The sequence below is a fragment of the Duganella sp. OV510 genome (assembly GCF_900100205.1).
In the GTDB taxonomy this organism is placed as follows: Bacteria; Pseudomonadota; Gammaproteobacteria; order Burkholderiales; family Burkholderiaceae_D; genus Rugamonas.
Genome location: NZ_FNEQ01000006.1, coordinates 57,672 through 112,432, shown reverse-complemented (window position 1 = coordinate 112,432; position 54,761 = coordinate 57,672). Strand labels below are relative to the sequence as shown.

General features: G+C 63.1%; 57 protein-coding genes and 1 pseudogene (2 of these 58 cut by a window edge). 35 read left to right on the top strand and 23 right to left on the bottom strand.

What is annotated here, in order from left to right:
• The 7 genes from BLS51_RS17020 to ssuE form a co-directional block, all read right to left on the bottom strand.
• Window positions 1–1,524 carry the 5' portion of an amidohydrolase gene (locus BLS51_RS17020; RefSeq protein WP_090185005.1) on the bottom strand. The gene continues 237 nt to the left of window position 1, outside the view, so only the first 1,524 of its 1,761 coding nucleotides appear in the window; the start codon lies at window positions 1,522–1,524; the stop codon falls past the left edge of the window.
• Between the two features lie 89 nt (window positions 1,525–1,613).
• Entirely contained in the window at window positions 1,614–2,180 is a 567-nt protein-coding gene (locus tag BLS51_RS17015) for a YceI family protein (protein WP_090185002.1), read from the bottom strand.
• A 235-nt stretch (window positions 2,181–2,415) separates the two neighbouring features.
• Window positions 2,416–3,228, bottom strand: coding sequence for an ATP-binding cassette domain-containing protein (locus BLS51_RS17010; RefSeq protein WP_090184999.1), 813 nt, complete (start codon window positions 3,226–3,228; stop codon window positions 2,416–2,418).
• A 9-nt stretch (window positions 3,229–3,237) separates the two neighbouring features.
• Window positions 3,238–4,008, bottom strand: coding sequence for an aliphatic sulfonate ABC transporter permease SsuC (gene ssuC, locus BLS51_RS17005; protein ID WP_175472605.1), 771 nt, complete (start codon window positions 4,006–4,008; stop codon window positions 3,238–3,240).
• 1 nt (window position 4,009) lies between these two features.
• Window positions 4,010–5,155 carry an FMNH2-dependent alkanesulfonate monooxygenase gene (gene ssuD / locus BLS51_RS17000; RefSeq protein WP_217636461.1) on the bottom strand — a complete coding sequence of 382 codons (1,146 nt, stop codon included), beginning with the start codon at window positions 5,153–5,155 and terminating at the stop codon, window positions 4,010–4,012.
• Between the two features lie 15 nt (window positions 5,156–5,170).
• A complete protein-coding gene (locus tag BLS51_RS16995; protein WP_090184990.1) occupies window positions 5,171–6,154 on the bottom strand; it encodes a sulfonate ABC transporter substrate-binding protein in 984 nt (327 codons plus the stop codon).
• 10 nt (window positions 6,155–6,164) lie between these two features.
• Window positions 6,165–6,752, bottom strand: coding sequence for an NADPH-dependent FMN reductase (gene ssuE / locus BLS51_RS16990; protein WP_090184989.1), 588 nt, complete (start codon window positions 6,750–6,752; stop codon window positions 6,165–6,167).
• A 197-nt stretch (window positions 6,753–6,949) separates the two neighbouring features.
• On the opposite strand from ssuE, the gene BLS51_RS16985 reads away from it, so the two are divergent.
• Genes BLS51_RS16985 through BLS51_RS16965 form a run of 5 tightly spaced genes read left to right on the top strand, consistent with a single transcriptional unit; the run spans window position 6,950 to window position 11,801 of the window.
• Entirely contained in the window at window positions 6,950–8,146 is a 1,197-nt protein-coding gene (locus tag BLS51_RS16985; RefSeq protein WP_090184986.1) for an acyl-CoA dehydrogenase family protein, read from the top strand.
• Window positions 8,146–8,943 carry a methionine ABC transporter ATP-binding protein gene (locus BLS51_RS16980; protein WP_090184983.1) on the top strand — a complete coding sequence of 266 codons (798 nt, stop codon included), beginning with the start codon at window positions 8,146–8,148 and terminating at the stop codon, window positions 8,941–8,943. Before BLS51_RS16985 ends, BLS51_RS16980 begins: the two co-directional genes overlap by 1 nt.
• Window positions 8,936–9,628 (top strand): methionine ABC transporter permease, encoded by a 693-nt coding sequence (locus tag BLS51_RS16975; protein ID WP_090184980.1) that lies wholly within the window; start codon window positions 8,936–8,938, stop codon window positions 9,626–9,628. Before BLS51_RS16980 ends, BLS51_RS16975 begins: the two co-directional genes overlap by 8 nt.
• Before the next feature lie 14 nt (window positions 9,629–9,642).
• The gene (locus BLS51_RS16970) at window positions 9,643–10,464 is read left to right on the top strand and encodes a MetQ/NlpA family ABC transporter substrate-binding protein (protein WP_090184978.1); all 822 of its coding nucleotides are present in this window, start codon (window positions 9,643–9,645) and stop codon (window positions 10,462–10,464) included.
• On the top strand, window positions 10,464–11,801 hold the full coding sequence (locus BLS51_RS16965) for an LLM class flavin-dependent oxidoreductase (protein ID WP_090184974.1): 1,338 nt from the start codon (window positions 10,464–10,466) through the stop codon (window positions 11,799–11,801). Before BLS51_RS16970 ends, BLS51_RS16965 begins: the two co-directional genes overlap by 1 nt.
• Here the strand turns inward: BLS51_RS16965 and BLS51_RS16960 are convergent.
• On the bottom strand, window positions 11,798–12,394 hold the full coding sequence (locus BLS51_RS16960) for a helix-turn-helix domain-containing protein (protein ID WP_217636458.1): 597 nt from the start codon (window positions 12,392–12,394) through the stop codon (window positions 11,798–11,800). The two genes, BLS51_RS16965 and BLS51_RS16960, sit on opposite strands and share 4 nt — an antisense overlap.
• Window positions 12,395–12,569: 175 nt before the next feature.
• Between BLS51_RS16960 and BLS51_RS16955 the strand changes: the two genes are divergently transcribed.
• Genes BLS51_RS16955 through BLS51_RS16920 form a run of 8 tightly spaced genes read left to right on the top strand, consistent with a single transcriptional unit; the run spans window position 12,570 to window position 23,099 of the window.
• The gene (locus BLS51_RS16955) at window positions 12,570–14,546 is read left to right on the top strand and encodes a serine hydrolase domain-containing protein (RefSeq protein ID WP_090184968.1); all 1,977 of its coding nucleotides are present in this window, start codon (window positions 12,570–12,572) and stop codon (window positions 14,544–14,546) included.
• Window positions 14,546–15,556, top strand: a complete 1,011-nt coding sequence (locus BLS51_RS16950) for a dipeptide epimerase (protein ID WP_090184965.1) — start codon at window positions 14,546–14,548, stop codon at window positions 15,554–15,556. The genes BLS51_RS16955 and BLS51_RS16950 overlap by 1 nt, the downstream gene beginning before the upstream one ends.
• The gene (locus tag BLS51_RS16945) at window positions 15,553–16,839 is read left to right on the top strand and encodes a peptide MFS transporter (protein ID WP_090184962.1); all 1,287 of its coding nucleotides are present in this window, start codon (window positions 15,553–15,555) and stop codon (window positions 16,837–16,839) included. Before BLS51_RS16950 ends, BLS51_RS16945 begins: the two co-directional genes overlap by 4 nt.
• Complete coding sequence (locus tag BLS51_RS16940) at window positions 16,826–19,045, top strand: TonB-dependent receptor (RefSeq protein WP_090184959.1); 2,220 nt, start codon at window positions 16,826–16,828, stop codon at window positions 19,043–19,045. The genes BLS51_RS16945 and BLS51_RS16940 overlap by 14 nt, the downstream gene beginning before the upstream one ends.
• A gap of 4 nt (window positions 19,046–19,049) precedes the next feature.
• Window positions 19,050–20,093 (top strand): N-acetyltransferase DgcN family protein, encoded by a 1,044-nt coding sequence (locus tag BLS51_RS16935; RefSeq protein ID WP_090184955.1) that lies wholly within the window; start codon window positions 19,050–19,052, stop codon window positions 20,091–20,093.
• Window positions 20,090–21,652: a serine hydrolase gene (locus tag BLS51_RS16930; protein WP_090184952.1), complete on the top strand. Its 1,563-nt coding sequence runs from the start codon at window positions 20,090–20,092 to the stop codon at window positions 21,650–21,652. The genes BLS51_RS16935 and BLS51_RS16930 overlap by 4 nt, the downstream gene beginning before the upstream one ends.
• A complete protein-coding gene (locus BLS51_RS16925; protein WP_090184950.1) occupies window positions 21,649–22,863 on the top strand; it encodes a dipeptidase in 1,215 nt (404 codons plus the stop codon). The genes BLS51_RS16930 and BLS51_RS16925 overlap by 4 nt, the downstream gene beginning before the upstream one ends.
• Window positions 22,863–23,099: a type II toxin-antitoxin system TacA family antitoxin gene (locus BLS51_RS16920; protein WP_090184947.1), complete on the top strand. Its 237-nt coding sequence runs from the start codon at window positions 22,863–22,865 to the stop codon at window positions 23,097–23,099. Before BLS51_RS16925 ends, BLS51_RS16920 begins: the two co-directional genes overlap by 1 nt.
• Before the next feature lie 4 nt (window positions 23,100–23,103).
• Here the strand turns inward: BLS51_RS16920 and BLS51_RS16915 are convergent, their stop codons facing one another.
• Window positions 23,104–23,334 (bottom strand): hypothetical protein, encoded by a 231-nt coding sequence (locus BLS51_RS16915; protein ID WP_139168718.1) that lies wholly within the window; start codon window positions 23,332–23,334, stop codon window positions 23,104–23,106.
• 118 nt (window positions 23,335–23,452) lie between these two features.
• Here BLS51_RS16915 and BLS51_RS16910 point away from each other — a divergent pair, with 118 nt between their 5' ends.
• Window positions 23,453–24,283, top strand: a complete 831-nt coding sequence (locus BLS51_RS16910; RefSeq protein WP_090184942.1) for a hypothetical protein — start codon at window positions 23,453–23,455, stop codon at window positions 24,281–24,283.
• 9 nt (window positions 24,284–24,292) lie between these two features.
• Window positions 24,293–24,730, top strand: coding sequence for a hypothetical protein (locus BLS51_RS16905; protein WP_090184939.1), 438 nt, complete (start codon window positions 24,293–24,295; stop codon window positions 24,728–24,730).
• Here the strand turns inward: BLS51_RS16905 and epsC are convergent.
• Complete coding sequence (gene epsC, locus BLS51_RS16900; protein ID WP_090184936.1) at window positions 24,727–25,650, bottom strand: serine O-acetyltransferase EpsC; 924 nt, start codon at window positions 25,648–25,650, stop codon at window positions 24,727–24,729. The two genes, BLS51_RS16905 and epsC, sit on opposite strands and share 4 nt — an antisense overlap.
• A 164-nt stretch (window positions 25,651–25,814) precedes the next feature.
• Between epsC and BLS51_RS16895 the strand changes: the two genes are divergently transcribed.
• Window positions 25,815–26,999, top strand: a complete 1,185-nt coding sequence (locus BLS51_RS16895; RefSeq protein WP_090184934.1) for a multidrug effflux MFS transporter — start codon at window positions 25,815–25,817, stop codon at window positions 26,997–26,999.
• Here BLS51_RS16895 and BLS51_RS16890 read toward each other — a convergent pair whose 3' ends face one another.
• Entirely contained in the window at window positions 27,000–27,257 is a 258-nt protein-coding gene (locus BLS51_RS16890; protein WP_090184930.1) for a hypothetical protein, read from the bottom strand.
• A 78-nt stretch (window positions 27,258–27,335) separates the two neighbouring features.
• Here BLS51_RS16890 and BLS51_RS16885 point away from each other — a divergent pair, with 78 nt between their 5' ends.
• Window positions 27,336–27,809: an RrF2 family transcriptional regulator gene (locus tag BLS51_RS16885; protein ID WP_090184927.1), complete on the top strand. Its 474-nt coding sequence runs from the start codon at window positions 27,336–27,338 to the stop codon at window positions 27,807–27,809.
• Here BLS51_RS16885 and BLS51_RS16880 read toward each other — a convergent pair.
• Window positions 27,806–28,468 carry a GntR family transcriptional regulator gene (locus tag BLS51_RS16880; protein ID WP_090184924.1) on the bottom strand — a complete coding sequence of 221 codons (663 nt, stop codon included), beginning with the start codon at window positions 28,466–28,468 and terminating at the stop codon, window positions 27,806–27,808. The genes BLS51_RS16885 and BLS51_RS16880 overlap by 4 nt on opposite strands.
• A gap of 124 nt (window positions 28,469–28,592) precedes the next feature.
• Here BLS51_RS16880 and dctP point away from each other — a divergent pair, with 124 nt between their 5' ends.
• The 11 genes and pseudogenes from dctP to BLS51_RS16830 all read left to right on the top strand — a co-directional run bounded on the left by dctP (window position 28,593) and on the right by BLS51_RS16830 (window position 37,809).
• On the top strand, window positions 28,593–29,609 hold the full coding sequence (gene dctP / locus BLS51_RS16875; protein WP_090184922.1) for a TRAP transporter substrate-binding protein DctP: 1,017 nt from the start codon (window positions 28,593–28,595) through the stop codon (window positions 29,607–29,609).
• Complete coding sequence (locus tag BLS51_RS16870) at window positions 29,606–30,163, top strand: TRAP transporter small permease (protein WP_175472604.1); 558 nt, start codon at window positions 29,606–29,608, stop codon at window positions 30,161–30,163. The genes dctP and BLS51_RS16870 overlap by 4 nt, the downstream gene beginning before the upstream one ends.
• Window positions 30,160–31,509, top strand: a complete 1,350-nt coding sequence (locus BLS51_RS16865; RefSeq protein ID WP_090184918.1) for a TRAP transporter large permease — start codon at window positions 30,160–30,162, stop codon at window positions 31,507–31,509. Before BLS51_RS16870 ends, BLS51_RS16865 begins: the two co-directional genes overlap by 4 nt.
• Window positions 31,510–33,162: a malonate decarboxylase subunit alpha gene (gene mdcA / locus BLS51_RS16860; protein ID WP_090184915.1), complete on the top strand. Its 1,653-nt coding sequence runs from the start codon at window positions 31,510–31,512 to the stop codon at window positions 33,160–33,162.
• 10 nt (window positions 33,163–33,172) lie between these two features.
• On the top strand, window positions 33,173–33,487 hold the full coding sequence (gene mdcC, locus BLS51_RS16855) for a malonate decarboxylase acyl carrier protein (protein ID WP_090184912.1): 315 nt from the start codon (window positions 33,173–33,175) through the stop codon (window positions 33,485–33,487).
• Window positions 33,484–34,383 carry a biotin-independent malonate decarboxylase subunit beta gene (locus BLS51_RS16850; protein ID WP_090184909.1) on the top strand — a complete coding sequence of 300 codons (900 nt, stop codon included), beginning with the start codon at window positions 33,484–33,486 and terminating at the stop codon, window positions 34,381–34,383. Before mdcC ends, BLS51_RS16850 begins: the two co-directional genes overlap by 4 nt.
• 1 nt (window position 34,384) lies before the next feature.
• Window positions 34,385–35,101 carry a biotin-independent malonate decarboxylase subunit gamma gene (locus tag BLS51_RS16845; RefSeq protein ID WP_090184906.1) on the top strand — a complete coding sequence of 239 codons (717 nt, stop codon included), beginning with the start codon at window positions 34,385–34,387 and terminating at the stop codon, window positions 35,099–35,101.
• A pseudogene (locus BLS51_RS30280) lies at window positions 35,064–35,255 on the top strand (hypothetical protein); the annotation flags it as partial. The gene BLS51_RS16845 and the pseudogene BLS51_RS30280, both read left to right, overlap by 38 nt.
• A 153-nt stretch (window positions 35,256–35,408) precedes the next feature.
• Window positions 35,409–35,882: a malonate decarboxylase holo-[acyl-carrier-protein] synthase gene (gene mdcG / locus BLS51_RS30275; RefSeq protein WP_229207636.1), complete on the top strand. Its 474-nt coding sequence runs from the start codon at window positions 35,409–35,411 to the stop codon at window positions 35,880–35,882.
• Window positions 35,879–36,901: a triphosphoribosyl-dephospho-CoA synthase gene (locus BLS51_RS16835; protein ID WP_229207617.1), complete on the top strand. Its 1,023-nt coding sequence runs from the start codon at window positions 35,879–35,881 to the stop codon at window positions 36,899–36,901. The genes mdcG and BLS51_RS16835 overlap by 4 nt, the downstream gene beginning before the upstream one ends.
• On the top strand, window positions 36,898–37,809 hold the full coding sequence (locus tag BLS51_RS16830; RefSeq protein ID WP_090184900.1) for an acyltransferase domain-containing protein: 912 nt from the start codon (window positions 36,898–36,900) through the stop codon (window positions 37,807–37,809). Before BLS51_RS16835 ends, BLS51_RS16830 begins: the two co-directional genes overlap by 4 nt.
• On the opposite strand, the gene trxC is transcribed toward BLS51_RS16830, so the two are convergent.
• From trxC to BLS51_RS16810, 4 genes are all read right to left on the bottom strand, one after another.
• The gene (trxC, locus tag BLS51_RS16825; protein ID WP_090184896.1) at window positions 37,806–38,264 is read right to left on the bottom strand and encodes a thioredoxin TrxC; all 459 of its coding nucleotides are present in this window, start codon (window positions 38,262–38,264) and stop codon (window positions 37,806–37,808) included. The two genes, BLS51_RS16830 and trxC, sit on opposite strands and share 4 nt — an antisense overlap.
• Before the next feature lie 75 nt (window positions 38,265–38,339).
• On the bottom strand, window positions 38,340–39,929 hold the full coding sequence (locus BLS51_RS16820) for an ABC transporter permease (RefSeq protein ID WP_229207616.1): 1,590 nt from the start codon (window positions 39,927–39,929) through the stop codon (window positions 38,340–38,342).
• On the bottom strand, window positions 39,926–40,804 hold the full coding sequence (locus BLS51_RS16815) for an ABC transporter ATP-binding protein (RefSeq protein WP_090184892.1): 879 nt from the start codon (window positions 40,802–40,804) through the stop codon (window positions 39,926–39,928). Before BLS51_RS16815 ends, BLS51_RS16820 begins: the two co-directional genes overlap by 4 nt.
• 65 nt (window positions 40,805–40,869) lie before the next feature.
• Window positions 40,870–42,501, bottom strand: a complete 1,632-nt coding sequence (locus BLS51_RS16810; RefSeq protein WP_090184889.1) for an OFA family MFS transporter — start codon at window positions 42,499–42,501, stop codon at window positions 40,870–40,872.
• A gap of 182 nt (window positions 42,502–42,683) precedes the next feature.
• Between BLS51_RS16810 and BLS51_RS16805 the strand changes: the two genes are divergently transcribed.
• Window positions 42,684–43,010, top strand: coding sequence for a flagellar basal body rod C-terminal domain-containing protein (locus tag BLS51_RS16805; RefSeq protein WP_090184886.1), 327 nt, complete (start codon window positions 42,684–42,686; stop codon window positions 43,008–43,010).
• A gap of 34 nt (window positions 43,011–43,044) precedes the next feature.
• Entirely contained in the window at window positions 43,045–44,619 is a 1,575-nt protein-coding gene (locus BLS51_RS16800) for a class I adenylate-forming enzyme family protein (RefSeq protein ID WP_090184882.1), read from the top strand.
• A gap of 7 nt (window positions 44,620–44,626) precedes the next feature.
• Here the strand turns inward: BLS51_RS16800 and BLS51_RS16795 are convergent, their stop codons facing one another.
• Window positions 44,627–45,619, bottom strand: a complete 993-nt coding sequence (locus BLS51_RS16795; protein WP_090184876.1) for an Lnb N-terminal periplasmic domain-containing protein — start codon at window positions 45,617–45,619, stop codon at window positions 44,627–44,629.
• Window positions 45,620–45,842: 223 nt separating this feature from the next.
• Here BLS51_RS16795 and BLS51_RS16790 point away from each other — a divergent pair, with 223 nt between their 5' ends.
• On the top strand, window positions 45,843–46,745 hold the full coding sequence (locus tag BLS51_RS16790; RefSeq protein WP_090184873.1) for a LysR family transcriptional regulator: 903 nt from the start codon (window positions 45,843–45,845) through the stop codon (window positions 46,743–46,745).
• On the opposite strand, the gene BLS51_RS16785 is transcribed toward BLS51_RS16790, so the two are convergent.
• Window positions 46,717–47,184, bottom strand: coding sequence for a DUF421 domain-containing protein (locus BLS51_RS16785; RefSeq protein ID WP_090184869.1), 468 nt, complete (start codon window positions 47,182–47,184; stop codon window positions 46,717–46,719). The two genes, BLS51_RS16790 and BLS51_RS16785, sit on opposite strands and share 29 nt — an antisense overlap.
• A 99-nt stretch (window positions 47,185–47,283) precedes the next feature.
• Complete coding sequence (locus tag BLS51_RS16780) at window positions 47,284–47,712, bottom strand: KGG domain-containing protein (RefSeq protein WP_090184866.1); 429 nt, start codon at window positions 47,710–47,712, stop codon at window positions 47,284–47,286.
• 274 nt (window positions 47,713–47,986) lie between these two features.
• On the opposite strand from BLS51_RS16780, the gene BLS51_RS29740 reads away from it, so the two are divergent.
• The 3 genes from BLS51_RS29740 (at window position 47,987) to BLS51_RS16770 (ending at window position 50,083) form a co-directional block, all read left to right on the top strand.
• A complete protein-coding gene (locus BLS51_RS29740; protein ID WP_175472602.1) occupies window positions 47,987–48,154 on the top strand; it encodes a hypothetical protein in 168 nt (55 codons plus the stop codon).
• 108 nt (window positions 48,155–48,262) lie between these two features.
• Window positions 48,263–49,261 carry a gamma-glutamyl-gamma-aminobutyrate hydrolase family protein gene (locus BLS51_RS16775; RefSeq protein WP_090184863.1) on the top strand — a complete coding sequence of 333 codons (999 nt, stop codon included), beginning with the start codon at window positions 48,263–48,265 and terminating at the stop codon, window positions 49,259–49,261.
• A gap of 105 nt (window positions 49,262–49,366) precedes the next feature.
• Window positions 49,367–50,083 (top strand): transporter substrate-binding domain-containing protein, encoded by a 717-nt coding sequence (locus tag BLS51_RS16770; RefSeq protein ID WP_090184859.1) that lies wholly within the window; start codon window positions 49,367–49,369, stop codon window positions 50,081–50,083.
• 1 nt (window position 50,084) lies between these two features.
• Here the strand turns inward: BLS51_RS16770 and BLS51_RS16765 are convergent, their stop codons facing one another.
• The gene (locus BLS51_RS16765; protein ID WP_090184856.1) at window positions 50,085–51,203 is read right to left on the bottom strand and encodes a YbdK family carboxylate-amine ligase; all 1,119 of its coding nucleotides are present in this window, start codon (window positions 51,201–51,203) and stop codon (window positions 50,085–50,087) included.
• Window positions 51,203–52,387, bottom strand: a complete 1,185-nt coding sequence (locus tag BLS51_RS16760; RefSeq protein ID WP_090184853.1) for a cation:proton antiporter — start codon at window positions 52,385–52,387, stop codon at window positions 51,203–51,205. Before BLS51_RS16760 ends, BLS51_RS16765 begins: the two co-directional genes overlap by 1 nt.
• Window positions 52,388–52,474: 87 nt before the next feature.
• On the opposite strand from BLS51_RS16760, the gene fghA reads away from it, so the two are divergent.
• A complete protein-coding gene (fghA, locus tag BLS51_RS16755; protein ID WP_090184851.1) occupies window positions 52,475–53,320 on the top strand; it encodes an S-formylglutathione hydrolase in 846 nt (281 codons plus the stop codon).
• Here the strand turns inward: fghA and BLS51_RS16750 are convergent.
• Window positions 53,310–53,891, bottom strand: a complete 582-nt coding sequence (locus BLS51_RS16750) for a DJ-1/PfpI family protein (protein WP_090185911.1) — start codon at window positions 53,889–53,891, stop codon at window positions 53,310–53,312. The genes fghA and BLS51_RS16750 overlap by 11 nt on opposite strands.
• A 75-nt stretch (window positions 53,892–53,966) precedes the next feature.
• Window positions 53,967–54,761, bottom strand: partial view of a chemotaxis protein gene (locus BLS51_RS16745; RefSeq protein WP_090184849.1) — the 3' portion only. Its footprint extends 171 nt past the window's final position; the window shows 795 of its 966 coding nt (coding positions 172–966); its start codon lies off the right edge, out of view; its stop codon occupies window positions 53,967–53,969.

Here is a 54,761-nt window from a genome sequence, read left to right as displayed (position 1 = left end):
GCCGCTCATCCAGGCGCTGCCCTGCGTCATCAGCTTCAGTGCCTGGTAGCGGCTCAGAATATCTTTCTGCTGCCACACTTGCAGGCCGCCGGCGGTCTTGCCGCTGACCGCCCAGTAGATCGATGGCCACGGGCCATAGCTCGATACACGCGTGCCATCGGTGCCCAGGCCCACTGGAATCTTCATCTCCAGCATCTTCTTGATCGGCGGCATCTGGCGGGTTTGCGCGCCGTATTGTTTCCAGTACAGCTCGCCCTGGAAATACATGCGGTTCTGTACGGCGATGCCGCCGCCCAGCGCTTTCACGCGCGCCAGCTGCTTGTCGCTGATGGTTTCAGCGTGGTCGAAGAACCAGCGCAGACCATTCAGCGGCGTATCTTTATTGACTTTTTCGATCACAGCCAGGTCGCGGTCGATGCTCTCGTCATACGTGGCGTGGATGCGGAACGGCCAGCGATTCTTGATCAGCAAACGCAGCACCGGCTCCAGCTCGCCTTCCATATGCGCCGGCATGTCAGGACGCGGTTCGAGGAAGTTCTCGAAGTCGGCCGCGCTCCATACCAGATTCTCGCCACCGCCTTCGGTGTTGTAGCCATTGGCATAGAACAGATGGTTGTTCTTGTCCGGCTTGGTCAGCGTCAGCCAGCGCTGGTAGTCTTCCAGTTCCTTGCCCGGCTTTTGCGCGAACAGATAGTAAGAGGTGCGCACGGTCAGCTTGCCGTCCTTGGCCAGCTCCAGGCTGACGGCGTAATCGTCCGGATACGCCTGGCCGCCACCGCCGGCGTCAATCGCGCTGGTCAGGCCGAGCCGGTTCAGTTCCGTGTAATACTGCTGGGTCGAATTCAGTTGCTGCGCGCGCGACAGCACATTGGTTTTGGCCAGCGTGCCGTACAGGATGGCGGCATTCGGTTTGGCGATCAGCTTGCCGGTCGGCTTGCCATCCGCGCCCAGCTCGACTACGCCATCCTTGAATTTGGTGTTGGCGTCGTAGCCCAGCGTTTCGATGCCCTTCTTGTTGAGGAAGCCCAGGCCGTACAGATACAGCAGGAATACCGGCTTGTCCGGCACCGCTTCGTTGATTTCTTCCAGCGTCGGCAGGCGCTTCTCTTCAAACTGGAACTCGTTCCAGCCGCCGACCACTTTGACCCACTCGCCATCCGGCGTGCGCGCGGCCTGCTCCTTCAGCATCTGCAACGCTTTCTTCAGCGAGGTGACGCCATCCCAGCGCAGCTCGGCGTTGTAGTTCAGGCCTTCGCGGATGATGTGCAGGTGCGAGTCGTTCAGGCCGGGAATGACGGTCTTGCCGGCGGCATCGATGACTTGCGTGTTTGGGGATTTGAGCTTGAGGATCTGGACGTTGCTGCCCACCGCTTCAATTTTGCCATCCTTGATGGCCAGGGCTTGCGCGAAGGCGCCCTCTTTGGTCATGGTGGCGACCTTGCCATTGGTGATGATCAGGTCGGTTGCTTGCGCGGAGAACGCGCAGGCGATGGCCGCCGCGCATGCGAGCTGCTTCAATTTCATAACGACTCCTGGAAAATAAAATGCCGGCGCGGTGGGTGTGCCGCGCCGGCAGTGTGTCAGAGAATTGAGGCCAGCTCAGTTCTCTCGAATTAGTCTTTCAGTGCTTCGATGGCGAAGGTCAGGGTCACTTCATCGCCAACGTTCGGTGCATAGGCGCCGGCGTTGAATTCGGTGCGCTTGATGGTCGCGGTAGCATTGGCGCCGCAAGCCATTTTCTTGGCCATTGGGTGATCAGCGCATTTGAAGTGGGTGATGGTCAGGGTCACTGGCTTGGTGACGCCTTTGACGGTCAGGTTGCCTTCCACGGTCGCCGGCACGTCGCCTTTGAAGTTGACCTTGGTCGACTTGTAGTTGATGGTCGGGAACTTGGCGGTGTCCAGGAATTGTTCGCCCTGAATGTGCTGATCGAACAGTTTCGAGCCGGTGTCGACCGATTTCGCATCGATGGTCGCTTCTACCGAACCGGTCTTGGCGGCGCGGTCAATGGTGAACTTGGCCTTGGTGTTGTTGAAGCGGCTTTGCTGGGTCGAGAAGCCCAAGTGGCTGTAGCTGAAGCTGGAGAACGTGTGATGTTCGTCCGACGAGAAAGTTTCAGGGGCGGCGAAGGCGGACAGGGAAACACCAGCGGCGAGCAGCAAGGCAACGATTTTTTTCATTTAGAAACTCCTAATGTGGTGAACAAGATTGTTCGAGTGAGGACGATTATGCTCGCGACATCTAAAGTTGTAAAACGAAAAATTTACCGGTTTAGTATCGATAAAATCGATCATACCGCTGTGGCATTATCATAACGGAAGGTCAGGCGCAGGGGGATCTGCCGAAAGGCAGGTGTGACGTGCGCCAGTGTTGGCGCTGTCGTCCCGGCGAAGGCCGGGACTCATGCTGAGTGTATCAGGCCGCGATGGCCGAGGCCGAAGGTTCTTGATGCAGAATGCGGCTCAGCAGGCGCTGTTCCAACGCGGCGAAACCCGCATTGCCACGCGCGCGCGGACGCGGCAAGTCGACTTTCATGTCCAGCGTAATGCGGCCGTCTTCGATCAGCACGACGCGATCGGCCAATGCCAGCGCCTCCTGCACATCGTGCGTGACCAGCACGGCGGTGAAGCCACGCGACAGCCACAGGGATTCGATCAGCTGCTGCATCTCGATGCGGGTCAGCGCATCCAGCGCGCCCAGCGGCTCATCCAGCAGCAACAATTGCGGCTCATGCAGCAGCGCACGCGCCAGCGCCACCCGCTGTCGCTGGCCACCGGACAACTCGGCCGGCCAGTCATCCGCCCGCTCGGCCAGGCCAACCGTCGCCAGCGTCGCGGCAGCTGCATTCAGCGAACGTGGCAGGCCGATGGCGACATTCTCCAGCACCGTCTTCCACGGCAGCAGGCGCGCCTCCTGGAACATGATGCGGATGCTGGCGGCGATGCTGCCAGCGCCCACTTTGATGCTGCCCTGCTCCACCGTCTCCAGCCCGGCGACCGCGCGCAGCAGCGTGCTCTTGCCGCAACCGCTGCGGCCCACCACGGCGACAAACTCGCCCGGCTGCAATTCAAGGTCCACATCGTGCAGCACCTGGCGCGGACCGAACGACTTGCCCACACCTTGCAGGTTCAGGGACACGCCCTGCCGGCGCGGCGGCTGTGCCGACGTCCAGGTCGCGCTCTCGCGCGGCAGCGCCCCCGTATCGAATAAAGCGGTTGAAATATACATGCGTTCTCCTTATCGGTAGGCTGGATTCCAGCGCAGGAAGTGCTTTTCCATGCCGCGCGAAACCAGGTCGGCAGCCTTGCCCAGCAAGGCGTACAGCAGGATGCCGACCAGCACCACGTCGGTCTGCAGGAACTCGCGGGCATTCATCGTCATGTAGCCGATGCCTGCCTGCGCCGAAATCGTCTCGGCCACAATCAGCAGCACCCATACCAGGCCAAGCGAGAAGCGCACGCCGACCAGGATAGACGGCAGCGCCGCCGGCAGGATCACATCGCGATACAGCGGCCAGCCGGACAAGCCATAGCTGCGCGCCATTTCAATCAGTCCCTGGTCCGCCGAGCGGATGCCGTGAAAGGTATTCAGGTACACCGGGAAGAACACGCCCACCGCCAGCAGGAACAGCTTGGCCGTTTCGTCGATGCCGAACCACAGGATCACGAGCGGTATCAGCGCCAGCGCTGGAATATTGCGGATCATCTGTAGCGTGGTGTCGAGCAGCGTTTCGGCGCCACGGAAGCTGCCCGTCAACAGGCCAAGCGCCAGGCCCAGGCTGGCGCCGATGGCAAAGCCACTGGTTGCGCGCCACAAGCTGGTACGCAGGTGCGTCCACAGCTCGCCCGATTCGGCCAGCGCCCAGAAGGCCTTGGCCACCGCCCAAGGTTCGGGCAGGATGCGGCTGGACAGCCAGCCCAGTTGCGACGACAGCTGCCAGACTGCGATCAGCAGCACCGGCAGCACCCATGGAGTCCACGCGCTCTGGCGCGGTTTCGCTTTGCTCATCTTATGCTGCCTTCTTCTTTGGCACGATATCGCTGGCCATGATCTCGCCGAATGGGCCGGTCAGCGATTGCTCGCCGTGGTCCTTGCCCTTGCCCAGCAGCGGGAACACCAGCTCCGCGAAACGGTACGACTCTTCCAGGTGCGGATAACCCGAGAAGATAAAGGTCTCGATACCCAGGTCGGCGTATTCCTTGATACGCGCGGCCACGGTGTCGGGGTCCCCCACCAGCGCGGTTCCGGCGCCACCACGCACCAGTCCCACGCCGGCCCAGAGGTTGGGGGATACTTCGAGCTTGTCACGGCGGCCACCGTGCAAAGCTGCCATTCTTTGCTGTCCTACTGAATCCATTTTGGCGAACGCCGCCTGCGCCTTGGAAATGGTTTCGTCGTCCAGATGGCTGATCAGCTCATCGGCGGCGCGCCATGCCTCCTCATTGGTTTCGCGGACGATGACGTGCAGGCGGATGCCGAATTTGACGCTGCGGCCATGCCTGGCGGCGCGCGCGCGGATGTCATCCAGCTTCGCCTTGACCGCAGCCGGCGGCTCGCCCCAGGTCAGGTAGACGTCCATCTGTTCGGCCGCCAGTTCATGCGCCGGCTCCGACGAGCCGCCGAAGTATAGCGGCGGGTACGGTTTCTGCACCGGCGGGTACAGCGTCTTGGCGCCCTTGACGGTGATATGCTTGCCTTCGAAATCGTAGCCCTTGTCGCCGCCCTCGCCCGCCAGCGAGGCGCGCCACACGCGGATGAACTCATCCGAAATCTCATAGCGTTTGGCGTGGTCGGCAAACAGGCCGTCCGCTTCCAGTTCGCCCTGATCACCGCCGGTGACGACGTTAATCAGCAGACGGCCATTGGACAGGCGGTCGAAGGTCGAGGCCATGCGCACTGCCAGGCCGGGCGTGGTCAGGCCCGGACGGATCGCCACCAGGAACTTGAGCTTTTGCGTGACGTGGATCAGCGACGAGGCCACCACCCACGCATCTTCGCAGGAACGGCCGGTCGGCAGCAGCACGCCATCGTAGCCCAGCGTGTCTGCTGCCACCGCCACCTGTTTCAGGTAGTTGGCGTCGATCGGGCGCGCACCCTTCGAGGTGCCAAGGTAACGGCTGTCGCCGTGCGTCGGGATGAACCAGAAAACATTCAGAGACATCTTGATTCCTTATTGCGCCGCCAGCTGTTTGGCCGGCAGCTGTGCATCTTTGACCGCGATAGGTTTCGGGATCAGCTTCAGGTTGGCGAAAGTGTCGGCCAGCTTTTGCTGCTGCGCCAGCACCTCGGTGGTGATAGGCTTGACGCCATAGCTGTAGCGCGAGGCGGCCAGCGCCACCACGTCCACATCAAGGCCGGTCTGCGCGGCCAGGATCTGCGACACTTCCTTCGGATTCTTCGCGCCCCAGTCATCGACCTTGGCGATTTCCTCCAGCAGGATGCGGATAATTTCGCCGTTCTTCTCCGCGTATGGACGCGCGGCCAGGTAGAACTGGTGATTTGCCACCAGTCCTTTGCCATCGGCCAGCACGCGGGCGCTGATCTGCTTCTCGGCGGCAGCCAGGAACGGGTCCCAGATCACCCAGGCGTCCACGGCGCCACGCTCGAACGCGGCGCGTGCATCCGCCGGCGGCAGGTAGACCACATTGATATCCTTGTAGTCGACGCCGGCCTTTTCCAGTGCCTTCACCAGCAGGTAGTGCACGTTGGAGCCTTTGTTCAGCGCGACCTTCTTGCCCTTCAGGTCGGCGACGCTGCGCAGCTTCGAATCCTTCGGCACGACAATCGCTTCGCTGCCCGGCGATGGCGGCTCGTTGGCGACATAAACCAGGTTGGCGCCAGCCGCCTGCGCAAAGATCGGCGGCGCTTCGCCAACAGTGCCAAAGTCCACGCTGCCGACGTTCAGGCCTTCCAGCAGCTGCGGGCCGGCCGGGAACTCCGTCCATTTGACGGTGACGTTGCGCGAGGCGAGACGTTGCTCCAGCGTGCCGCGTCCTTTCAGCAGCGTCAGCGTGCCGTACTTCTGGTAGCCGATGCGCACTTCCTGCTTCGCCTGTGCCTGCGCCGGCGCCGAACTGCTGGCCGCCATCACGCCTGCCGCGAACAGCAGTCCCAGGGTATGGCGGCGTGCCGCGCGTTTCTGTTCGATGCTCATCGCGGCCTCCTTAGCGGGCCAGGCGCACTGGCTGCGCCTGCGTGACGAAGACATCGTCCGGCTGCTGACGCAGCGCGTTCAGCGCAGACGACAGCGCATCCACGCCGGCCTGGACACGCCAGGCAATCGCCGGGTCCACCGCCAGGCCGCTGACATCATTCCAGGTCAGTTGCTGAGAAGTGGCGTAGATGCTGGTGAACACCTGGCGCGCATCCAGCGCGTGCAGCACCGGGCGCAACGCGTAATCCAGCGCCAGCATGTGCGACTGGCTGCCGCCGGTGGCCAATGGCAGCACCAGCTTGTCCTTCAGGCCGTCCTGCGGCAGCAGGTCAAGGAAGGCTTTCAGCACGCCGGTGTACGAGGCCTTATAAATAGGGGTGGCGATCACGATGGCGTCCGCCTCGGCGACCGCGTCGATCGCACGCTTCAGGTTCAGGTCAGCGAAATCCGCATGCAGCAAGGCCTTGGCCGGCAGGTCGCGCACTTGCAACTTGCTGTAGCGGTGGCCCAGCGCGGCCAGCTTGTCGCCGACATGGTCCAGCAAGCGGCCGGTGCTCGATGGCGCCGACGGGCTGCCGCTGACGAGAAGAATGCTCATGGTGTAGGTCCCCAGATTTGATCGTGGCGTTCAGCATAAATCCGTCAGTTTGAATTCAAAACGAATAGTTTTACGCTTCGATATACAAAATCCTTTGCATGAGTTTTCCGCATAAGGAAAGCTGGATTTCTTCGTGTACTGCGCTTAGGGGCGTCTGCATACTAGCAAGACCGATACCTCTATCTAATGGACATACCATGTCTAGTGCATTACTCAAACCGTCGCATGATCGTGCGCACGACCCGCTGCAAGTCGCGGCCGAACTGGCGCAGCGGCTGGCCGCCACCGCGAACGCCCGCGACCAGGCCGGCGGCCACGCGGCGCAGGAACGCGAATGGATACGCGAATCCGGCCTGCTGACCCTGTCCATCCCCACCGCATACGGCGGCCAGGGCGCCGATTGGCCCACGGTGTATCAGGTGATCCGCATCCTGGCCCGCGCCGACAGCGCGCTGGCCCACATCTTTGGCTTCCACCATCTGCAACTGGCCGGCATACAGCTATATGGCAGCGCGCAGCAGCAGCGCCGCTTCCTGACGCAAACCGTGGAGCAGCATCTTTTCTGGGGCAATGCGCTCAATCCACTGGACAAGCGCACCATCGCCACCGATGCCGATTACGGCTTCCAACTGGACGGCGTAAAGAGTTTTTCCTCCGGCTCGGTGGGCTCGGACTGGCTGACCATCTCGGCCTGGCATGCGGACACGCAGTCGGCGTTGATCGGCGTGGTGCCGACGCGCCAGCACGGCGTGGCGGTGCAGGCGGACTGGGATGCCTTCGGCCAGAAGCAGACCGACAGCGGCAATGTGCATTTCAATCAGGTGTCGCTGCCGTCGACGCAGGTGTTGCAGGCGCCCGGCATCAAGCCGAACGCGCAGGCGACTTTACGCTCGCAGGTGGCGCAACTGATCATGACGAATCTGTACCTCGGCATCGGCGAAGGTGCGTTCGAGGCCGCACGTGCGTACATCGCGCAGGAAGCGCGGCCATGGTTCGCCTCCGGTGTCGACAAGGCCGGCGCCGATCCGCTGATCCAGCACCGCTTCGGCCAGCTGTGGCTTAAGCTGCGCCCTGCCTCGGTGCTGGCCGACCATGCGGCGGAACAGCTGGACCGCCTGTTCCGCCTTGGCGCCGCCGTCACCGCGCAGCAGCGTGGCGAACTGGCCGTGTCGGTGGCCGAGGCCAAGGTACTAGCGCACCAGGCCGGGATCGATGTCAGCAACGAGATCTTCGAGCTGACCGGCGCCCGCTCCACCTCCGCCAAATTTGGCTTCGACCGTTACTGGCGCAATGTCCGCGTGCATACCCTGCACGATCCGGTCGACTACAAAATCCGCGACCTCGGACGCTATGCGCTCGACGGCACGCTGCCTGAACCTACTGCTTATTCCTGATGACTACTCCGCTGATTCGCATCGAGCATGCGAGCAAATCCTTTGGCTCCTTCCACGCGGTGCGCGACGTATCGCTGGACGTGGACCACGGCGATATTTTTGGCCTGATCGGCAAAAGCGGCGCCGGCAAATCGACGCTGCTACGCCTGATCAACCTGCTGGAACGCCCGGACGCCGGCGCCATCACGGTCGACGGCCGCGAGCTGACATCGCTGTCCAAGCGCGACCTGCGCGATGCCCGCGCCAATATCGGCATGATCTTCCAGCAGTTCAATCTGCTGCAGAACGCCACCGTGTTTGACAATGTCGCCTTCCCCTTGCACATCCATGGCGGCCAGACCAAACAGCAGATCGCCGCGCGCGTGACAGATTGCCTGGACCTGGTGGGCCTGGCCGACAAGACTGAAAGCTACCCGGCGCAACTGTCGGGCGGCCAGAAACAGCGTGTAGCGATCGCCCGCGCACTGGCCAGCAAGCCGACGGTATTGCTGTGCGACGAGCCGACGTCCGCGCTGGACGCCGAAACCACGCGCTCGCTGCTGGCAACGCTGAAGGACATCAACCAGCGGCTCAACGTCACCATTGTCATCGTCAGCCATGAGCTGGATGTAATCGGCGAGATCTGCAACCACGTCGCCGTCATTGAAGATGGCGCCATCGCCGAACAATTCGCGCTCAACGACGCCGCCAGCCTCGCCGCGCCGCGCCAGACCGCGCTGGGCCGGGAACTCGCCGCCACCGCAGCGGCGAATGCGCTCGCGGCGATCAACCCGCTGCCGGAGGCCGCCAATGTCTGAATTCCTCTCCCAGCTGGGCGCATCCCTCAACAACATCAACGATATGGCGCCGGAAATCTGGGATGCTTTCGGCCAGACCCTGCTCATGCTCGGTATCGGCCTATCGTCCGCGCTGCTGATCGGCGGCCCGCTGGGCATCCTGCTGTTCCTGGTGGGCGATGGCCAGTCCCTGCGCAACCGTCCTACAGCGCTGATCGTGGGCTGGGTGGTCAACGTCATCCGCTCCTTCCCCTTCATCATCCTGCTGGTGGTCCTGGGGCCGTTCACACGCAGCATCGCCGGCACGTCGATCGGACCGCTGGCCGCAGCCGTGCCGTTATCGTTCGCGGCGATTCCCTACTTCGCACGGCTGGTCGAACAGAACCTGCGCGACGTGCCGAAAGGTGTCATCGAAGCGGCGCACGCCATGGGTGCGTCGGAATTTCAGATCATCGTCCGCGTGCTGCTGCTTGAAGCCCGCTCCGGCCTGGTGCTGGCGCTGACCGTGCTGGCCATCAGCTTCCTCTCCTACACCGCCGTCGCCGGCGTAGTGGGCGGTGGCGGCATCGGCGACCTCGCCATCCGCTACGGCTACTACCGCTACGAGACCGACATCATGGTCGCCACCGTCGCCATCCTGATCATCATGGTCCAGGCCATCCAGATCACCGGCAACCGCATCGCCAAACGCATCGATAAACGCTAACAACAAGGAAACAAATGAATACTCGCCGCACCCTGCTGGTGGCCGCAATGGCCGCAATGGCCGCTGCAGTCAGCTTTACCGCTTATGCAAAAGATCCCAAAGAGCTGGTCATCGGCACCAGCGCCGGCCCTTATGCCGACCAGCTCAAAATCGGCATCAAGCCTATCCTGGAAAAACAGGGTTACAAGGTTAAAATCATTGAGTTCAACGACTACATCCAGCCCAACTTTGCGCTGGCCGAGGGCTCGCTGGACGCCAACGTCTTCCAGCACATCATCTATCTGAACAAATTCTCGGCCGACCACAAGCTGGCCCTGTCGGAGCTGATCAAGATTCCGACCGCGCCGATTGCCCTCTACAGCAAAAAGCACAAGACCTTGAGCGACGTGAAGGAAGGCACCAGCATCGCGCTGCCAAACGACCCGACCAACCAGGCGCGCGCGCTGGTACTGATGGATCAACAGGGCTGGATCAAGCTGAAAGAGAAAACCGATCCACTCAAGGCATCGGAGCGGGACGTCGCTGTCAATATCAGGAAACTCAAGCTGCTGCCATTGGAAGCCGCGCAGCTGCCACGCTCCCTGCAAGATGCCGACTACGCCTTCATCAACGGTAACTATGCACAGGCGTCCGGCCTCAAGCTGAAGGATGCACTGGTTACCGAGAAAATCTCGCCAGCTTACGCCAACCTGGTGGCCGTGCGCACCGCAGACAAGGACAAGCAGTTCGCCAGGGACATCGCCGCCGCGTACCGCTCGCGTGAATTCCTCGCCATCACCAACAAGCACTTCACCGACTACGCCAAGACCGACTACCAGCTCGCCCTGGAAAAGTAATGCCGAAACTCATACGCTTCAACGCTTTTCAGATGAACACCGTGAGTCACCAGTCGCCCGGACTGTGGACTCACCCGCGCGCCGAAGCGCACCGCTACAAGGACGCTGATTACTGGACCGAACTGGCGCAGCTACTGGAGCGCGGCCTGTTTGACGCCATCTTCCTGGCCGACGTGCTGGGCGCCTACGACGTCTACCAGGGCAGCGCCGACGCGGCCTTGCGCCACGCGGTGCAGGCGCCGCTGAACGACCCGCTGGCACTGGTGCCGCTGATGGCGCAGGCCACCCGGCATCTCGGCTTCGGCGTCACTTGCGCGTTGACGTATGAGCATCCCTACACCTTTGCGCGCCGCATGTCGACACTGGACCATCTGACGCGCGGCCGCATCGGCTGGAACATCGTCACCGGCTACCTGGACAGCGCCGCGCGCAACCTCGGCCTGAACCAGCAGCTGAGCCACGACGAACGCTACGACCTGGCCGACGAATACATGGAAGTGGTCTACAAGCTGTGGGAGCAAAGCTGGGACGACGACGCCGTGGTCAACGACAAGCAACGCGGCGTGTACGCCGAACCGTCACGCATCCATCCGATCAGCCATGAAGGCAAATACTTCAAGGTGCCCGGCTTCCACTTGTGCGAACCATCACCACAGCGCACGCCGCTGCTCTATCAAGCCGGCACCTCGCCGCGCGGCACTGCGTTCGCCGCGCAACATGCGGAATGCACCTTCGTCAGCGGTCCAAGCATCAAGGTGGTCCGGAAATATGTTGACGATCTGCGCACCGCCGTACGCGCAGCCGGCCGCGATGGCGACGACCTCAAAATCTACGCCCAGGCGTTGATCATCACCGCGCCAACGGCGGCCGAAGCCCAGGCCCTGCACGAGGAATACAAGCGGCATATCGACATCGAAGCCGCATTGGCGCTGCTGTCCGGCTGGACCGGCGTCGACTTCAGTAAATTCGCGCTGGACGCCACCATCGAATATATCGACTCCGACGCCGGCCGCTCGGCGCTGGCCTCGTTCAGCGCCGCCGATCCGCATCGCAAGTGGACCGTGCGCGAAGCGGCGGAATTCATCGGCCTTGGCGGACGCGGGCCAGTGCTGGTCGGCGACCCACAACAGGTGGCCGACCAGCTGGAAATGTGGCAGGACGAAACCGGCATCGACGGCTTCAACCTCGCCTATGCGCTGTCGCACGAAAGCATGCGCGGCGTGGTCGACCTGATCGTCCCCGAGCTGCAGCGGCGCGGCCGCTACCGCCGTGAGTACAGCGGCGGCACCCTGCGCGAGCAGGTCCTCGGCCAAGGGCCGCGCCGGAAACCTGCCTAAACGTTGGCGTGCTGCGTCAGCAGGGTTTGCATCTGCTCCTCGTCGGCGCTGGACATCACGGTCAGCACCGTCGCCTCCTCGCAGCCTTCGGTGGTCAGGTAGGCGTGGCCCATGCTCGAATCAAAATAGATTGACTGCCCTTCCGTCAGCACCACCGGGTCATAGAACTCGGTGTTGATCACTACGCTGCCCTTGATCACATAGGTAAATTCCTCCCCCGAGTGATGCGAAAGGTCGCCAAACTGCTTGGCGGTCTTGGCGCGCACTTTCGCAATCACCGGAATCATGCGCTTGCGGCGTAATTCCGCGCACAGGTAGTAGTAATCGTAGTTGGGCGTCTCGATGCGCACCGCGTGTTGCAGATCGCCCAGGCTGCGGCGCGCAGTGATCGCGCTGGCGGTCTTGTCTTCCTCGCTTTCTTCCGCAAACAGTTCCGACATGCGCATGCCGAGTTTCTGCCCAAGTTGATACAACTTGTCGTATGAAAGCGTCAAACGGTCGTGCTCGACTTTGGATAGCGTGGAGACCGGAATCCCGCTTTTTTCACTCATTTCCTTCAGCGTCCAGCCCTTGCGGCTGCGCAAACTGCGCATTAAAGCGCCCAGCGTTGGGATCTCAGATGACATCTTTTTTAAATTCCATGCGTTGACAAATTCTCCATTTAGGATGATATTGTCCTGATTAGAGAATTTTATTTCGAATTGGCAAAGGCATTTTATACAGTGACGTAAGCAATAGCAAATCCACATCGAACGGGAGAGATGGTCCATGGAATTACGCAAGTTGATACTATTGGCAGCACTTTGCCTGAGCGGCAGCCCCGCGCTGTCTGCCCAGCCCACGCCAGTCCAGGCGCCAGCCGCCGCCGCCGCGCCGCGCGCCCTCGACAAGCAGGACCTCGATAGCTGGCTCGACGGTTACATGCCCTACGCGCTGAGCACCGGCGGCATTCCGGGCGCCGTGGTGGTGGTGGTCAAGGATGGCCAGATCGTCAGCGCACGCGGCTTCGGCTACGCCAATGCTGAAAAGCGCATCCCGGTCGATCCGGACCGCACGCTGTTCCGTCCCGGCTCCGTCTCCAAGCTGATCACCTGGACCGCCGTGATGCAACTGGTGGAGCAGCAAAAGCTCGATCTCGACACCGACATCAACCGCTACCTGGATTTCAAGATCCCAGGACACGGCGGCAAGCCGATCACGCTGCGCCATCTGATGACCCACACCGGTGGCTTCGAGGAAGCCGCCAAGGACATCATCGATTACGCCCCGGCGCCGGCGCCCAAGCTGGGCGACCTGCTGAAAGCCTGGGTGCCGGAGCGTATCTACCCACCTGGCAGCACGCCGGCCTATTCAAATTACGCCACCGCGCTGGCCGGCTACATCGTCGAACGCGCCTCCGGCCTGTCATTTGACGACTACGTCGAACGCCACATCTTCGCGCCGCTGGGCATGCGCAGCGCCAGCTTCCGCCAGCCGCTGCCAGCCGCGCTGGCATCACAAATGTCGGTCGGCTATGACAAGCCCGGCACGCCGCCTAGAGCGTTCGAGATCATCGGCCCGGCGCCGGCTGGTTCGCTGTCCGCCTCGGGCACCGACATGGCGCGCTTCATGATCGCCCACCTGCAACAGGGCCAACTGGACCAGCAACGCATCCTGACGGCCGGCACTGCCGCCGCCATGCATAACAGCGCCCTCAACAAGGTCGATCCACAGTCGCTGATCGGCCCGCTGAACCGCATGCAACTGGGCTTCTTTGAAACCAATACCAACGGCCGCGAAGTCATCGCCCACCTTGGCGACACCGAAGCCTTCCACACCTCGCTGCACCTGTTCCTCAAGGACGGCGTCGGCCTGTACGCCTCGTTCAACAGCCCCGGCAAGGATGGCGCGGTGGGCACGCTGCGCACCGCCCTGTTCCATGACTTTGCCGACCGCTATTTCGCCGATAGCAGCCCGGCCGACGGCCGCGTCGACGATCAAACCGCTGCCGCACATGCGCGCCTGATGAGCGGCAACTGGGAAAGCAGCCGCCGTTCGGATTCCAACTTCTTCTCCGTGGTCGGCATGCTGAGCCAGGTCAAGGTCGGCCTCGACGACAAGGGCGGCCTGCTGATCCCTGCACTGGTCGGCCGCGACGGCCAGCCGCGCAAGTGGGTGGAAATTGCACCCTTCGTCTGGCGCGACCGCGACGGCCATGACCGCCTGGCAGCCACCGTCAAGGATGGCCAGGTGGTGCGCTGGAGCATGGACTTCATGTCGCCCTTCATGGTGTTCGACCGCGTGCCGGCCGGTAAATCCGGCGCCTGGCTGCTGCCCGCGCTCGGCGCCGGCGTCGCCGTAATGCTGTTGACCTTGCTGGCCTGGCCAACCGGCTGGCTGGTACGCCGCGTCCACCACTTGCCAAAACCAGCCACCAGCCCTGCCCGCCGCACCGTAATCGGTACGCGGATCGCAGCCGGCCTGACGCTGGCCCTGCTGATCGGCTGGACCAGCATGATCAGCGCCATGTTCAGCAGCCTCAAATACGCCACCGCGATTTCCGATCCGTGGCTATGGCTGTTGCAGGTGCTCGGCATCATCATCCTCGTCGGCAGCATGCTAGTCAGCGCGCGCAACCTGCAACTGACCATGCGCGATGGCGGCTGGGCGCGCAAGCTATGGAGCGTGCTGGTATTCGCTTCGGCGCTGCTGATGTTCTACACCGCGCTGCGCTTCGGCCTGATCGCGCTGACGGTGAACTACTGATGGCCCGCCTGACGATGGCGGTAGCGGCCGAATCGCTACAACTGGCGCAACCGTTCCGGATTTCCGGCTACCTGTTCGAGCGCTTCAACGCGGTGGTGGTCACGCTGCGCGATGGCGCGCACCAGGGACGCGGCGAAGGCGACGGCGTGTACTACCTCAAAGACGACGCAGCGCACATGCTGGCCGAACTGGCGCGTTGCCGCGCGCTGATCGAGGCTGGCCCCAGCCGCGAGGAACTACGCCACCTGATGCCGCACGGCGGCGCCCGCAACGCGGTCGATTGCGCGCTGTGGGAACTGGAGGCAGCGCGCGCCGGCACGCCGGTGTGGCGGCTGGCCGGCCAGCAGGCGCCGCGTGCGCTACGCACCACCTTCACGCTGGGCGCCAACGATCCGCAACTGATGGCGGCCGAAGCGCAGCGCTGGGTACAGGCCCGCGCCATCAAGGTCAAGCTGACCGGCGAGGTGGAACTCGACCTGGCGCGCGTGGCCGCCATCCGCGCGGCGCGGCCGGACGTCTGGCTCGGCGTCGATGGCAACCAGGGCTTCACCATCGATCAGCTGGATGCCTTGCTGGCCGGGCTGGTCACGCATAAGGTGAGTCTGCTGGAGCAACCACTGGCGCGCGGCCGGGACAGCGAATTGGCCGGCTACAAATCACCCATTCCACTCGCCGCCGACGAAAGCGTTCTGACACTGGACGAATTGCCGCATGCGGTAGGCCGCTACCAGGTGGTCAACATCAAGCTCGACAAATGCGGCGGCTTGACCGAAGGCCTGCTGATGTCGTCCGCCGCGCGCAAACTCGGCCTCGGCGTCATGGTCGGCAATATGGGCGGCTCCAGCCTGGCGATGGCGCCCAGCTTCGTGCTCGGCCAGGCCTGCGACATCGTCGACCTGGACGGCCCCACCTTCCTCAGCAACGACCGCAGCCCCAGCGTGCAGTACCGCGATGGCGCGGTCTGGTCGGGGCCGGAAGTCTGGGGCGCCGGTTTGCGGGAGCCGGCATGAGCGTTGCCGCCGCGAATGCCACGCCGACCTGGTTTGGTCATCCACGCGGCCTGACCGTACTGTTCCTGACCAATATGTGGGAACAGTTTTCCTACTACGGCATGCGTGCGCTGCTGGTGTATTTCATGACCAGGCAGCTGCTGCTGGGACAGGCGCAGGCATCGCTGGTTTATGGTGCGTACACCGCTTGCGCATATTTCACACCGATCATCGGCGGCATGATGGTCGACCGTTTCCTCGGCAAGCGGCGCGCCATCATCATCGGCGCTTCGGTCATGGCCGCCGGCCATTTCATGATGGCGTTCGAGCCGCTGTTCTACCTGGCGCTGGCCACCATCGCGCTGGGCAACGGCCTGTTCCTGCCTACGCTGCCCAGCCAGGTGGGCGACCTGTATCAGCGCGACGATCCGCGCCGTGGCCGCGCCTACAACGTGTACTACGTCGGCATCAACATCGGCGGTTTCCTGGCGCCGCTGGCGTGCGGCACGCTGGGCGAACTGTATGGCTGGCACTACGGCTTCGGCCTCGCCGGGATAGGCATGCTGGCCGGCCTGCTGATCTACCTGTTCGGCGGCAAGCACCTGCCGCCGGACCGCCCGCTGGCGCAGGTGCCGCAGCACGCCGCACCGGCCGGCGCCTTCACCCGCCGCACGATCCTGACGCTGATCGGCATCGGCGTGGCAGTCACGGTATTCCGATCGGCCTACGAACAAGTCGGCAACACGGTGGCCCTGTGGTCCGATCAGGGCGTTGACCGGCAGGCTGGCGGATGGCTGATACCGGTGACCTGGTTCCAGTCGCTGAATCCGCTGTTCGTCATGCTGATGACGCCGCCTCTGCTGGCCTGGTGGCGCCGCCGCGCCGACGCCCACGGCGACCAGCCACCGGCGCAACGCATGGCGCTGGGCGCGCTGATGCTGTCCGGCGCCTACCTGATGCTGGCAGGACTGGTGTGGCTGGGCGACGGCCAGCCGACACCTTGGCCGTGGCTGGTGCTGTTCTTTGCCGCCTTCACCATCGGCGAATTGTTCATCCTGCCGACCGGCCTCGGCCTGTTTGCGCGGCTGGCGCCGGCCGGCCGCACCACCACCACTGTCGGCGCCTGGTTCCTCATCATTTTCAGCGGCAGCCTGAGCGCGGGAGCGGTGGGCAGCCTGTGGAGCAGGCTTGGCCACAGCGAATTTTTCGTACTGCTGGCGGCGCTGGCGGCGCTGGCAGCACTGTTGTTACAGCTATTAAATTCAAAAATCAGTCCATCGGGAGAGAGCAATGTTGAAAAGTAAATTGATACTAACGTCATCCGCCCTGGCCGTCTCGGCCGCCTTTGCTGCTGAACAGGATACCGCACAGCAGGCTGTACAACAGGTCATCGTCACCGCACAAAAACGCGCGCAAACCACCATCGACGTGCCGCAATCAATGTCCGTCATCAGCGGCGAAACGCTGGAAAAAGAACAGGCCAACAGCTTCGCCGACTATGTCAAGCTGATCCCCAGCCTGCAACTGGTACAAAGCACGCCGGGCGCCGGCCGCCTGGTCATGCGCGGGCTGGACACCGGCGGCGTCGCCTCGACCGTCGCCGTGTACATGGATGAAACGCCGTTTGGCTCCAGCAGCGGCCTGGTCAACGGCGCCGTGCTGGCCGGCGACTTCGACACCTTCGACATGGCGCGGGTGGAAGTGCTGCGCGGCCCGCAAGGCGCGCTGTACGGCGCCAGCTCGCTGGGCGGCCTGGTCAAGTTCATTACCAACACGCCGGAAACTGACCGCTTCCTGATGCGCGCGCGCGTCGGCGCAGCCTCGGTCGATGGCGGCGGCACCGCCTACCGTACCAACCTGGTGGTCAACACGCCGATCAGCGACACGCTGGCCTTCCGCGTGTCGGGTGCCTACGACCGGCAGCCCGGCTATATCGACTCGATCGGCACCGCCGGTTCCGACCGCGTCAACGACATCAACAAATCGCGCAACTATGGCGGCCGCGCGTCGCTGATGTACACGCCGAACAAGGATCTGTCGCTGCGCCTGACGGCGGTGGCGCAAAACATTCAGACCGATGCGCCGTCCACCGTGGAAAGCGATCCGAACACGCTGGAGATGCTGTACGGCCGGCCAACCCAGTCGCAATTCATTCCGCAGTACCGCAACGTCAACTATCGCGTCTACAACGCCACGCTCAACTGGAACCTCGGCCCTGCCAGCCTGACTTCCTCCACCAGCTACAGCACCCAGCGCCAGGGCCTGCGCGAAGACGATACCACCAACCTGAGCGGGCTGGTGGAAGGCGCTTTCGGCGTCGCCAACGAACTCTATCTGGGACAAAACACCAACCTGAAAAAAGTGACCCAGGAACTGCGCCTGAGTTCCAACCAGCCCGGCACGTTCGACTGGCTGGCCGGCCTGTACTACACCGACGAAGACGGCGCCATCCTGCAGGGCTACACGGCGGTCACGCCCGGCACGCTGACGCCGTTGACCGGACTGCCGCTGCTGGCCGACCTGTCGCTGAAGTCGAAATACCGCGAATACGCCGCCTTCGCCAACACCACCATCCATTTCAGTCCACGCTACGACCTTGACCTGGGCGCGCGCTACAGCCACAACAAGCAGAGCGCGCGCCAGATCGGCGACGGTGCGCTGGCCGGCGGCGCCGCCGACGACAGCGCCGCCTCGTCCGAGCACGTGACCACCTATTCGGTCGCGCCGAAGATCAAGTTTGACGAGCGCCATGCAGTGTACCTGCGCGCCGCCAAGGGCTTCCGTCCCGGTGGCCCGAACGTGCTGCCGCCGAATCCACCGCCCGGCACACCCACCACCTACAACTCGGACACGGTGATGAGCTATGAGCTGGGCTACAAGTCGCTCAGCGCCGACGGCATGCTGTCGTTCGACATCACCGCCTTCCACGTCAACTGGAAAGACATTCAGCTGCTGGCGGTGGTCAACGGCTTTGGCGTGAATACCAACGGCGTCGGCGCCAAAGCCAACGGCGTCGAATTCACCGCCACGCTGCGGCCGCTGCGCAACCTGCGCCTGAGCGCCAACGGCGCCTACAACAAGGCTAGGTTGGATGGCGACACCAGCCCACTGGTCGGCGGCCGTTCCGGCGACCGCCTGCCGTTCTCGCCGAAATACAGCCTGGGCCTGGCAGCCGACTATCGCTGGACCGTCGGCGACACCATGCCCGCCTACGCCGGCATGTCGGTGCGCCACGTGGCGCAACAGTCCGGCTCCTTCGACAACGACTTCCGCACCGCCTATGGCCGCCAGCGCCAGGTGCCGTCGTACAACGTGGTCGATGCGCATGTGGGCATCGAGCTTGGTTCGTGGACGCTGGAGGCCTACGGCAAAAACCTCGGCAACAGCAACGCCATCACCTCGACCTCGGCGCTGACCGCCAACGGCTTCAATATGTATCCGAATGGCGCCATCAGCACCGGCCGCATCGCGCCGCGCACCATCGGCCTGACCCTGACCAAGGAGTATTAAACGCATGATCCATTCCGCTACTGAAACCAAGTTGGGACGTTATCTGCTGTTTCTCGCCGACACCGTGGAACCGGGCTATGCGAAAACCGCGTTCGGCCTGCGCGACTGGGCCCGTGAGCGCTGCGTCGGCGAGATGGTGCTGCCAGCCGCCACGGTCAGCACCGGCCTGCCGCGCCTCAACCCGCAACAAGCGCGCAGCCTCGGCGCGGACGCCCTGGTGATCGGCGTTGCCGCGCCTGGCGGGCTGATACCTCCGCACTGGATTCCAGCGCTGGTGGAAGCGCTGGAGGCTGGCCTGGATATCGTCTCCGGCATGCACATCAAGCTGGCGCAGGTCGAACCGCTGCGCGCCACCGCCGCCGCGCTGGGCCGGCGCCTGATCGACCTGCGCACACCGCCGGCAAATATCCCGGTGGCCAGTGGCGTCAAGCGCAGCGGCAAGCGGCTGCTGACGGTGGGCACCGATTGCGCGCTGGGCAAGAAGTACACAGCGCTGGCGCTGACCAGGGCGCTGCGGGCGCGCGGCGTCGACGCCGAATTCCGCGCCAGCGGCCAGACCGGCATCCTGCTGGCCGGCGGCGGCATGCCGATCGACGCCGTGGTGTCCGACTTCGTCGCCGGCGCGGCGGAGCTGCTCAGCCCTGCCGCCGCCGAAGATCACCTGGATATCATTGAAGGACAAGGCTCGCTGTTCCATCCAGCCTACGCCGCCGTGTCACTGGGACTGCTGCATGGCAGCCAGCCGGATATGTTCGTGGTCTGCCACGATCCGTCGCGCAGCCACATACTCGGTTATCCGGCAGCGCCGCTGCCGTCGATCGAAGCGGTGATTGCGCAGACCGTGGCGCTGGGCCGCGTCACCAATCCGGCGATTGCCTGCGTGGGCGTGGCGCTGAATACCTCCAGCCTGAGCGAAGCCGACGCCCAGGCGGAAATCGACACACTGGCGCAACGACTGGGCCTGCCGGTGGCCGATCCCATGCGCGGTGGCGCCGCATTCGAGCGCCTGGTGGATAATTGCAGCACCCGTCATCCGGAGCAACCATGAAAAAATTCCTGCTGTTGCTGGCGTTGAGCGCGCCGGCATGGGCGGCGCCGCCGGCCAAATTCGACACCCGCGTGGAAGCATTGCGCCGGCAGATCGGCGTGCCCGGCATGGCCATCGCCATCGTCGAACAGGGCAAGACCACGCTGGCGCGCGGCTATGGCGTGCGCCAGCTGGGCGCACCAGCCGCAGTCGACGCCGACACCTTGTTCCCCATCGGCTCCACCACCAAGGCAATGACGGTGGCTGCGCTGGCCACGCTGGTGGACGCCGGAAAAATCCGCTGGGACGATCATGTGGTCGATCTTCTGCCAGGCTTCCAGATGTACGATGCCTGGGTCACGCGCGAAATGACGGTGCGCGACCTGCTGGTGCATCGCGGCGGCCTGGGATATGGCGCCGGCGATCTGCTGTTCGTCCCGCGCAGCAATCTGTCGCGTGCGGAAACCGTGAAGCGCCTGCGCTTCCTCAAGCCGTCCAGCAGCTTCCGCAGCGAGTTCGCCTATTCCAACCTGCCCTATGTGGTGGCCGGCCAGCTGATTGAAGCGGTCAGCGGCGAGACGTGGGAAGCCTATGTGCGCAAGCATGTGCTGCTACCTTCCGGCATGAGCAAGTCCACCACCGACAACCAGGACAACTTCGCCACCGAAGACCGCGCCTATCCGCACGCACGCATGAACGGCGGCCTGCGTGGCGCCGGCGACCAGGAACGGCTGGACGAACGCGATGACCTCGGCCGCAACGGCGCACCGGCCGGCGGCGTCGCCAGCAGCGCCAACGACCTCGCCAAGTGGCTGCAAGTACTGCTGGGCGAAGGCGTGGCGCCGGGCGGCCAGCGCGTTTTCAGCGCAGCGGCGCGGGCGCAAATGTGGAAGGCAACGATGGCCATGCCAGCCAGTACCATGCCGGCCGAACTCAAGCCGCTGGAATCGCGCTTTTCCGATTATGGCCTGGGCTGGGATATCGTCGATTATCGCGGCCACCGCATCATCTGGCATGGCGGCGCCGTGCTGGGCTTCAAAACCGCCGTGGTGGTACTGCCGGAACAGCAGGTTGGCTTCGCCATCACCATCAATAGCGAGGACGGCGAAATCGTGCGTGGCCTGATGTATGAGCTGATCGATCATTACCTCGGCTTGCAGGCAAACGACTGGCCAGCGAAATTCCGCGCCTACCGCGACAAGCAGGTGGCCGAAGGCCTGAAAGTATTGAAACAGGCACAGGCCACACCAGCCAAGGTGGGGCCGTCATTGAAACCGGCCGCACTGGCAGGCAGCTATGCCGATCCGTGGTACGGCAAGATCGAGATCGCCGACACGCCGGCCGGCCTGACCATCAATTTCACCACCGCGCCACGCATGCGCGGCAAGCTGGAACACTGGCAGTACGATACCTTCATCACCCGGCTGGATGACAAGACCATCGAGCCGGCCTATGTCACGTTTGCGCTCGACGAAGCCGGCAAGGTGGCGCGCATCACGATGAAAGCCGCTTCGCCGATCGCCGATTTCAGCTGGGACTACAAGGACCTGAACTTCACGCCCGTCAAGGAGCAGCCATGAAACGCGCCGCGCCAATCGCGTTGTCCGCCGCCCTGCTCGCGCTGGGCGCCTGCCAGAACCTGCCTGCCGGTGACGCCGCCGCGCCGGTAGACGCCACCCACCGCAAGCTGCTGACACTGGATACCCATCTGGACAGCCCGGTGCACTTCGGTCGACAGGGATGGAGCTTTGGCGAGCGTCACGATATGCGCAGCGACATCGCACAACTGGATCTGCCGCGCATGGAGGATGGCAATCTGGATGGCGGCTTCTTCGCCGTCTTCACGCCGCAAGGCCCGCTAACGCCGGACGGCTACGCGCAGGCCCTGCGCTGGGCGCAGGCTCGCTCGCTGCAAATCGATCAGACCGTGACGCGTTTCGGCGACCGCATCGGGGCTGCGCGCGACGCGGTTGATGCGCCGGCGCTGCAAGCCAGCGGCAAGCTGGTGGCCTACAAGAGCATCGAAAACAGCTACCCGCTGGGCGACAGCGTGGCGCTGCTATCTGACTTCCAGCGCCAGGGTGTGCGGCTGGTGGGCGTGGTCCATACCGCCAACAACCAGTTTGCGGACTCGGCCACCGATCAGCCGCGCTGGAACGGCTTGAGTCCACTCGGCCGCGATTGGGTCAAGGAGATGAACCGCCTCGGTATGGTGATTGACGCCAGCCACGCGTCGGATGCGGTGTTCGATCAATTGCTGGCGCAGTCACGCGCGCCCATCCTGCTGTCGCACTCGGGATCGCGCGCCATGTTCAACCATCCGCGCAACCTGGACGACGCACGGCTGCGCAAGCTGGCGGCGGCCGGCGGCGCGCTGTGCTTCACCACCATCTACCTTGGCAATGTGCAGATGGGGCCGGAGCGCGAGGCGCTGTTCGACAAGGTTGAACATATCTCGTCGCTGAATCCAGCCGAACAGGCTGACCTGATCGCACGCTGGAATGCGCTGGACGCCACCACGCCGCTGTGGAATGCCAGCTTCGAGCAGTACATGGCGGCGCTGCTGCATGTGATCAGTGTGGCCGGCGTCGATCACGTCTGCTTCGGCGCCGACTTTGATGGCGGCGGCGGCATTGCCGGTCTTGAGCAGGTGACGGCACTGCCGCGCATCACCCAGCGGCTGAAGGGGGCCGGCTATTCCGATGCCGACCTGGAGAAGATGTGGAGCGGGAATGTGTTGCGCATCCTGCGCGAGGCTGAGCGCCATCGCACGATCACAGGTGGCGACTGATGGCAACCATCACCAAGACCGGCCGCATCTCGGTCAGGGTGCCGCACAACGCCACGGCGACCTTGCACCAGGCGGCCGCGCTGGCCGGCACTACGCTCGACAGCTTTCTGCTGCAGGCCGCGCTCAAGGAAGCGCGGCGCGTCATCGAGCACAATGAGGAATCGCGGCGCGATCCCGACACGCCCGCCCTGCTGCTGAACTTCTCGATCAGCCGCATGGGGCCGAGGCGCCGCTAGCCGCTTATTTCATCACCAGCTTTTGCAGCACTTCGTAAACCACCAGCGCCAGGAACAGGAACGGCAGTGCCTGCACCACGATGCCGGGGATTTCCGGCACGTTGACCACCTGCGCCAGCACCGTGTAGGCGATCGAGCAGAAAAAGGCCAGCGCCAATATCCAGTTCTTGCGGCCGATGAAGACGCCGACACACGTTACCGAACCCGCCAAGCTCAACATAGTCGCAATTTGCATTATCTGTGCTTCGAAAGTAGTCAATGGCGCAAATTATACAAAATGGCATGCCGTGCTTTCCACGATTATCATTTGTAGTATTCTTTACGACAATTTTCTAAAGTTCGGGGGAATATCCATGCGCCTGTTTATTTTGTGCGTCCTCGCCGCGCTGCTGGGTGGCTGTGCCAACCTGCAAGCGGTGCGGGAGTTCGGCCAGATTTCCTCGCTCAGCGCGGGCTACACGCGGCTCAGCGATGATTATGTGCGCAGTCCGCTCATCAATAAAAGCTACACGCTGGAGGCGGAAACGCAACAGCGTGCCACGCTCGACGCCGAGTACCAGCAGCGCTTGCCGCAGGCCGCGCGTTTGCAGGTCTATCACAAGGTGGTGTCGACCTACATGGCGACCCTGGCCGAACTGGCGGGCGATGACATTCCCACCGGCGCCGAGGAAGTCGATGGCCTGGTCGATGCCGCCGCCAAGGCCAACTACCTGGACGCCGCCAGCGTGGCGCCGGCCAGGGCGATCGGCAAGCTGCTGACCGACGCCACGCTCAACGGCTATCGCCATCGCGAATTAAAAAAGGTGATCGCAGAAGGGAATGCGCCGATACAGGCGCTGTTGGCCAGCCTCGTGCAGTCGATGCAGGCGTTTGACGCGTCGCTGAAAATCGAACGCGCCAGCGCCAACCGCTATTACCGCTCGCTGCATGCGCGCGCCCGCGAGAATAACCGTGAGCCGGTGGCAGCCGAGCAGGCGTGGGCCAGCCTGAACGCCGCCAACGCGCTGTTCGATGAGCGCGAGCGCGCCATCCCGCTGTATATCGAGTCGCTGAGGCGCATCGCCATCGCCCACCAGGCCCTGTACGATGGCCGCGACGATATCGACAACCATCAGCTGCTGGCCGATCTGAAGCGCTACACCAAACAAATCCGCTCCGCCTACAACGCGGTACGCGCACTTTAAGGAGCGCACATGAACACCATCACCCTCACCGCCGATGACGCGCTGAAGTTGTCGGCGCAGTTCCGCAACGCTTCCACCGCATTGGGAGATTACCTGTATGCGCCGGAGAACTGGCCGAAGATTCCAGAGAAGGAGCGCGCCACCCTGCAATCATTGGAGGTAACGCTGCTGAACGTGGCCAGCGACCTGGTGACACGCGCGGTTGGCGTCATCATCAAGGATGCCGAGCAAAGCCTGGCCGATCTGGTCACAGCCACCGAGCATGCCAGGGATGTCATCAGGACCATCGACAACGTCACCCGCACCATCACCGTGGTGACAGCGATGATCGGGCTGGCCGGCGTTATCCCCACCGGTAACGCCGGCGCCATCTTCGGCGCGCTGAAGAATCTGCAAAGCGCCGTCAAGGGCGAGCAAACAGCCAAGGCCAAAAAGGCCAAGGCTTAGTCGTTGCGCATCTGCGCCTGCGAGACGTTGCTGGCCGGCGGCACGCTCTGCGTCAGCCACACATTGCCGCCGATGGTCGAACCGGCGCCAATGGTGATGCGGCCCAGGATGGTGGCCCCGGCGTAGATCACCACGTCGTCCTCGACGATCGGGTGGCGCGGCACGCCTTTAATCAGCACGCCCTGCTCGTCCGCCGGGAAGCGCTTGGCGCCCAGCGTCACGTGCTGGTACAGGCGCACCCGCTGGCCGATGATGGCGGTCTCGCCGATCACCACGCCGGTGCCGTGATCGATGAAGAAGCTGGCGCCGATTTGTGCCGCCGGGTGGATGTCGATCCCGGTCAGCGAATGGGCGATGTCCGAGATCAGCCGCGCCAGGAACGGCGAGCCGAGACGGTGCAGGCTGTGTGCCAGGCGGTAATACAGGATGGCGATCGTGCCCGGATAGCACAGCATGATCTCGGCCACCGAGGTTGCCGCCGGATCGCCGGAAAACGCCGCCTGCACGTCCGACACCAGCAGGGCCCGCACCTGCGGCAGGCTGGCGGCGAATTCGCGGGTGATCTCGTGCGCCTGGCGGGTCAACGCCTCTTCATCGGGAAGCGCTTCCTCGGCGGAGAACTGCAGGCCGCGCCGCACCTGCTCGGCCAGCCGGTTCAGCGTGGTGTTCAGCGTATCGCCGACAAAGAAATCGATGCTCTCGTCGGTCAGGTTGGGCCGGCCGTAGTGGGTCGGGAACAGCACCGCCTGCAGGCCGTTGACGATGGTGGTCAGCGCCTCGCGCGACGGCAGTTCGCGCACGCGGCCATGGTGGCGGATATTGTGGGTGGCTTCGCGCGACACGCGCAGCTGTTCAATCACGCTGGCCAGGTTCCAGTGCGATGGCCTGACGGATGTGCCGTCAAAGGTATCTCTTGTCATAATGTCTCGAATTCGAAAAGCATGGGCGTAATCGCCCACTGTGCAGCATAACCACTGTACCGCGATAAGCTAACGAAGGTTTTCAGCCTTTCTTATGCGGCCTGCGCATATCGCGTAAAATGCCGGGTCCAACGAACCCGGGTCCAACGAACAATACGCTATTCATGAATATTTTGCTGACGCTGCTGCTGGCAGGCCTTTCCATGGTCGGACCGCTGGCCATCGATACCTATCTGCCATCCTTCCCCGCCATCACCCAGGCGTTTGACGCCAGCCCGCTGGTGGTGCAGCAGACGCTGTCGATGTTCCTGTTCTGCTTCTCCTTCATGATGCTGTTTTACGGCACGCTGTCGGACTCCTTCGGCCGCCGCCCGGTGATCCTGGTCTCGCTGGTGGCTTACATCATTGCGTCGGTGGTGGCGGCGATGGCGCCGTCGATCGGCGTGCTGCTGGCCTGCCGCATCGTGCAGGGCCTGGCCGCCGGCGCCGGTTCGGTGGTCGGCCGCGCAATTGTGCTGGACCGTTTCGACGGTGCCGCCGCGCAGAAGATCCTGTCGCATATCATGATGGTGTTCGGCCTGGCGCCGGCGATCGCGCCGGTGCTGGGCGGCTGGCTGCAAGTGGGTTTCGGCTGGCGCTCGATCTTCTGGTTCCTGGCCGCCTTCGGCTTGCTGATGCTGGTGTCGGTGTACCGCGCGCTGCCGGAAAGCCTGCCGGCCAAGGACCGCCATCCTTTCCATCCAGGCGTCATCGCAAAGAACTACTGGAAAGTGCTGTGCCACTACCACTTCCTGCTGCTGGCGGTGGCGGTCGGCATGAGCTTTGCGGGCGTGGCGCTATACATCGGCTCCGCCGCCTACTTTGTGATGAACATCCTGCACCTGCCGGAAACCGCGTTCGCGTGGATGTTCGTGCCGCTGATCAGCGGCATGGTGGTTGGTTCGGCGCTGTCCGGCAAGTTCGCGCACCGGTTCTCGCGCAAGGCGCAGGTATGGGCCGGCTTTGTCGTGATGCTGTCCGCTGGCGTCATCAACGTCGCCTACAACGCCACCTTCACGGCAGCCGTGCCATGGGCGGTGCTGCCGCTGTTTATCTATTCCTTCGGCCTGGCGCTGGCCATGACGCCGGCTTCGCTGATCGCGCTGTCCTACTTCCCCAATAACAGCGGGCTGGCATCGTCGATGCAGTCGTTTATCCAGATGCTGCTGTTTGCACTGGTGTCAGGCCTGGTGGCCCCGCTGCTGTTCGACAGCGCGCTGAACCTGGCGTGGGGCGTGCTGGCCAGCCTGGTGATCAGCGTGATCGCCTGGATGCTGGCACTGATCGGCAAGCCGGTGGTGCACGACTGATCACGGCCAGGGTGCGGGATTCAGGTCGACATACTGCGCCCCGCCCTGCTCCGGTTCCGGCTCATTCTCCAGCCGCGCGCGGCCCGGCGCCTGGGTTGGATTGCGCAAGCCGAGTATCTCCTTGCGCGATTCGACAAAGTCCGCGCTCGACAGCGGATTGTCCTGATCTGGCCAGTTCTCTACCGCCCAGGCCTGCAATTGCTCGAAACGCTGCCACAATTCGCTGATGAACTGGCGGCGTACCTCTTCGTTATCCATGGTGCCTCCTTCAGTTACTCTGCAGTGTGACGCAGGTCGCCATAAGCGTCAGTACGCAAGTTAACGTAAAATAGACGCATGCGCCTTACTTCTTTTACCGATTACTCCCTGCGGACGCTGCTCTACCTGGCAGCCAATCGGGATCGACTGGTCACCATCCAGGACATCGCCGACTTGCACGTCATATCTAAAAACCATTTGATGAAGGTGGTGTACCAGCTCGGCCTGTCGGGACTGGTGGAGACGGTGCGCGGCCGCAATGGCGGCCTGCGGCTGGGCAAGGAGCCCAAGGATATCAATATTGGTGAACTGGTGCGCGCCACCGAGACCGATTTCTTCATGGCGGAATGCTTCGACCGCGACAGCGACACCTGCCCGCTGACCAACGACTGCAAGCTGAAACACACGCTGAACGACGCCACCCGCGCCTTCCTCGCCGTGCTGGATCAGCAAACGCTGGCCGACATGCTGCCGGCCGACCCGGTCCACAATCAGACCAAGCCGATACGCATCATCCGCAACTCGGTCAAGTCGGACAAGGAAAAGGCTTAAGCTGCATCCTGCCGCAGCTGCGGCAGCGATGCCATCAGGTCGGAGAAGCGCTGCCCCTGTATCATCACGTGCTCACGCAGCAGCTGGGCCGCCAGCTCGCCATCGCCATCCAGGATCGCCTTCACCACGCCGTCATGCTCGTTGTATGAATTCGCCAGGCGATTGCGCACGCGCAGTTGCAGCCGGCGATAGGGACGCAGTCGCCGGTATAGCGCGCGCGTCTGCTCGATCAGGAACTGATTGTGGCTGCCGGCGTAGATCGCCTCGTGGAATATCTCGTTCTGATAGTAATAAGTGTCCGGCTCCTGCGCGTCCAGCGCCGCCTGGCAGGCCTGGTGCGCGGCCAGCAAGGCCTGCTGCTCTTCAGGCGTCATACGGCGCGCGGCAAGGCGGCCGCAAGTCGACTCCAGCTCCGACATCACCTCAAACATCTCCACCAGTTGCTGCGGCCCCAGCTCGGCCACGATAGCGCCACGGCGTGGACGTATCACCACCAGTCCCATCGACGATAGCTGGATCAGCGTTTCGCGTATCGGTGTGCGCGACACGCCAAAGCGCGTGGCCAGTTCGGTCTCGTCCAGATGCTGGCCGGGCTTGAGCTGGCCAACAGCGATCATTTCTTCGATCTGTTCGCGGAGGGTGGCGGAGTGTGTCGTCATGATGATGTCATTATATCGCTTGACAATGTATTCGCAACCGCTATTCTTGTATACACAAAAAAGCTTATTGCATATTAAATGCGAATAATGATAATGTTTCTGTACATCAACCCTTGGAGGACGTATGAGTGCCATCACCCGCCGGTCCGTACTAGCAGCGATTGCCGCTAGCCCGTTGTTGTTGCAACCAACTGCTTGGGCCCAAACCTCGCTCAAGATTTCCCATCAATTCCCTGGCGGTACCCTGACCGAAGGCGACTTCCGCGACCGTCTGACGCGCATGTTCGCCGCTGAAGTCGAAAAGCGCTCGAAAGGCGCGCTGAAGTTCGCGGTCTATCCCGGCTCCTCACTGATGAAGACCAACGCCCAGTTCTCCGCCATGCGCAAGGGCGCGCTGGACCTGTCGCTGGTGCCGCTGTCGTATGCCGGCGGCGAAGTACCGGAAGTGAATATCGGCCTGATGCCCGGCCTGGTCACCTCGTATGAACAAGCCTACGGCTGGAAGAACGCCGAAGTGGGCAAGGAACTGTCGCGCATCCTGTACGACAAGGGCATCGTCATGGTCAGCTGGATCTGGCAGGCCGGCGGCATGGCCTCGCGCACCAAGCCGGTACTCGATCCGGACGACGCCAAGGGCATGAAAATCCGTGGCGGCTCGCGCGAGATGGACATGATGCTGAAGGCCGCCGGCGCTGCCGTGGTCACGCTGCCGTCGAATGAAATCTACGCGGCGATGCAGACCGGCGCCATGGAAGCGGCGCTGACCTCCTCCACCTCGCTGATCTCGTTCCGCCTTGAGGAAGTATCGAAAGCGCTGGTCACCGGCCGCACAGGTTCCTACTGGTTCATGCTGGAACCGCTGATGATGTCGCGCGCCATCTTCGACAAGCTGCCGAAAGACCAGCAACAGCTGATCCTGGCCGTTGGCGCGGAGCTGGAAACGTTTGCACTCAAGTCGTCGAAGGAAGACGACCAGCAGGTCGCCGTCGTGTACCAAAAAGCCGGCGCCAAAGTAGCCGACATGAGCGCCGCCTCGCTGAAAAAATGGCAGACCATCGCCCGCAGCACCGCGTGGAAGGACTACAGCGAGAAAAACGCCAGCTGCGCCAACCTGCTTAAACTCGCGGAGAAAACCCTGTGAGCCACGGCGTAGAACTGACGCCATCGCGTGGTCCGGCGCCGCCGGACAATGCGGTGATCGCAGCGCTGACGGCGGCACTGGACAAGCTGAATCGCGGCCTGATGATGCTGTCGATGATGGCGCTGGTGCTGACCGCCATCGTGCTGACCTACTCGGTGGTGTCGCGCTATTTCTTCCAGGCGCCGACCGACTGGCAGGATGAGGCCTCGGTGTTCATGCTGGTGGGTGTCACCTTCTTCACCACCGCCTTCGTCCAGTACCATCGTGGCCATATCGGCATTGAAGCGATTGCGGGCCTGCTGCCGCGCCGCGTGAATGCGGTCCGGCTGTTCGTGGTGGACCTGGCGTCGACGCTGTTCTGCGCTTTCTTCACCTGGAAATCGTGGATGCTGTTCCACGAAGCCTGGGTCGACGGCCAGACCACCTCCTCCACCTTTGCGCCGCCGCTGTGGATACCCTACTCCATGATGGCTGCCGGCATGACGCTGCTGTCGCTGCAACTGCTGCTGCAAACGCTCGCCCGCCTCACCAATAAATCGGAGCCTTCCGCATGAGTGAACTGACTTTGGGCGCGCTGTACGGCGCCGTCACGCTGGTGGTGATGTTCTCCGGGATGCCGATCGCTTTCGCGCTGGGCATCGTCGCCACCGGCTTCATGTACTTCTTCATGCCAGCTTCTTCTCTGGACACGATTACGCAGAACGTCTACGAAGAGATGGCGTCGATCACGCTGCTGTCGATCCCGCTGTTTATCCTGAAGGGTGCGGCGATCGGCAAATCGCCGGCCGGCCGCGACCTGTACTCCGCGATCCACACATGGATGCACAAGATCCCCGGCGGCCTGGGCATCGCCAACGTGTTTGCCTGCGCGCTGTTCGCGGCAATGGCTGGCTCCTCACCGGCCACCTGCTCGGCGATCGGCTCGGCCGGTATTCCGGAGATGCGCAAGCGTGGCTACTCGCCGGGCTTCGCTGCCGGCATCATCGCGGCGGGTGGCACGCTGGGCATCCTGCTGCCGCCGTCGATCACCATGATCCTGTACGCGGTGGCTGCCGAGCAGTCGCTGGGCCGTTTGTTCCTGGCCGGGATCGGACCAGGCATCCTGCTGGTGGTGCTGTTTGCCGGCTATGCCGTCTACCGCGCCCGCAAGGAATACCGCATGGCGCTGGACATCTACCAGAAAGGTGGCGAGAAATCCGCCTATCTGGAAGACGAGCACTTCACACTCAAGGAAAAGGTGGAAATGCTGCCACGCGTGCTGCCGTTCATCGTGCTGCTGATCGGCGTGATGGTGGCGCTGTACGGTGGTTTCGCCACGCCGTCCGAAACCGCCGGCCTGGGTGCGCTGCTGGCGCTCGCGCTGCTGGCGGTCATCTACGGCGTGTGGAAGCCCAAAGACCTGTCGCCCATCCTTGGCTCGTCGATCAAGGAATCGACGATGCTGTTGCTGATTATCGGCATGTCGCTGCTGTATTCGTATGTGATGAGCTACCTGCACATCAGCCAGTCGGCCGCAGCGTGGGTGGTCAGCCTGCACCTGTCAAAATGGGTGCTGCTGGCGGTGATACTATTGATGGTGGTGGTCTTCGGCTTCTTCCTGCCGCCGGTCTCCATCATCCTGATGACCGCGCCAATCATCCTGCCACCGCTGCGTGAAGCCGGCTTTGACCTGATCTGGTTTGGCATCGTCATGACGGTGGTGATGGAAATGGGGCTGATCCACCCGCCGGTGGGGTTGAATATATTCGTCATCAAGAACATCGCGCCGGACATCCCGTTGAAGGATGTGATCTGGGGCGTGTTCCCCTTCCTGTTGCTGATGGTGGTGGCGGTGCTGCTGCTCTGCTTCTTCCCATCGATTGCAACCGGCCTGCCTGACATGATTATGGGAGCAAAATAAATGTCCTGGAACACCTTGCAGCAAAATCGCGATGCGCGATTGCAGCGCGCCCGAACGGCATTGGGTAATCAGCTGGACGGCAAAAGCCTGCCGGCTGCGCGCATCGCCGATTTGCTGCATGCGGTCATCGAATGCGGTGACCGCGTCTGCCTCGAAGGCAATAACCAGAAGCAGGCCGATTTCCTCGGCCACGCGCTGGCCAATCTGGACCCGGCGCGCGTCAACGATCTGCACATGCTGCAATCGGTCCTGGCGCTGCCGGAGCATCTGGATGTCTTCGAGCGGGGCGTCGCCTCGCGGCTGGATTTCTCCTTCTCCGGCCCGCAGGCGGCGCGGGTGGCACGGCTGGCTGCGGCCGGCAAGCTGAATATCGGCGCCATCCACACTTACCTGGAACTGTTCAGCCGCTACTTCATCGACTTGCCGCCGCGCGTTTGCCTGATCGCGGCGGAAGCGGCGGATCGTCACGGCAATCTCTATACCGGCCCGAATACCGAGGACACACCGGCTATCGTTGAGGCGACCGCGTTCAAGCAGGGCATCGTCATCGTCCAGGTCAACAAGCTGGTGGACCAGGTGCCGCGCGTTGACGTGCCGGGCGACTGGGTGGACTTCGTGGTGCAGTCGCCGCGTCCCTACTACATCGAGCCGCTGTTCACGCGCGACCCGGCACAGATTTCCGAAATCCAGGTGCTGATGGCGATGATGGCCATCAAGGGCATCTACGCCGAATACGAGGTACAGCGCCTGAACCACGGCATCGGCTTCGACACCGCCGCCATCGAGCTGCTGCTGCCGACGTATGCCGAATCGCTCGGCCTGCGCGGCAAGATCGGCAAGCACTGGGCGTTGAATCCGCATCCGGCACTGATACCGGCGATTGAAGCGGGCTTCGTGACGTCGATCCATTCCTTTGGTTCCGAGCTGGGCATGGAAGACTACATCCACGCGCGGCCGGACGTGTTCGCGATTGGCCCCGATGGCAGTATGCGCAGCAACCGCGCCATGTGCCAGGCGGCGGGCCACTACGCCTGCGATATGTTCATCGGCTCGACCTTGCAGATCGACTTGCAGGGCAATTCGTCGACCGCGACGGCAGGCCGCATTTCCGGCTTCGGCGGCGCCTCCAACATGGGCGCCGATGCGCGCGGCCGGCGTCACGCCAGCCCGGCGTGGCTGAAGGCCGGCGAACAGGCGCGCGCCGGCCGCAACACCATCCCGCGCGGCCAGAAGCTGGTGGTGCAGATGGTCGAAACCTTCCGCGAACACATGCAGCCTGCGTTTGTCGAGAAACTGGATGCGTGGGAGCTGATGGAACAGGCCAAGATGGCCATCCCGCCAGTGATGATCTACGGCGACGATGTCACGCACATCTTGACCGAGGAAGGCATCGCCAACCTGCTGCTGTGCCGCACCGACGAGGAACGCGAACAGGCGATCCGTGGCGTGGCAGGCTACACGCCGGTCGGACTCGGGCGCGACAAGCGCGCGGTGGAAAATCTGCGCGACCGTGGCATCATCACCCGCGCCGAGGATCTGGGCATCGACAAGCGCCTGGCCACACGCGACCTGCTGGCCGCCCGTAACATGAAAGACCTGGTGCGCGCATCGGGCGGTTTGTACAACCCGCCCAAGCGTTTCCGCAACTGGTAAGGAGCATACGATGGAAACCCTCAATTATCGTTTTGAACAAGGCACGCACCGCCTGACCGCGCCGCCCGAAGTGGTGGGTGTGGTCGGCTCGGGCAATCTGGAAGTGCTGATCGAGCCGGCCGAATTAAACGGCGCCTGCACCATCGAAATTACTACCGCCGCTGTCGGCTTCGGCGCGATCTGGCAAGCGGTGATGAGCGACTTTCACGCGCGCTGGCAATTGGCCGATACGCGCATTTCGATCAACGACATGGGCGCCACGCCGGCCGTCGTCAGCCTGCGCCTCGACCAGGCGGTGGAAACCATGCTGGGAGAAACCTCATGAGCCGCCCTGTCAGCTATCAGGAAGCCACTGCGCGCGAGCGCTTGCAGCATCTGTTCAATCCCGGCAGCTTTGAAGAATTCATTCCCCCATCGGCGCGCGTCACCAGCCCGCACCTGGCGCAGCTGAACGCGCCGGTGGCGTTTGATGACGGCGTGGCGATCGGCCATGCGCTGCTGGGCGGCGTGCCGGTGTACGTGGCGGCGCAGGAAGGCGCGTTCATGGGCGGTGCGGTTGGCGAGGTGCACGGCGCCAAGCTGGTCGGCTTGCTGCGCAAGGCGATCGCCGACAAGGTGGCCGTGGTGCTGCTGGTGGAGTCCGGCGGCGTGCGGCTGCATGAAGCCAACGCCGGCCTGATTGCCGTCTCTGAAGTAATGCGCGCCCTGCTCGACGCGCGCGATGCCGGCGTGCCGGTAATTGCGCTGGTGGGCGGCGCCAATGGCGCGTTTGGCGGCATGGGCATCGTCACGCGCTGCGCCAACGTGGTCATCATGTCGGAAGAAGGACGATTGGCGATGTCCGGCCCGGAGGTGATCGAGACCGCCAACGGCGTGGAGGAATTCGATTCGCGCGACCGTGCGCTGGTCTGGCGCACTTCCGGCGGCAAGCATCGCTACCTGCTGGGCGACTGCCAGCGCATCGTGGCCGATGACGTGATGGCCTTCCGCCAGGCGGCGCAGGAAGCGCTGGCGGCTTTCGCCAATCAGCCGACAGCGCTGACGCTGGAGGCACTGGAAGCCGAACAGAAGATGCTGGAGGCGCGGCTGCAAAACTACGGCACGCTGCACGATCCGGTGGATATCTGGGAAGCGATGCAGGTGCCGGATGCGGCCAACGTGCCGATGCTGGATGTGGACAGCTTTATCGCAGCGGCGGCCTCACACCGTCAGGGAGTCTGAGATGGATTGGAAAAAACTGGCACAGACGCTGTTCCCCGAAGGTCACACCATCGTTGAGCAGAACGCGTTTTTATGCGGTGGCGCGCAAGTGGATGGGCAGGCGGTCGCCGTCATCGGCACCACCGAGCATACGCCGATCGGCGTGGAGATCGCGCTGGCACAGGCGCAGGCGATCCTGCGCACGGTGCGCGACTTCCCCGGCATGCCGATTCTGATGCTGATCGATACGCAGGGCCAGCGCCTGCGGCATCGCGATGAGATGTTGGGCATCAATAGCTATATGGCCCACTTGGGGAAGTGCGTGGATCTGGCGCGGCGCAAGGGTCACAAGATTATCGGCCTGGTGTACGACCAGGCATTGTCCGGGGGATTCATCACCAGCGGCTTGATGGCCGATGCCTGCCACGCCTTGCCCGACGCCACCATCCGCGTGATGGGTTTGCCCGCCATGGCGCGCATCACCAAGGTGCCGGAGGAATTGTTGACCGAGCTGGCGCAAGGTAATCCGGTGTTTGCGCCGGGGCCGGAGAATTACTTGCGCATGGGTGGCCTGGAGTCGATCTGGCACGGCGACCTGGCTGCGCATTTGCGCACGGCGCTGGTGCGGCAGACCACCGGCGATCAGCGTAGCGCGCTGGGCTTGCAGCGTGGCGGGCGTCGTCTGGCGCAGCCGGTGATTGATGCTGTGGTGTCCGGCGGCGATGTCCAGCGAGCTTGAACGCCATACGCTGGTGTGGCTCAGCCCCGCCGGCTGGGAGGGCGCGATAGCCTCCGCGCAGCCCGTACATAAGGCAGCTCTGGCCGAGTGGCGGCAGCAGGACTGGCCAGCCGTAGTGCGCCGCCAGGATGCCGATCTCGCTGCCTGCACCGGAGTCGGCCTCGGCGTCGAAAGGAGCGCGGGTGCGTGCCGGGGTTCTGGTGCTGGTGCTGGTGCTGGTGCTGGTGCTGGTGCTGGTGCTGATGCTGATGCGGGTACGGGTGCGGCTGCGGCTGCGGGCGCGAACAGCGGCGTAGTTTGCCTCGGTGTGCCGCTGCCGCCGGATGCAGCCGGCGTCAAGGTGCGCGTTCCACTGCGCGTCTCGTCCGCACTTGTCGCGCGCGCCACGCCAGCGATCACGTTGCGTGAAGCATTACCCGTCTCCGGCGACTGGCACGATAAGCTGGCCGCGCTATGCGATGCGGCGCCAACGCTGCGTGTCTTTGGCTCGCTGGCCATGCAAACCTTGACCGGCCAGCAGTACGTATCGCCAACATCAGATGTGGACCTGCTGTTTCATCCTTCCAGCCGCAGCCAACTGGAAAACGTCATGTCGCTGTTGACGACGCATGCAGAACACTTGCCGCTGGACGGCGAGCTCGTCTTCCCCGACGGCGCGGCGGTATCATGGAAAGAATGGCGGATGGCGATCACGCATCCAGCCAAGGTAATGGTCAAGGAGCTGCACACCGTGCGCCTGGCCGATACCACATCGCTGCTGGCGACGCTGGAGGCATCATGATGCGCGCACATGGCATCATGCACACACGTACCGCCAGCTTTACGCCACCGGCGCAGCCGCTTGGCCACGCCGCACGGCGGGTATTTGCATGCGAGGTAGCGCGGCTGGCGGTGCGCAGCCTGCACGCCGAATTGTGCCTGTATCCCAAGCCAGGCCTGGTGTCACCAATCGACAGCGGCAGCCATGACGACATGGATGCCGGCACTTTCATGCGCAGCATGTTCGCGCTACGTCACTACTTCAAGAAAATCTGCCTGGCGGGATGGAACGACGCACCGTTTGCGCAGCTGAAGAAACTCGGCATCGCAGCGGAAACGGCTATGCTACGGGCGACGCACGGCATCAACACTCATCGCGGTGCCATCTTCAGCCTCGGCATGCTGTGCGCATCCGCAGGCCGCGCCCGTGCGCAAGGCACGCCACTTACACCGGCAGCATTGCGAGCAGCAATGCTCATACGCTGGGGCGAAGAACTCGCCCAACATGCGGCGCCGGCGGCGTCCACCGCCTCAGACGAACAGGTTCGCTTATTGGCACATGACCGCTCGCACGAGGCTGTGGCGGTACAGCTTGCGGATGCGGTTGGCGTGCAGCAGTCTGCGAGGACACACCTGAGCAACGGCTTGCGCGTGGCAGCGCGGTATGCGGTGAGCGGCGCACGCGAAGAAGGCGCGCTGGGATTGCCATCGGTGTTTGAGATCGGCCTCCCTGCCCTGCTGGCCGCGCGCGCGCGTGGCGCCACCGTCACCGAAGAGCGCGTCGACACGCTCTACACCCTGATGGCCCACATCAGCGACAGCAACGTCTACCACCGCGCCGGCCCGCAAGGTGCGCAGATCGTACGCGATCATGCTGAACGCTTTCTGGCGCAAGGCGGCACGGCCAATGCCCGCTGGCGAACCGACGCGCTGCACAGCCACCGCACCTTCATGCAACACCGCCTCTCACCCGGCGGCGCGGCAGACCTGCTGGCCGCCTGCTGCCTGGTACAGTCGCTCGCCATATTGGACAAGCAATGAGCCGCGCACGTCTGCTGCTGCTATGCCCCGGCCAAGGCGACCAGCATCCCGGCATGTTCGACCTGGCCCGCACCAACGCGGCGGCCAACGCACTTGCGGACCGGCTGCTCAGCGGCCGGCAACTTGACGGCGACATCTACGCCAACCGCATCGCCCAGCCACTGATCGTGACCGCGACACTCAGCATGTGGGAAGCAATCCGCGACTTCGCGCCAACGCCAGCACTGGTCGCCGGCTACAGCATCGGCGAACTGTCGGCCTACGGTGTGGCTGGCGCCATCGCGCCAGCACAGGCGGTAGCGCTGGCGGCACAGCGGGCGCAATGGATGGACGACTGCCAGCGCATAGTCCCCGGCCAGGCGCTGCTGACCATCACCGGATTGACGCTCGCCAGCGCCAGCAAGCTGGCGGCGCAATATGGATATCACATCAGCATAGAAACCGGCGAAGACAGCTGTATTGCCGGCGGGCCCGCCGCGCAAGCGGACCAGCTACAGCAGGCGATTGAAGCAGCGGGCGCACGCAGCCGCCGTCTGCCGGTGGCAGTGGCATCGCACACGCCCTACATGCAAAGTGCCGTCCAGCCGTTCGGCGAGGCCCTGGAAGCAACCACTTTCATGGCACAATTGGCGCCCGTGTTGGCCGGTATCGACGCAAGCGCCATCCGCGACAAAGCACGCGCTGTAGAGACGCTATCGCGCCAGCTGGCCGAGAAAATCCGCTGGCTCGCCTGCATGGACGCCGCCGACGAAGCCGGCATCACCGTCGCGCTGGAACTAGGTCCCGGCAGCGCCCTGTCAAAGATGCTGCAACAACGCCATCCCCACATCAATACGCGTTCAGTGGCGGACTTCCGCACGCTGGACGGCATCGCCAGATGGCTGGAACGCGCCGCCGAAGACGCTTAACGGTTATTCTGCGTCGCCCAGGCGATGATGTTCTGCGCATCCATCGCACCTGGCTGCCGCGCAATCTCGCGCCCGCCCTTGAACAAGGCCAGCGTTGGAATGCTGCGGATCGCATAGCGCGCCGCCAGGTCCTGCGCCTGCTCCGTATCTACCTTCACCACGCGGAACTGCGGCTCCAGCCGCTGCGTTGCCTGCGCGTAGAACGGCGCCATCGTGCGGCAAGGACCGCACCACGGCGCCCAGAAATCCACCAGCACCGGAATGTCGCTGCGCTCGATATGCTTGAGGAAGCGCGCACTGCTCAGGTCCACCGGCGCGCCGGTGAACACCGCTTTCTGGCACTTGCCACACACCGGCTGCGCCGACAGCCTGGCGGATGGCACACGATTCACCGCATCGCAATGCGGACACACGATATGCAGCGACTCTGGCTGCGCGTTACTTGAATTGCTCATCACTGATCTCCCGCTACAAGCTGAGCATGATAATCCAAGGCCGAAATAAATGCCGTACATGGCGAATTACTTCGGCTACCGCCCCGCCTCGCGCTTCGACTCCAGTACGATGCCGCAGACGAACAGCAGCACACCGGTCAGCAAAGTTCCCAGCACGGTCGCATTTGTCGCCACGCCATTGAAGCCGACGACATCCAGCACCGGCACTGTGGCAGCCTGCGTCGCCACATACATCCCGAACAGGAACAATGCCAGAAACAGGCGCGCAGTCCGGCTCAGGCTACCCAACAAGCCGGCTGTTGCCGACAACGCCAACACACCGCACAGCAAAGCCGCCGCGCGCAACGGCGCTGTCGCGAACCAGCGCAGCATGATCGGCGCGGTGAACAGCAGCGCCAGCAGGATGGACGCCAGCCACTGCGCCGCATAAGCGCGTACGCGGCCACCTGGCGTCGCCGCATTCAGGCCGTCGATATCATGCTGAACATCGCGCACGCTGATGTCGCTGATAAGTATGCCCCAGCATAAGGTGGCCGCAATCAGCACCGCGCCCAACTGCGCAGCGCCAGCGACACAGCCAAGCAGCAGCAATACCAAAGCTGCCACGATCGCGGCTGGATTGGTCACCAGCGTCAGCGCCAGCAAAGCCAGCGCACGGCCGACCACACCTGGCGTCCGCGCGGCAAAGCCGAAAAGCGGCCGCGCTACTCTGCCGAAAGGCATCAACCAGCCGTTCAGCAGCGCCAACGGCGACCAGCCTGCACGCCCGGCGCGGACCTTGACGCGGTCTGGCGAAAAGCGATGGAACAGCGGTAGCGCCGGCAACATCAGCACAATGGCCAGTATGGCGCTGCCGAAGCGCGTCCACGCCGCTTGCGCCGTCCATAAGCCATCCGGCAGCCGCAGCGCGGCTATGGCCGGATCGAATTCACCGCCGCCGATAATCAACCCTTTGGATGGCAGCACCTGTTGTACGGCGCTGACGACAGCACCTATGCCAGAGAAATCGAGCAGCTGTAAAGGACTCCAGCCATTGCTGCCGATGGCAGCAGTCGCCCCCACGCCCAGCTGCGCCGCCCAGACAAAAAAATACAGCACATCGCCGCCCTTGCCCATCAACGGCGGCCAGGCGTCAAACAACAGCACCATGCTGGCAGTGAAGAACACCAGCGGCAGCAGCACCAGCGCATAGGTTTGCAGGTAGATGGTCAACTGGATCGGCCCGTCGCCGCGCAGCAGGTGCAGCACCAGCATGGTCGCGAGGAAGATGCATAGCAATCCGCACAGGTAGGCGACATTGCCCAGCCAGCGCCCCAGCAGCAGTACGCTGGAATGGACCGGCGTGGCGGCCAGCACCGCGCCGACGCCGCTGCGCACATCCTCGCCCATCCTGCCACGGGCCAGGTAAAAGCCGGCCAGGCCGAAGAACAGGCCGGTCAACGCTGCGCTGCCCATCGCCAGGCAGGTGCTGGTATAGGCCACGCGGGCATCGTCGCTGACAACCATCGCCTGATTGCGGGCCGTGTCGCCAACCATCAGCCAGGTGAGCACGATCAGCGCCAGCACCGCCACCAGCGTACCGGGACGCCGCATGCGCAGCCGCAGTTCGGTCAGTAGCAGCACCTTGAGCGCGGCGCCGGGCAGCGTCTGGCGAGCCGCCGTCATGCCGCCAGTTCCACGTGGTCGCGGGCCGCGTAACGTTGTGTCATGAGTGCTTCTTCCAGCGTCGGCTCGGCCGGGACCGCACCGGCCAGCGGTGCCGATGGATGGGCAATGCGCAGTGTGACACCATCGGCATGACGCTGCGCCTGCAATACCTGCACTTGCGCGCTTAACGCCTCGTAATCCTGCGCCGGCACGGTGACCGACCAAACCTGGCTACGCGCCCGCTGGACAAAGCTGTCCGGCGTATCGCAGGCTACCAGGCGGCCACGGTTCATGATCGCCAGGCGGCTCGCCATGTTTTCAATGTCCGAAACAATATGCGTCGATACGATCACCAGCTTGCGCAAGCCGATCTCCGACAGCAGGTGGCGGAAGCGCAGCCGCTCTTCCGGGTCCAGGCCAGCGGTAGGCTCGTCGACAATCAGCACGTCGGGTTCATTCAGCAGTGCCTGCGCGATGCCCAGCCTGCGCTTCATGCCACCGGAAAAACCGGCCGCCTGCCGGTGGGCATGGTCGTGCAGGTTGACCAGTTCCAGCAGGCGGCGGATGCGGGCCGGGTCACGCACGCCTTTCAGCGCGGCGAAATACTGCATGAATTCCAGCGCGCTGAGATTCGGATACACGCCGAAGTCCTGCGGCAGAAAACCGAGCCGCGCCCGCATGGCCTCCGGCTTCTTGACGATGTCCACGCCGTCAAACAGGATATGGCCGCTGGTAGGTCTGGCGATGGTGGCGATCATCTGCATCAGCGTGGTCTTGCCGGCGCCGTTATGGCCGATCAAACCGATCACGCCTGCCGACAGGTCGAGACTCACATCGTCGACCGCGCGCACATTCTTCCCATAGGTCTTCACGACATTGCGTAATTCGAGCATGGCACTCCTCAAATGAAAACGGGGCCGTAAGCCGGCCCCGTAAGCTGGAGATTTATTCTACCTTGTTACTTAAACAGCACAGCGGCTTTTTCCACGGTGATGGCAATGCCGATCGCCAGCGGAATGCCGACCGCCAGCCAGCCGAAAGCTACCGCCGCCGGGCTGGTCTTGCTGTCCGACGCCGTGACCGTGCCGGTGGCGGCGGCCGCATCGCGTTCGTGTGCCAGCTTCTTCTCGGCCGCCAGTTCGGCTTCGGTCATGAAGTGCTTGTCGGCCACCGGACGCACCAGCAGGTTGCAGATCAGGCCCACCACCAGCAGGCCGGCCAGCACGTACATGGTGATGTCATAAGCCTGCGCCTTCGGCACGCCTGCGGCGATCTGGTATTCACGCACGTAGTTGACCAGGATAGGACCGAACACACCAGCGGCGGCCCAGGCGGTCAGCAGGCGGCCGTGGATGGCGCCCACCATCTGCGTGCCGAACAGGTCGGCCAGATAGGCCGGCACAGTAGCGAAGCCGCCGCCGTACATCGACAGGATGATGCAGAAGAAGGCGACGAACAGCGCCAGATGGCCGCCATGCGCCATGCCTGGAATCGACGCGTACAGGGCAAAGCCCAGCACGAAGAAGATGCCATAGGTGACCTTGCGACCGAGGAAGTCGGAGCAGGACGCCCAGACGAAGCGGCCACCGATGTTGAACAGCGACAGCAGGCCGGTGAAGCCGGCGGCGATTGCCGCGATCTGCGCTTTCTGTGCCGTGTCCAGCTCATTGAAGGTGGCAGCGACGCCCAGCAGCTGGCCGCCGAAGATTTCCTGCAGCAGCGGCGATGCCATGCCGAGAATGCCGATGCCGGCGGTCACGTTCAGGCACAGCACCCACCACACCAGCCAGAATTGCGGGATGCCCCACACTTTGCTGGCGTGTACGTGACGGGTGGTGATCATCGCATTGGTTTTGTTGGCAGGCGGCGTCCAGCCGGCCGGTTTCCAGCCGGTTGGCGGCACGCGGTAGGACAGCGCGCCAGCCATCATGAACACGAAGTAGATGGCGGCCATGACCAGGAAGGTCTGCCAGACGCCAACGCTGTCCGGGGTGGCGAAATGCTTCATCAGCTTATCGGCCAGCGGCGCGCCGATCATGGCGCCGCCGCCAAAGCCCATGATGGCCATGCCGGTTGCCATGCCGCGACGGTCCGGGAACCATTTGATCAGCGTCGACACGGGCGAGATATAGCCCAGGCCCAGGCCGATGCCGCCGATCACGCCGGAGCCCAGCCACATCAGCCAGATCTGGTGGTGGTACACGCCCAGCGCGGAAATCACCAGGCCGCCGCACCAGCAAAGCGCCGATACCACACCGGCCTTGCGCGGGCCGGCGTGTTCCAGCCAGCCGCCAAACAGCCAGGCGGCCAGGCCGAGGAAGACGAAGAACATGGTGTACATCCAGCCCAGCATGGAAATCTGCCAGTCGCAGCTGGACGACAGGATGCGCTCCAGCACGCCGATATCAGCCGGGCAAGCCAGCGATTCCTTGATGCCTAGTGCTTTCGACAGCGGCAGCCAGAATACCGAAAAACCGTAGGCCATGCCAATACACAGGTGAATGGCCAGCGCTGCAGGCGGCACCAGCCAACGATTGAAACCGGCACCGGCGATGGTGCGTTCCTTTTCCAGAAAATCAAACAAAGCCATTCACTTTTTCCCCGTTGAGTGTTTCTTATGAACAATGTGGGGCGGAAGAATAACACATACATAATCCATACAAGCGATTTGCAACAATCTACAGCAACACGGCGCCTGTTTTTTCATCAGTTCGTGCATTCCATTGCGCATCGGTGTAAACTGTCGCTAATTGCCGAAGGGAAACTATCATCATGGCCATCGCCGTTCTCAGTTCTGGAGTCACTGGTCTCAATGCCGCAGAGCGCGCATTGGGTAACAGCGCGCACGCGATCGCCAACCTCGGGACCCAGGGTTTTCAGCCAGCGCAGGCGCATTTCGCCGAGAATTCGCCAGCCGGCACCGGCGTTTCGATCTCCATGCGCGGCCAGCAACTACTGCAGGTGGAAGGCCCGAGCAATACCAACCTTGCGGTGGAAACCACCAATTCGCTGGTGTACAAGGCGCAATTCGACCTGTCGGCCAAGGTAATCCAGGCCGCCGACCAGAATCTCGGCACGCTGATCGACATCAAGGCTTGATCGGCGCCGGCCACATCGGCCACAATGCGCGGTAATGAATACCGCACAGTTACTCGCTTCACTTCCCTCCCGCATTTCCGCCATTCCCCGACGCTGGGCTGAACGTGCGCCCGATGCGCCCGCGCTGCACGACGGCACGCGCCACTGGCGCTACGCCGAACTGGTCGCCGCCATCGACCAGGCGGTCGCCCTCTTGCGTGATTTGCAATTGCGTCCCGGCGACCGGCTGGCCGTCATCGGCGAAAACTGCGTCGGGCAAGTGGTGCTGACGTTTGCCGCCGCCGAACTGGATGCGTGGATTGTCCATATCAACGGCCGGCTGTCGCCGCGCGAGGTCGATGTAGTGCTGAAGCACAGCGGTGCGCGGCGGACGATTTACCTGGCCACGCCGGCCTCGCCGGAAACCGCCGCCCACGCCGAACGCAAGAGCGCCAGTGCCATGGCCATGGCCGGCGACCACGGCGACGCAGCCGCCAGCTCATCGGCAGCCTGGATGGTCGGCCCGCTCAACGAACACTGTCAGCCGGAACCGGTGCACGCGGCGTCACACGAACAAGTGGCGGCGCTGCTGTACACCACCGGCACCACCGGCGCGCCGAAAGGCGTGATGCTCACCCACCGCAACCTGCTGTTCGTCGCCGCCGTCTCAAGCACGCTACGCGGCCTGACGCCGGACGACCGCGCCTATGGCGTGCTGCCGATCACCCATGTCTACGGCCTGACCTCGGTGATGCTGGGCACACTGTACGCCGGCGCCTGCCTCTACCTGTGCCCGCGCTTCACACCGGACGGCCTGCTGGCGGCGCTGCGCGACCATCGTCTGACCATTGTGCAGGGCGTGCCGGCGATGTATGCGCGTCTGCTGGAAAAGCTCGGCGACACGGCCGCGCCGTTGCACACGCAGCTGCGCTTCGCCTACGCTGGCGGTTCGCCGCTGCCGCCATCGCTGAAAGCACAAGTCGAAAGGCTGCTTGGCCTGCCGCTGCACAATGGCTACGGCCTGACGGAAAGCGCACCCACCGTCAGCCAGACCCGGCTCGACCAGCCGCGCGGCGACACCTCGGTCGGCCACCTGATTCCCGGCGTCGAGGCGCGCCTGCTGAGCGCTGACGGCAACGACGCAACGCCTGGCGACATCGGCGAACTGTGGATACGCGGCCCGAACGTCATGCGCGGCTACTACCAGCAAGCCGAACTGACCGCCGCCGCCATCAATGCCGAAGGCTGGCTCAACACCGGAGACATGGTGCGCCAGGCGCCCGATGGTGCGCTGTTCATCGCCGGCCGCACGAAGGAATTGATTATCCGTTCCGGCTTCAACGTCTACCCGCTGGAAGTGGAAACCGTGCTGAACGCACATCCGGCCGTCACGCAATCAGCCGTGGTGGGCCGTCCGGCAGCCGATGGTGACGAGGAAGTGGTGGCCTTTGTGGAACTGGATGCACGGCACACGGTCAGCATGCAGCAGCTACACAGCTATCTGGCGGAACAACTGGCGCCTTATAAGCGCCCGTCCGCAATCATCGCGCTAGCCACCTTGCCCGCCGCACCCAGTGGCAAGATCCTCAAGAACCAGTTGCAGCAGCTGGCAGCAACCGCAACTCGCTGACGCCTACTCACCGCCGTGTGGCGCCAGCGGCGCGGATGCGCTGGGAAAAGTCGTCCGCCTGGTCCGCCGCCCGCGCTTTGCCGGTAATATGGGCTTGTTGGCGCAAGGCGTCGAATCCGCCCTGCCCTTGCAGCGCGCCGAGGTCATATAGATAGCGGTCGAGATAGCCGGAAGCCAGCAAGCGCCAATCCAGCGGCAGGCCGGGTGAGATGCGGCGCGCCATCTGGTAAATGATGGTGGTGCAGTTGGCGGTCAGCGTGTTGTAAAAGCGCGGCTCCTGCTTGAGCTGCTCGCCCTCGACAAGATAAGAAAGGAACAAAGAACGCATCATCTCCGGCGGCATCTTCAGGCGGTACAACCACATATCCTCGTCGCGAACATTGGTGCGCACGCGCAGGATGTCACGCTCGTCGGCGGCAATCAGCACGGTTTCGTAGCGCTTGAAGAAGCCGGCCAGGCCGTCGAAGCTTTCGCCGCGCTCCTTGCGGATCTCGATCGAGAATGTCAGGTAACGGCCGTCACTGAAGCCGAACGACACCAGCGTGTGCGCAATGGCCGGCCCCATCCAGTACGACATCGCCACGTCGACCGAGCGCAGCTGGCTCAGGTCGTACTGGCGCGGCTCCCATCGCACCGTGTAGTCTGTATCACTACGCCAGTCGAAATTGCGCACCTGGTCCAGCGTGACGATGCTGCCGTCCACCTTGCCGGTCACCATACGCGCCACATCGTCGGCCCACAGACGATCATGCGACGGCTGAATGGTGCTCCACCAGGCCATCAGCGCCAGCAGCAAGGCCAGCCAGATTGCCGGCAAGCGATGACGGCGGCGCCAGAAGGCAATCAGCGCCATCAGGCTGAACAGCGGCCAGGCCAGCAGCGCCAGCTTGCGCGCCAGTTCGCCGAACGGCAGCTGAAACCACAGCGCGCCGGTGCCCCACGCCGCCAGGGGGATGAAAATGAGTGTGCCGAGGGCAAGAACAAGTAGTCGTTTGATCATGCACGGATTATGCGGCCTAATCCTCCCGTTCGTCGACTCCGCTGGCGCAACCGATCTGGACGCAGATCAGTTTTACTGCAATACTCAGCACCACGCCGATAACGCCTATTAATCCCAACATGGCAGGTTCCGTAAATGAAGAAGAGACGCTTCACTTTAACGGCCAGCCGGGAATTGATCCAATATCAAAAACGGCGGCCATCTATCTCGAAACGGCATAACGGTGATTTCGTTTAAACAGTTTAAGTATTTTATAGAGATCGTGGATGCAGGCAGCTATTCACGCGCTGCCGAAAAGCTGTACATCGCGCAGTCGGCGCTGAGCCGGCAAATCAAGGAGCTGGAGGACGAGCTGCAAACGCCGCTGCTGACGCGCGACGCCCGCCAGTTCGAGCTGACGCCGGCCGGCCAGCTGTTCTACGAGCGCGGCAAGCGCATCCTGGAAGACATCGACGATACGCTGGTGCAGGCGCGCCATGTCGGCAAAGGCGCGCAGGGCGTGATCCGATTGCAGCATTCCAGCTCGGTGATACTGACGCCGCGCATCAGCCAGGCACTCTCTGTCGCACTGGACCAGCATCCCGGCGTGACGCTGGACGTCTCGATGCTGCCGTCGGAAAACCAGACGCTGGAAATCGAGGAAGGCCGGGTCGATATCGGCCTGCTGCGCCTGCCGACGCTGCGCCGCCATCCGCACATCCAGGTGCGGGAAATCGGCAGCGAGCAATTGATGGTAGCGGTGGCGCGCGATGCGCCGCTGGCTGCGCGCGACAACGTCGAACTGGCCGAGTTGAGCGAACAGGCTTTCATCTCGATTCCGCACAAGGATCGTGGCGGCCTCAGTTATCTGGTGGCCAACCTGTGCCTGGAACAGGGCTTCTTCCCCAAGCCGGCGCGGGCGCTATCGCGCAAGTCTTCGCAGCTGAACCTGATCGAAGCCGGCCTGGGCATCGCCATCGTGCCCGAATGCATGCGGTTGACGGCGCCCGCAGGTGTGCACTTTGTGCCGCTGGCGCATGGCACGCTGCTGACCACCGTTGGCCTGGCTACCCGCCGCGAGGCCGATCCGCTGGTCGCCGCTTTCGCCGATAGCCTCGTCAATCAGCTTTCTTCTTCAGCACCGTAATACTGCCGTCGGCTTCCAGGAAAATGCAGCGGGCGTCGGACAGTTCAACGTCGGCCTCACGCAGTGCCTGATTGACGTCGCTTTCGGCGATGCGGTTCTGTTTGAGAATGTCGTGATAGACGCGGCCGTCGCGGCCCAGCAGCACGCTTTCACCGTCGATGATGGCGGCCAGCTTGCGGCTGCGCGAGGACAGCCAGCCGAGCGTAATGTTCAGCGCGATCAGCGTGCAGGCGATCAGCATGCCGCCGGTAACCGAATCGTCACCGCCGGACAAGGAATTGGAGACCGCTTCACTGAGCAACATCACCACCAGCAAGTCGAACGGTGTGAATTGGCCGACGGTACGCTTGCCGGATACGCGCACCAATACCAGTAATGCGCAGTAGACAATCATCCCGCGCAGTATGAATTCCCACCATGGTAAGCTGAGGTCGAACATGACGTTAGCCTAGCCGCATACCGGGAAACCGGTATGTACGCTAGCTAACGATGAGGAAACGGCGGCATGGGCGCCGCCGTTGAAACTAACAGACCATCATCAACGATCGTTCTTGTGGCTTTGACGTCCGGCTTCAGCGTGCTGCTCCGGCGTGCCGCCACGGGTGCCGCCGCCGGACGAGCCGGTGTTGCCACTACCGCTGCTGCCGCGCGAACCACTGCCGCCGCCGCTTTGCTGGTTGCCGCCCTGCTGGCCGCCGCTTTGGCCGCCACCGCTGCCGCGCGAACCACTGGAGCTACCGCTCTGCTGATTGCCATCGCTCTTGTGGCTCATGCTGCCTGCCTTGCGCGCTTCCTCGGAAGTGAATTCATGCGCATTGCCCGATGCATGGGCGGCACGACCGCCTTCCGCTGCGATCTCGCGCTGACGTTCCGGATCCATCGAAGCGAAACCGCGGTTGCTGGTATCGCTCTGCTGGTTTTTACCGCCTTGGTTACCGCCTTGATTGCCCTGGTTCGAGTTAGCCATAATGAATCTCCTTGAAGTAGTTGTCCTGCCACTGGTGCGTCAGGGATAGCCATCGTACGGCGGGACGCAGAGCACGCATGAGAGTTGTCAGCTTGTGCTTGCGTAGGACTTTCCTTGCTTGTTAAGAGTTGAAGTTACCAATGGTCGAGCCAGATGGTTTCCGCTGCGCCGACCTACGCCAGCACAAGCATTGTTCCTACAGCGTGCAGCTGCATGCTGGCTTAGCATAAGTCCGGCGCGCCACCTCAGGCGTGCACCAACTTTGGAGATCATCATGAGCAAACCGACCCAGGGCGGCAAGAACGGCGGCAATAGCAGCTTGCAGGAAGCAAAGGGCAGCAAGTCCTCCACCACCGGCAACAGCGGCAGCGGCAAGGGCAACAGCCAGTCGGCTGGCAGCAGCGACAGCAAGAGCAGCAAGGCCGGCAACAAATCGAAGTAATCTCCCGAGGGCGCTGCGTTGGCGCCCTCACACTTCCCGGCTGTAGCGGACGACTGTTGAGCTCAAGATATGGCACACTAGCGCTATCCGAGAGACACAGGAATCAGCATGAGCGCCGGACCCGACGACCACGAAACACCCCAGGCCAGCAGCAACCAGCAACGCCGCGCAAGCGACCATGGCGAGCGCCGCAAGGCAGACCAGCACATCCATCAGGACAACGCCGCGCCACGCTATCTCGATCCGGGCGACACCGTGTTCAGCTTGTGGGGCCGGGTCATCATGGCGCGCTACCGGCGCATCGCGGCGGCGGCCACGCGCCACATCATCCAGCGGCCGCTGCACATTGGCGTCTCGGCCCGCATCTTCCATCCCGAACCCGGCGCGACCGGTCTGCGGAGCAAGAACCTGCAATACCTGGAAGAGTCGATCGCGCAATGGGTGATGTCGCGCGACGTGCTGGTGTTCATGATCCCGACGGTGAATACCGAAGGCCTGCTGCATCCATCCAACATCCGCCTGCGCGACTACGCCAAGCATCTGGACGGCCTGGTGCTGCAAGGCGGCGCCGACGTCTCGCCGCAAAGCTATTCGGAAGTACCGACGCGGCCGGAATGGAGCGGCGACCGTGCGCGCGACATGTATGAACTGGAGCTGCTGCACGAATTCGTTGAAGCCGGCAAGCCGGTACTGGGCATCTGCCGTGGATGCCAATTGATTAATGTCGCCTTCGGTGGCACGCTGTACCAGGACATCGCCACCGACGTGCCGGAATCGCTGGCCCACGTCAACGACGACTATGACCGCAACCGCCATGAGATCACCTTCCCCACAGGTTCCTCGCTGGCGCGCATGTTCAAGGGCAAGGGCACCGGACTGGTCAACTCCATCCACCACCAGGCGGTGAAGACGCTGGGCCGGGATATGTCGATCGAAGCGCTATCGGTGCCGGACAACGTCGTCGAAGCGATCCGCTACCGCAAGGCGCCCTTCGTCATGGGCCTGCAATGGCACCCGGAGTTCCACCAGGCCGGCGGCGTCGAACTGCTGGACTGCACTGGCATCCTCGACAACTTCCTGCGCGTGGCGCGCGAAACGCGTTTCTAGCCCGCCACACACCGCCGCCGAAGATCATGCAATTAATAAACATATAGTGGCACTTTAGCATCTTCGGTGTAGACTGGCGGCTGCCTTGAAACCACGCCAATAATCATGAGACGCGCCGTATTAGCTGCCAGCCTGATGTTAGCCCTGCCCTTTAGCCGTGCCGAGGAGCTGATCCACCTGACGTATAGCGAGCGGCCACCGTATATGGTGCAGCAGCAAGACGGCACGGTTGGCGGCCTGACCGGCGCGCCTGCCACCGCCGCGTTCAAGGCGGCGAATATTCCGGTGCAATGGCACAAGGTGCCAACCAACCGCCAGCTGTTCATGGTCAAGGATCACAGCAGCCTCAGTTGCGCGATCGGCTGGTTCGCCACGCCGGAGCGCCAGCAGTACGCCAAGTTTACCAAGCCGATCTACCGTGACCGCACCTGGGTGGCGCTGAGCAACGCAGCTTTCGCTGCACGCAATATCGCTTCGCTGGAGGAACTGGCGCATCACAGCGAAGCACGGGTGCTGATCAAGGAAAATTATTCCTACGGCGGGCTGGATGACTTCATGAAGCAATGGCGTCCGGTGACGGCCATCTCCACCGCCACCACCATCAAGATGGTGCAGTCGGTCAGCACCGGCATGGTCGACCTGATGTTTGTGTCCGAGGACGAAGGCCATTACATCATCAAGGAAATGAGCGCACGCATGCCCACCTTGCGCCTGCTGCAATTCAAGGACATGCCGCGCGGTCTGGAACGTCACATCATGTGCGGCAAAAATGTGCCGGATGAGGTGATTGCCCGTCTCAACAAGGCAATCACCTTCAAGTAGATCAGCGACCGCGGAAACGCTGGATGGCGGAATCCACCACACCTTCGACGCTGCCGCTGGCGTCGAACTGCTGGCGCAGGTAGTGGGCGTCGCTGCCCTCGTGCGTGACCTGCACCAGATGCTGCAGGCCGGCCGTGGCGCCCAGTTTCGAGCCGTATGGCTCCATCTTGCGCAGCGTGGTCAGAATATCTTCGCGCAGCGACAGGCTTTCGTAGGTCTTCGGATGCACCACCGTGCCGTCCAGGCCAAAGCGGCAAGCCTGGAAGCGGTTGTAGTTGTAGACCAGGTAGTCATCTTCCGCCGGCGCTTCCTCGCGGCGCTCCAGCAGATAGGCGCACAGCGATTGCAGGTACACCGCCAGCGCGGCGGCACGCTCCACCGTCAGCGGCGTATCGCATACGCGCAGCTCGATGGTGCCGAATTCCGGCTTGGGCCGGATATCCCAGTAGAAGTCCTTCATGCTCTTGATCACGCCGGTATGTTCCATCTTGGCGAAATACTCGTGCTCGAAGGTGTGCCAGCTTTGCGTGAACGGCGCGCGGCCGCTCATCGGGAAAGCAAACACCGAATTCAGGCGCGCCGAGTTGAAAAGGGTGTCATTCCCCTGCACATACGGCGACGACGACGACAGCGCGATGAAGTGCGGCACGTAACGGCTCAGCGAATGCAGCAGGAACAGCGCATCGTCACCCGAGGCGCAGCCGATGTGCACGTGCTGGCCGAAGATGGTGAACTGCTTGGCCAGGTAGCCGTACAGTTCCGACACTTCCTTGAAGCGCGGCTTGGAGAAGATGCGGCGATCCGACCATTTCTGGAACGGGTGCGTGCCGCCGCCGCAGATGCCGATATTCAGCTGTTCACCGGCCTGCACCAGCGTGTCGCGGATCACCTGCAACTGCTTGACCAGCTCGGTATGGTTGGTGTGCACGTCGCTGTTGATCTCGATCATGCTCTCTGTAATTTCCGGCGTCACGTTGCCAGGGAAAGGCTTGCGGCTCAACAGGTGCAGCAAATCCGGGCTGGAGGCGGTCAGGTCGAAGTCCGACAGGCTGACCAGTTGCAACTCCAGCTCCACCCCCATGGTCAGCGGTTGCGACGATTTGAATTCTTCCAATGCCATTATTTTGCCTCCTGATGGGCTTCTTTCGCCCAGAACAGCGCGCGCTGCGTGATAATCGGACCGACCACTTCCAGCAGCAGCGTCATTGCCGTCAGCGCGGCCAGCTCATCCACCAGCACGATGCCCATGTATTTGGTTTGCTCCAGCAGCAGCGTGACAAACACCGACATCGGCGACAGCGCGATACCGGTCAACATGCCCTTGCGCCACGAGATGCCGCTGACATGCGCGAAGCCGGCCACGCTGGCCGTCTTGACCACGAAGCGCGCCAGCAGCAGCACGGCCGCCAGGCCGGCGCCATCCACCACACGCTCCCACTCCAGCGTCGACACGGCAAACACGAACAGCAGCACCGTCAGCAATTCACCAATGCCGCCGAAGTTACGCTCGGTGCGGCTGAACGCCACCCGCTTGTGACGCGCCACCAGGCCGAAAGTCAGCGTCGCCAGCACCGGCGACACGTCGAACGCGCGCGATGCGGCCACCAGCAGGATCACACCCAGCGCGAAGGCGATCGTGCCATCCTGCGCCAGCGCGCCCAGACGACGCAGCACGGCAGGCACCAGGAAGCCCATCACCGCGCCCATCGCGGCCGACACCAGCAATTCGATCCCGCTGTGCGAGATCGCCTGCGTCAGGCTGCCGGAGGTCTGGAACACCCAGAAGCCCACCACCACCTTGAACACGAACAGCGCGATGACACTGTTGATCGCCACCAGGTGCAGCACACGCTCGGTGACCTGGCCGGAACTATCTTCCTCGTTAATCACGCGCAGCACGCCGGCCGGCGAGGTCGACATGGCCAGCGACGCCAGCAGCAGCGAGGTCAGCGGCGGCATGCCGGTCAGATGCGAGATCAGGTAGACCACCACAAAGGTGGCGGCCGATTCCACCAGGCCGGTGACGGCAATCCACGGATTAATCCGCAGCCAGTGCAGATTGATGCGATAACCAAATTCAAAGAGGATCAGACCGAAGGCCAGATTGGCCAGGATGGTCACGTTGCTCGATGCGCCACTGCTGAGCGCCTCAGGGAAAGCCTGCGCCAGCGCAAAGCCGATCAAACCGTAAACACTGATGCGCGGCAGCCGCGTCCAGCGATGCACGAATTCCCCCGACAGCCATGCCACCGCAATTGCCAGTGGCCAGCCCAGATCGGCCAAGATGACCTGAATATCCGGCATGTACTTCTCCTTTTTAACAATACTTGTACAATTCTGCGATATATCTAGCGCCATCACTGTGCGCTAGGGAACTTAAGGAAACATTTAATGCTCGAAATTGTGAACGAACATGCTTGCTTCGGCGGCGTTCAACGTTTTTACCGCCACGAATCGCGCGAGATCGGCTTACCGATGCATTTCTCCGTCTTCATTCCACCGCAGGCGCAGCACGGCCCGGTGCCTGCCCTGTTCTATCTTGCCGGCCTGACCTGCACCGAAGAGACTTTCATGATCAAGGCCGGTGCGCAGCGCGTTGCGGCGGAACTCGGCCTGATGCTGATCGCTCCGGATACCAGCCCGCGCGGCGCCAATGTGGATGGCGAAAGCGAGAGCTGGGACTTCGGCGTCGGCGCCGGTTTCTATGTTGATGCCACGCAGGCGAAGTGGGCCGGGCACTATCGCATGTACAGCTATATTCATGAGCTGCGTGAGCTGGTGGGGCAGGAACTGCCGGTCGATGCGCAACGCATCGGCGTATTTGGCCACTCGATGGGCGGCCATGGCGCATTAACGATGGCGCTGAAGCGTCCCGACGTGTTCAAGTCGGTGTCCGCGTTTGCGCCGATTGCCGCGCCATCGCAATGCCCCTGGGGCAAGAAAGCCTTCACCGGTTATCTGGGTGAGGACACGGGCGCGTGGGCGCAGTATGACGCCAGTTTGCTGATGGCGCAAGTCAAGGCGCCCTTCCCGGCCGGCATCCTGATCGACCAGGGACTGGGCGACAAGTTCCTCGCCGAGCAGCTGTATCCGGAGGCATTCGAGGCGGCATGCGCGGCTGCGGCACAGCCGCTGACGCTGCGCCGGCATGCAGGCTACGACCATGGCTACTACTTCATTCAGACTTTCGTGGAAGACCATCTGCGCTTCCACGCGGCGAATCTGGCTAAAGTTTGATCTCGGTGCCCAGCTTCTGCAGGAACTGGGCGATCCACGCGGGATGCGCCGGCCACGCCGGCGCGGTGACAAAGATGCCGTCGGTGACCGCCTGGTCGACCGGAATGTCGGCATAGCTGGCGCCAGCCAGTTTTACTTCCGGCGAGCAGGCCGGATAGCAGGAGATGGTCTTGCCACGGATGACCTCGGCGGCGGCCAGCAATTGCGCGCCATGGCAGATCGCCGCGATCGGCTTGTTGGCGGCGGCGAACTGCTGCACCAGTTCGATCACGCGCGGATTCAGGCGCAGGTATTCCGGCGCGCGGCCGCCGGCAATCGCCAGCGCATCGTAGTTGCCGACCTCGGCGTCGGCAAAGCTGGCGTTCAGCGTGAAGCGGTGGCCGGGCTTTTCAGTGTAGGTCTGGTCACCTTCAAAATCATGGATGGCGGTCTTGATGGTGTCGCCGGCCTGCTTGTCCGGGCACACGGCGTGCACGATGTGGCCGACCGCCAGCAGCGCCTGGAACGGCACCATGGTTTCATAATCTTCCGCAAAGTCGCCCGTCAGGAACAGAATTTTCTTGGCTGCCACGGTATATCCTTTCGTGAAAGTAAAAAGGGCCACGACGTTGCCGTCGTGGCCCTTCATACTACCTTGTTTCTTTGCTTACGCGGCAGCTGCCTTGCCCAGCACGGTGCGGATGGTGCCAGCCAGGTCCTCGGCAGAGAACTTGGCCACATACGCATCCGCGCCAACACCCTTGACGTGGTCTTCGTTGGTCTTGCCAGACAGCGAAGAGTGAATCACCACAGGGATCTTGCCAAAGCGGGCGTCCTGCTTGATCAGGCGGGTCAGCGTAAAGCCATCCATCTCCGGCATTTCCAGGTCGGTCAGCACCATGGCGACACGGTCGCCGATGCTGACGCCTTCGGCTTTTGCGCCTTCGGCGATGGCTTGCAGGCGATCCCATGCCTCCTTGCCCGACTTGGTCATGATGAAGTGAACGCCCATTGCTTCCAGGCCTTTTTCAATCAGGTTGCGCGCGACGACCGAATCGTCGGCGGCAAGGATCACAGCGCCCGGTTTCAGCAGCACTTTCGGTCCAATGGTTTCGGGATCGACATCCTTGCCTTCCGGCGGCACCAGCTCGCGCAAGATGGTTTCCACGTCCAGTACCTGCGCCAGGCGGGTGTTCTGCACGTCGCCATCCACGCGGGCGATACTGGTGACTTTGCCGCCGGCAGTACCTTCGGCAGTCAGCACCTGGCTCCAGTCCAGGCGCACGATTTCCTCCACTGACTCGACCGCGAACGCTTGCGTGGTGCGGGCGAATTCAGTGACCAGCATAATATTCAGACCAGTTTTTGGGGTCACACCGACAATGCCTGGCAAATCCAGCACCGTGATGATTTGCCCGCGAAGATTCACAACACCCAACATGTGTGGCGGGGACCCGGCCAC

What these genes read in the sequence shown, in the direction of transcription:
- BLS51_RS29740 (WP_175472602.1), top strand. Translation starts at nt 47,987, where the DNA reads ATGAGCAAACCGACCCAGGGCGGCAAGAACGGCGGCAATAGCAGCTTG.
- BLS51_RS17010 (WP_090184999.1), bottom strand. Translation starts at nt 3,228, where the DNA reads ATGTATATTTCAACCGCTTTATTCGATACGGGGGCGCTGCCGCGCGAG.
- dctP (WP_090184922.1), top strand. Translation starts at nt 28,593, where the DNA reads ATGAGTGCCATCACCCGCCGGTCCGTACTAGCAGCGATTGCCGCTAGC.
- BLS51_RS16805 (WP_090184886.1), top strand. Translation starts at nt 42,684, where the DNA reads ATGGCCATCGCCGTTCTCAGTTCTGGAGTCACTGGTCTCAATGCCGCA.
- BLS51_RS16940 (WP_090184959.1), top strand. Translation starts at nt 16,826, where the DNA reads ATGTTGAAAAGTAAATTGATACTAACGTCATCCGCCCTGGCCGTCTCG.
- BLS51_RS17015 (WP_090185002.1), bottom strand. Translation starts at nt 2,180, where the DNA reads ATGAAAAAAATCGTTGCCTTGCTGCTCGCCGCTGGTGTTTCCCTGTCC.
- BLS51_RS16955 (WP_090184968.1), top strand. Translation starts at nt 12,570, where the DNA reads ATGGAATTACGCAAGTTGATACTATTGGCAGCACTTTGCCTGAGCGGC.
- BLS51_RS16920 (WP_090184947.1), top strand. Translation starts at nt 22,863, where the DNA reads ATGGCAACCATCACCAAGACCGGCCGCATCTCGGTCAGGGTGCCGCAC.
- BLS51_RS16975 (WP_090184980.1), top strand. Translation starts at nt 8,936, where the DNA reads ATGTCTGAATTCCTCTCCCAGCTGGGCGCATCCCTCAACAACATCAAC.
- BLS51_RS16905 (WP_090184939.1), top strand. Translation starts at nt 24,293, where the DNA reads ATGAACACCATCACCCTCACCGCCGATGACGCGCTGAAGTTGTCGGCG.
- BLS51_RS16880 (WP_090184924.1), bottom strand. Translation starts at nt 28,468, where the DNA reads ATGACGACACACTCCGCCACCCTCCGCGAACAGATCGAAGAAATGATC.
- BLS51_RS16795 (WP_090184876.1), bottom strand. Translation starts at nt 45,619, where the DNA reads ATGATCAAACGACTACTTGTTCTTGCCCTCGGCACACTCATTTTCATC.
- BLS51_RS16950 (WP_090184965.1), top strand. Translation starts at nt 14,546, where the DNA reads ATGGCCCGCCTGACGATGGCGGTAGCGGCCGAATCGCTACAACTGGCG.
- BLS51_RS16765 (WP_090184856.1), bottom strand. Translation starts at nt 51,203, where the DNA reads ATGGCATTGGAAGAATTCAAATCGTCGCAACCGCTGACCATGGGGGTG.
- BLS51_RS16970 (WP_090184978.1), top strand. Translation starts at nt 9,643, where the DNA reads ATGAATACTCGCCGCACCCTGCTGGTGGCCGCAATGGCCGCAATGGCC.
- BLS51_RS16770 (WP_090184859.1), top strand. Translation starts at nt 49,367, where the DNA reads ATGAGACGCGCCGTATTAGCTGCCAGCCTGATGTTAGCCCTGCCCTTT.
- fghA (WP_090184851.1), top strand. Translation starts at nt 52,475, where the DNA reads ATGCTCGAAATTGTGAACGAACATGCTTGCTTCGGCGGCGTTCAACGT.
- ssuE (WP_090184989.1), bottom strand. Translation starts at nt 6,752, where the DNA reads ATGAGCATTCTTCTCGTCAGCGGCAGCCCGTCGGCGCCATCGAGCACC.
- BLS51_RS16995 (WP_090184990.1), bottom strand. Translation starts at nt 6,154, where the DNA reads ATGAGCATCGAACAGAAACGCGCGGCACGCCGCCATACCCTGGGACTG.
- BLS51_RS16910 (WP_090184942.1), top strand. Translation starts at nt 23,453, where the DNA reads ATGCGCCTGTTTATTTTGTGCGTCCTCGCCGCGCTGCTGGGTGGCTGT.
- BLS51_RS16830 (WP_090184900.1), top strand. Translation starts at nt 36,898, where the DNA reads ATGAGCCGCGCACGTCTGCTGCTGCTATGCCCCGGCCAAGGCGACCAG.
- BLS51_RS16845 (WP_090184906.1), top strand. Translation starts at nt 34,385, where the DNA reads ATGGATTGGAAAAAACTGGCACAGACGCTGTTCCCCGAAGGTCACACC.
- mdcA (WP_090184915.1), top strand. Translation starts at nt 31,510, where the DNA reads ATGTCCTGGAACACCTTGCAGCAAAATCGCGATGCGCGATTGCAGCGC.
- BLS51_RS16915 (WP_139168718.1), bottom strand. Translation starts at nt 23,334, where the DNA reads ATGCAAATTGCGACTATGTTGAGCTTGGCGGGTTCGGTAACGTGTGTC.
- BLS51_RS16835 (WP_229207617.1), top strand. Translation starts at nt 35,879, where the DNA reads ATGATGCGCGCACATGGCATCATGCACACACGTACCGCCAGCTTTACG.
- BLS51_RS16935 (WP_090184955.1), top strand. Translation starts at nt 19,050, where the DNA reads ATGATCCATTCCGCTACTGAAACCAAGTTGGGACGTTATCTGCTGTTT.
- BLS51_RS16760 (WP_090184853.1), bottom strand. Translation starts at nt 52,387, where the DNA reads ATGCCGGATATTCAGGTCATCTTGGCCGATCTGGGCTGGCCACTGGCA.
- ssuC (WP_175472605.1), bottom strand. Translation starts at nt 4,008, where the DNA reads ATGAGCAAAGCGAAACCGCGCCAGAGCGCGTGGACTCCATGGGTGCTG.
- mdcC (WP_090184912.1), top strand. Translation starts at nt 33,173, where the DNA reads ATGGAAACCCTCAATTATCGTTTTGAACAAGGCACGCACCGCCTGACC.
- BLS51_RS16985 (WP_090184986.1), top strand. Translation starts at nt 6,950, where the DNA reads ATGTCTAGTGCATTACTCAAACCGTCGCATGATCGTGCGCACGACCCG.
- BLS51_RS16785 (WP_090184869.1), bottom strand. Translation starts at nt 47,184, where the DNA reads ATGTTCGACCTCAGCTTACCATGGTGGGAATTCATACTGCGCGGGATG.
- BLS51_RS16945 (WP_090184962.1), top strand. Translation starts at nt 15,553, where the DNA reads ATGAGCGTTGCCGCCGCGAATGCCACGCCGACCTGGTTTGGTCATCCA.
- BLS51_RS16815 (WP_090184892.1), bottom strand. Translation starts at nt 40,804, where the DNA reads ATGCTCGAATTACGCAATGTCGTGAAGACCTATGGGAAGAATGTGCGC.
- BLS51_RS16850 (WP_090184909.1), top strand. Translation starts at nt 33,484, where the DNA reads ATGAGCCGCCCTGTCAGCTATCAGGAAGCCACTGCGCGCGAGCGCTTG.
- BLS51_RS16775 (WP_090184863.1), top strand. Translation starts at nt 48,263, where the DNA reads ATGAGCGCCGGACCCGACGACCACGAAACACCCCAGGCCAGCAGCAAC.
- trxC (WP_090184896.1), bottom strand. Translation starts at nt 38,264, where the DNA reads ATGAGCAATTCAAGTAACGCGCAGCCAGAGTCGCTGCATATCGTGTGT.
- BLS51_RS16890 (WP_090184930.1), bottom strand. Translation starts at nt 27,257, where the DNA reads ATGGATAACGAAGAGGTACGCCGCCAGTTCATCAGCGAATTGTGGCAG.
- BLS51_RS16960 (WP_217636458.1), bottom strand. Translation starts at nt 12,394, where the DNA reads ATGCGCAGTTTGCGCAGCCGCAAGGGCTGGACGCTGAAGGAAATGAGT.
- BLS51_RS16800 (WP_090184882.1), top strand. Translation starts at nt 43,045, where the DNA reads ATGAATACCGCACAGTTACTCGCTTCACTTCCCTCCCGCATTTCCGCC.
- epsC (WP_090184936.1), bottom strand. Translation starts at nt 25,650, where the DNA reads ATGACAAGAGATACCTTTGACGGCACATCCGTCAGGCCATCGCACTGG.
- BLS51_RS16930 (WP_090184952.1), top strand. Translation starts at nt 20,090, where the DNA reads ATGAAAAAATTCCTGCTGTTGCTGGCGTTGAGCGCGCCGGCATGGGCG.
- BLS51_RS16820 (WP_229207616.1), bottom strand. Translation starts at nt 39,929, where the DNA reads ATGACGGCGGCTCGCCAGACGCTGCCCGGCGCCGCGCTCAAGGTGCTG.
- BLS51_RS16810 (WP_090184889.1), bottom strand. Translation starts at nt 42,501, where the DNA reads ATGGCTTTGTTTGATTTTCTGGAAAAGGAACGCACCATCGCCGGTGCC.
- BLS51_RS16925 (WP_090184950.1), top strand. Translation starts at nt 21,649, where the DNA reads ATGAAACGCGCCGCGCCAATCGCGTTGTCCGCCGCCCTGCTCGCGCTG.
- BLS51_RS16980 (WP_090184983.1), top strand. Translation starts at nt 8,146, where the DNA reads ATGACTACTCCGCTGATTCGCATCGAGCATGCGAGCAAATCCTTTGGC.
- BLS51_RS16885 (WP_090184927.1), top strand. Translation starts at nt 27,336, where the DNA reads ATGCGCCTTACTTCTTTTACCGATTACTCCCTGCGGACGCTGCTCTAC.
- BLS51_RS16965 (WP_090184974.1), top strand. Translation starts at nt 10,464, where the DNA reads ATGCCGAAACTCATACGCTTCAACGCTTTTCAGATGAACACCGTGAGT.
- BLS51_RS16895 (WP_090184934.1), top strand. Translation starts at nt 25,815, where the DNA reads ATGAATATTTTGCTGACGCTGCTGCTGGCAGGCCTTTCCATGGTCGGA.
- BLS51_RS16780 (WP_090184866.1), bottom strand. Translation starts at nt 47,712, where the DNA reads ATGGCTAACTCGAACCAGGGCAATCAAGGCGGTAACCAAGGCGGTAAA.
- BLS51_RS16865 (WP_090184918.1), top strand. Translation starts at nt 30,160, where the DNA reads ATGAGTGAACTGACTTTGGGCGCGCTGTACGGCGCCGTCACGCTGGTG.